Annotated in this window: 60 protein-coding genes and 2 pseudogenes (1 of these 62 only partly in view); 30 read left to right on the top strand and 32 right to left on the bottom strand. The window is 54.2% G+C overall.

Annotated features, from left to right (window positions below; translation table 11 throughout):
- Positions 1-416: 416 nt before the first annotated feature.
- The 6 genes from MUY35_RS04790 to MUY35_RS04815 all read right to left on the bottom strand — a co-directional run bounded on the left by MUY35_RS04790 (position 417) and on the right by MUY35_RS04815 (position 5458).
- Complete coding sequence (locus tag MUY35_RS04790) at positions 417-1145, bottom strand: amino acid ABC transporter ATP-binding protein (RefSeq protein ID WP_248364321.1); 729 nt, start codon at positions 1143-1145, stop codon at positions 417-419.
- Positions 1142-1837, bottom strand: a complete 696-nt coding sequence (locus tag MUY35_RS04795; protein ID WP_248364322.1) for an amino acid ABC transporter permease — start codon at positions 1835-1837, stop codon at positions 1142-1144. Before MUY35_RS04795 ends, MUY35_RS04790 begins: the two co-directional genes overlap by 4 nt.
- A complete protein-coding gene (locus MUY35_RS04800; RefSeq protein ID WP_248364324.1) occupies positions 1830-2534 on the bottom strand; it encodes an amino acid ABC transporter permease in 705 nt (234 codons plus the stop codon). The genes MUY35_RS04795 and MUY35_RS04800 overlap by 8 nt, the downstream gene beginning before the upstream one ends.
- 27 nt (positions 2535-2561) lie before the next feature.
- Positions 2562-3374 (bottom strand): ABC transporter substrate-binding protein, encoded by an 813-nt coding sequence (locus tag MUY35_RS04805; RefSeq protein WP_248364326.1) that lies wholly within the window; start codon positions 3372-3374, stop codon positions 2562-2564.
- Positions 3371-4621, bottom strand: coding sequence for an aminotransferase class I/II-fold pyridoxal phosphate-dependent enzyme (locus MUY35_RS04810; protein WP_248364328.1), 1251 nt, complete (start codon positions 4619-4621; stop codon positions 3371-3373). Before MUY35_RS04810 ends, MUY35_RS04805 begins: the two co-directional genes overlap by 4 nt.
- A gap of 210 nt (positions 4622-4831) precedes the next feature.
- Positions 4832-5458, bottom strand: a complete 627-nt coding sequence (locus MUY35_RS04815) for an RraA family protein (protein WP_248364330.1) — start codon at positions 5456-5458, stop codon at positions 4832-4834.
- Positions 5459-5649: 191 nt separating this feature from the next.
- Here MUY35_RS04815 and MUY35_RS04820 point away from each other — a divergent pair, with 191 nt between their 5' ends.
- Entirely contained in the window at positions 5650-6579 is a 930-nt protein-coding gene (locus MUY35_RS04820) for a LysR family transcriptional regulator (protein WP_248364331.1), read from the top strand.
- Between the two features lie 233 nt (positions 6580-6812).
- On the opposite strand, the gene MUY35_RS04825 is transcribed toward MUY35_RS04820, so the two are convergent.
- The 4 genes from MUY35_RS04825 to MUY35_RS04840 form a co-directional block, all read right to left on the bottom strand.
- The gene (locus tag MUY35_RS04825) at positions 6813-6974 is read right to left on the bottom strand and encodes a hypothetical protein (RefSeq protein ID WP_248364922.1); all 162 of its coding nucleotides are present in this window, start codon (positions 6972-6974) and stop codon (positions 6813-6815) included.
- A gap of 228 nt (positions 6975-7202) precedes the next feature.
- Entirely contained in the window at positions 7203-8174 is a 972-nt protein-coding gene (locus MUY35_RS04830) for a TAXI family TRAP transporter solute-binding subunit (protein ID WP_248364908.1), read from the bottom strand.
- A 405-nt stretch (positions 8175-8579) separates the two neighbouring features.
- The gene (locus tag MUY35_RS04835; protein WP_248364332.1) at positions 8580-9833 is read right to left on the bottom strand and encodes an aminotransferase class V-fold PLP-dependent enzyme; all 1254 of its coding nucleotides are present in this window, start codon (positions 9831-9833) and stop codon (positions 8580-8582) included.
- A gap of 216 nt (positions 9834-10049) precedes the next feature.
- Positions 10050-10958 (bottom strand): LysR family transcriptional regulator, encoded by a 909-nt coding sequence (locus MUY35_RS04840; protein ID WP_248364333.1) that lies wholly within the window; start codon positions 10956-10958, stop codon positions 10050-10052.
- A 515-nt stretch (positions 10959-11473) separates the two neighbouring features.
- Here MUY35_RS04840 and MUY35_RS04845 point away from each other — a divergent pair.
- A complete protein-coding gene (locus tag MUY35_RS04845; RefSeq protein ID WP_248364335.1) occupies positions 11474-12283 on the top strand; it encodes an SOS response-associated peptidase family protein in 810 nt (269 codons plus the stop codon).
- 2367 nt (positions 12284-14650) lie between these two features.
- Here the strand turns inward: MUY35_RS04845 and MUY35_RS04850 are convergent.
- The gene (locus tag MUY35_RS04850) at positions 14651-16177 is read right to left on the bottom strand and encodes a phospholipase D-like domain-containing protein (RefSeq protein WP_248364337.1); all 1527 of its coding nucleotides are present in this window, start codon (positions 16175-16177) and stop codon (positions 14651-14653) included.
- A gap of 467 nt (positions 16178-16644) precedes the next feature.
- On the opposite strand from MUY35_RS04850, the gene MUY35_RS04855 reads away from it, so the two are divergent.
- From MUY35_RS04855 to MUY35_RS04895, 9 genes are all read left to right on the top strand, one after another.
- Positions 16645-17115 (top strand): hemerythrin domain-containing protein, encoded by a 471-nt coding sequence (locus MUY35_RS04855; protein ID WP_248364340.1) that lies wholly within the window; start codon positions 16645-16647, stop codon positions 17113-17115.
- 167 nt (positions 17116-17282) lie between these two features.
- The gene (locus MUY35_RS04860; protein WP_248364342.1) at positions 17283-17675 is read left to right on the top strand and encodes a host attachment family protein; all 393 of its coding nucleotides are present in this window, start codon (positions 17283-17285) and stop codon (positions 17673-17675) included.
- A 103-nt stretch (positions 17676-17778) separates the two neighbouring features.
- On the top strand, positions 17779-17958 hold the full coding sequence (locus MUY35_RS04865; protein WP_248364346.1) for a PLDc N-terminal domain-containing protein: 180 nt from the start codon (positions 17779-17781) through the stop codon (positions 17956-17958).
- Positions 17959-18171: 213 nt separating this feature from the next.
- A complete protein-coding gene (locus tag MUY35_RS04870) occupies positions 18172-18585 on the top strand; it encodes a PRC-barrel domain-containing protein (RefSeq protein ID WP_248364348.1) in 414 nt (137 codons plus the stop codon).
- A 117-nt stretch (positions 18586-18702) separates the two neighbouring features.
- Entirely contained in the window at positions 18703-19149 is a 447-nt protein-coding gene (locus MUY35_RS04875) for a hypothetical protein (RefSeq protein ID WP_248364349.1), read from the top strand.
- Positions 19146-19538, top strand: a complete 393-nt coding sequence (locus tag MUY35_RS04880) for a phage holin family protein (RefSeq protein WP_248364350.1) — start codon at positions 19146-19148, stop codon at positions 19536-19538. The genes MUY35_RS04875 and MUY35_RS04880 overlap by 4 nt, the downstream gene beginning before the upstream one ends.
- Positions 19528-20358: a hypothetical protein gene (locus tag MUY35_RS04885; protein ID WP_248364351.1), complete on the top strand. Its 831-nt coding sequence runs from the start codon at positions 19528-19530 to the stop codon at positions 20356-20358. The genes MUY35_RS04880 and MUY35_RS04885 overlap by 11 nt, the downstream gene beginning before the upstream one ends.
- Positions 20359-20376: 18 nt before the next feature.
- Entirely contained in the window at positions 20377-21330 is a 954-nt protein-coding gene (locus MUY35_RS04890; RefSeq protein WP_248364352.1) for a YihY/virulence factor BrkB family protein, read from the top strand.
- Entirely contained in the window at positions 21320-22390 is a 1071-nt protein-coding gene (locus MUY35_RS04895; RefSeq protein WP_248364354.1) for an AI-2E family transporter, read from the top strand. Before MUY35_RS04890 ends, MUY35_RS04895 begins: the two co-directional genes overlap by 11 nt.
- Positions 22391-22796: 406 nt before the next feature.
- Here MUY35_RS04895 and MUY35_RS04900 read toward each other — a convergent pair whose 3' ends face one another.
- From MUY35_RS04900 to MUY35_RS04920, 5 genes are all read right to left on the bottom strand, one after another.
- Positions 22797-23252 (bottom strand): MgtC/SapB family protein, encoded by a 456-nt coding sequence (locus tag MUY35_RS04900; RefSeq protein WP_248364356.1) that lies wholly within the window; start codon positions 23250-23252, stop codon positions 22797-22799.
- A gap of 103 nt (positions 23253-23355) precedes the next feature.
- On the bottom strand, positions 23356-23550 hold the full coding sequence (locus MUY35_RS04905) for a CsbD family protein (RefSeq protein ID WP_248364358.1): 195 nt from the start codon (positions 23548-23550) through the stop codon (positions 23356-23358).
- A 108-nt stretch (positions 23551-23658) separates the two neighbouring features.
- Positions 23659-25230 carry a histidine kinase dimerization/phosphoacceptor domain -containing protein gene (locus MUY35_RS17160; protein WP_248364360.1) on the bottom strand — a complete coding sequence of 524 codons (1572 nt, stop codon included), beginning with the start codon at positions 25228-25230 and terminating at the stop codon, positions 23659-23661.
- Entirely contained in the window at positions 25227-25778 is a 552-nt protein-coding gene (locus MUY35_RS04915) for an RNA polymerase sigma factor (RefSeq protein WP_248364362.1), read from the bottom strand. The genes MUY35_RS17160 and MUY35_RS04915 overlap by 4 nt, the downstream gene beginning before the upstream one ends.
- On the bottom strand, positions 25775-25945 hold the full coding sequence (locus tag MUY35_RS04920; protein WP_248364364.1) for a NepR family anti-sigma factor: 171 nt from the start codon (positions 25943-25945) through the stop codon (positions 25775-25777). Before MUY35_RS04920 ends, MUY35_RS04915 begins: the two co-directional genes overlap by 4 nt.
- A gap of 118 nt (positions 25946-26063) precedes the next feature.
- On the opposite strand from MUY35_RS04920, the gene MUY35_RS04925 reads away from it, so the two are divergent.
- Positions 26064-26843, top strand: coding sequence for a response regulator (locus MUY35_RS04925; RefSeq protein ID WP_248364366.1), 780 nt, complete (start codon positions 26064-26066; stop codon positions 26841-26843).
- Between the two features lie 76 nt (positions 26844-26919).
- Here the strand turns inward: MUY35_RS04925 and MUY35_RS04930 are convergent, their stop codons facing one another.
- From MUY35_RS04930 to MUY35_RS04940, 3 genes are all read right to left on the bottom strand, one after another.
- Positions 26920-27099: a PLD nuclease N-terminal domain-containing protein gene (locus MUY35_RS04930; protein ID WP_248364909.1), complete on the bottom strand. Its 180-nt coding sequence runs from the start codon at positions 27097-27099 to the stop codon at positions 26920-26922.
- A 99-nt stretch (positions 27100-27198) separates the two neighbouring features.
- On the bottom strand, positions 27199-28005 hold the full coding sequence (locus MUY35_RS04935; RefSeq protein WP_248364368.1) for a formate/nitrite transporter family protein: 807 nt from the start codon (positions 28003-28005) through the stop codon (positions 27199-27201).
- Positions 28006-28008: 3 nt separating this feature from the next.
- Positions 28009-29397, bottom strand: coding sequence for a mechanosensitive ion channel family protein (locus tag MUY35_RS04940; protein WP_248364371.1), 1389 nt, complete (start codon positions 29395-29397; stop codon positions 28009-28011).
- A 223-nt stretch (positions 29398-29620) separates the two neighbouring features.
- On the opposite strand from MUY35_RS04940, the gene MUY35_RS04945 reads away from it, so the two are divergent.
- From MUY35_RS04945 to MUY35_RS17095, 8 genes are all read left to right on the top strand, one after another.
- Entirely contained in the window at positions 29621-30022 is a 402-nt protein-coding gene (locus MUY35_RS04945; protein ID WP_248364910.1) for a CreA family protein, read from the top strand.
- Positions 30023-30024: 2 nt separating this feature from the next.
- Positions 30025-30891 carry a mechanosensitive ion channel family protein gene (locus MUY35_RS04950; protein ID WP_248364373.1) on the top strand — a complete coding sequence of 289 codons (867 nt, stop codon included), beginning with the start codon at positions 30025-30027 and terminating at the stop codon, positions 30889-30891.
- Complete coding sequence (locus MUY35_RS04955) at positions 30888-32003, top strand: hypothetical protein (protein WP_248364375.1); 1116 nt, start codon at positions 30888-30890, stop codon at positions 32001-32003. Before MUY35_RS04950 ends, MUY35_RS04955 begins: the two co-directional genes overlap by 4 nt.
- Positions 32004-32012: 9 nt before the next feature.
- Positions 32013-32840: a mechanosensitive ion channel domain-containing protein gene (locus tag MUY35_RS04960; RefSeq protein WP_248364377.1), complete on the top strand. Its 828-nt coding sequence runs from the start codon at positions 32013-32015 to the stop codon at positions 32838-32840.
- 83 nt (positions 32841-32923) lie between these two features.
- A complete protein-coding gene (locus MUY35_RS04965) occupies positions 32924-33079 on the top strand; it encodes a DUF1328 domain-containing protein (RefSeq protein ID WP_242113485.1) in 156 nt (51 codons plus the stop codon).
- Positions 33080-33201: 122 nt separating this feature from the next.
- Positions 33202-33441: a hypothetical protein gene (locus MUY35_RS04970; RefSeq protein ID WP_248364379.1), complete on the top strand. Its 240-nt coding sequence runs from the start codon at positions 33202-33204 to the stop codon at positions 33439-33441.
- A 16-nt stretch (positions 33442-33457) separates the two neighbouring features.
- A complete protein-coding gene (locus tag MUY35_RS17090; RefSeq protein ID WP_282569187.1) occupies positions 33458-33769 on the top strand; it encodes an exopolysaccharide biosynthesis protein in 312 nt (103 codons plus the stop codon).
- Complete coding sequence (locus tag MUY35_RS17095; protein ID WP_348984497.1) at positions 33684-34067, top strand: exopolysaccharide biosynthesis protein; 384 nt, start codon at positions 33684-33686, stop codon at positions 34065-34067. Before MUY35_RS17090 ends, MUY35_RS17095 begins: the two co-directional genes overlap by 86 nt.
- Positions 34068-34172: 105 nt before the next feature.
- Here MUY35_RS17095 and MUY35_RS04980 read toward each other — a convergent pair whose 3' ends face one another.
- The 5 genes and pseudogenes from MUY35_RS04980 to MUY35_RS05000 form a co-directional block, all read right to left on the bottom strand.
- Positions 34173-34640 carry a pyridoxamine 5'-phosphate oxidase family protein gene (locus MUY35_RS04980; RefSeq protein ID WP_248364380.1) on the bottom strand — a complete coding sequence of 156 codons (468 nt, stop codon included), beginning with the start codon at positions 34638-34640 and terminating at the stop codon, positions 34173-34175.
- A gap of 158 nt (positions 34641-34798) precedes the next feature.
- On the bottom strand, positions 34799-35557 hold the full coding sequence (locus tag MUY35_RS04985) for a Crp/Fnr family transcriptional regulator (protein WP_248364382.1): 759 nt from the start codon (positions 35555-35557) through the stop codon (positions 34799-34801).
- 49 nt (positions 35558-35606) lie between these two features.
- Positions 35607-36653, bottom strand: a complete 1047-nt coding sequence (locus MUY35_RS04990) for a PAS domain-containing protein (protein ID WP_348984498.1) — start codon at positions 36651-36653, stop codon at positions 35607-35609.
- A 472-nt stretch (positions 36654-37125) separates the two neighbouring features.
- Positions 37126-37644 carry a hypothetical protein gene (locus MUY35_RS04995; protein ID WP_248364387.1) on the bottom strand — a complete coding sequence of 173 codons (519 nt, stop codon included), beginning with the start codon at positions 37642-37644 and terminating at the stop codon, positions 37126-37128.
- Between the two features lie 426 nt (positions 37645-38070).
- Positions 38071-38265: pseudogene (locus MUY35_RS05000) on the bottom strand (IS110 family transposase); the annotation flags it as partial.
- Between MUY35_RS05000 and MUY35_RS05005 the strand changes: the two are divergent.
- A pseudogene (locus tag MUY35_RS05005) lies at positions 38264-38701 on the top strand (integrase core domain-containing protein); the annotation flags it as partial. The pseudogenes MUY35_RS05000 and MUY35_RS05005 overlap by 2 nt on opposite strands.
- A gap of 30 nt (positions 38702-38731) precedes the next feature.
- Here MUY35_RS05005 and MUY35_RS05010 read toward each other — a convergent pair.
- Positions 38732-38965, bottom strand: a complete 234-nt coding sequence (locus MUY35_RS05010; protein ID WP_248364389.1) for a hypothetical protein — start codon at positions 38963-38965, stop codon at positions 38732-38734.
- Between the two features lie 1157 nt (positions 38966-40122).
- Between MUY35_RS05010 and MUY35_RS05015 the strand changes: the two genes are divergently transcribed.
- Genes MUY35_RS05015 through MUY35_RS05025 form a run of 3 tightly spaced genes read left to right on the top strand, consistent with a single transcriptional unit; the run spans position 40123 to position 44038 of the window.
- On the top strand, positions 40123-40854 hold the full coding sequence (locus MUY35_RS05015) for a hypothetical protein (protein WP_248364391.1): 732 nt from the start codon (positions 40123-40125) through the stop codon (positions 40852-40854).
- Positions 40854-43076 carry a transposase family protein gene (locus tag MUY35_RS05020; RefSeq protein WP_248364393.1) on the top strand — a complete coding sequence of 741 codons (2223 nt, stop codon included), beginning with the start codon at positions 40854-40856 and terminating at the stop codon, positions 43074-43076. The genes MUY35_RS05015 and MUY35_RS05020 overlap by 1 nt, the downstream gene beginning before the upstream one ends.
- Positions 43073-44038 (top strand): ATP-binding protein, encoded by a 966-nt coding sequence (locus MUY35_RS05025; protein ID WP_248364395.1) that lies wholly within the window; start codon positions 43073-43075, stop codon positions 44036-44038. The genes MUY35_RS05020 and MUY35_RS05025 overlap by 4 nt, the downstream gene beginning before the upstream one ends.
- Before the next feature lie 248 nt (positions 44039-44286).
- On the opposite strand, the gene MUY35_RS05030 is transcribed toward MUY35_RS05025, so the two are convergent.
- Positions 44287-44991, bottom strand: coding sequence for a hypothetical protein (locus tag MUY35_RS05030; protein ID WP_248364397.1), 705 nt, complete (start codon positions 44989-44991; stop codon positions 44287-44289).
- Positions 44963-45361, bottom strand: a complete 399-nt coding sequence (locus MUY35_RS05035) for a hypothetical protein (RefSeq protein WP_348984499.1) — start codon at positions 45359-45361, stop codon at positions 44963-44965. The genes MUY35_RS05030 and MUY35_RS05035 overlap by 29 nt, the downstream gene beginning before the upstream one ends.
- A 42-nt stretch (positions 45362-45403) precedes the next feature.
- Between MUY35_RS05035 and MUY35_RS05040 the strand changes: the two genes are divergently transcribed.
- From MUY35_RS05040 to MUY35_RS05055, 4 genes are all read left to right on the top strand, one after another.
- The gene (locus MUY35_RS05040) at positions 45404-45907 is read left to right on the top strand and encodes a hypothetical protein (RefSeq protein ID WP_248364399.1); all 504 of its coding nucleotides are present in this window, start codon (positions 45404-45406) and stop codon (positions 45905-45907) included.
- Positions 45908-46023: 116 nt separating this feature from the next.
- Entirely contained in the window at positions 46024-46644 is a 621-nt protein-coding gene (locus tag MUY35_RS05045) for a ribonuclease HII (protein WP_248364400.1), read from the top strand.
- A 130-nt stretch (positions 46645-46774) separates the two neighbouring features.
- Complete coding sequence (locus MUY35_RS05050) at positions 46775-47875, top strand: site-specific DNA-methyltransferase (protein WP_248364402.1); 1101 nt, start codon at positions 46775-46777, stop codon at positions 47873-47875.
- A 177-nt stretch (positions 47876-48052) separates the two neighbouring features.
- The gene (locus MUY35_RS05055) at positions 48053-48676 is read left to right on the top strand and encodes a glutathione S-transferase (RefSeq protein ID WP_248364405.1); all 624 of its coding nucleotides are present in this window, start codon (positions 48053-48055) and stop codon (positions 48674-48676) included.
- Here the strand turns inward: MUY35_RS05055 and MUY35_RS05060 are convergent.
- Both MUY35_RS05060 and MUY35_RS05065 read right to left on the bottom strand, forming a co-directional pair.
- The gene (locus MUY35_RS05060; RefSeq protein ID WP_248364407.1) at positions 48663-49811 is read right to left on the bottom strand and encodes an alkane 1-monooxygenase; all 1149 of its coding nucleotides are present in this window, start codon (positions 49809-49811) and stop codon (positions 48663-48665) included. The genes MUY35_RS05055 and MUY35_RS05060 overlap by 14 nt on opposite strands.
- 54 nt (positions 49812-49865) lie before the next feature.
- Positions 49866-50906, bottom strand: a complete 1041-nt coding sequence (locus MUY35_RS05065; protein WP_248364409.1) for an A/G-specific adenine glycosylase — start codon at positions 50904-50906, stop codon at positions 49866-49868.
- Positions 50907-51050: 144 nt separating this feature from the next.
- Between MUY35_RS05065 and MUY35_RS05070 the strand changes: the two genes are divergently transcribed.
- On the top strand, positions 51051-51503 hold the full coding sequence (locus tag MUY35_RS05070; RefSeq protein WP_248364412.1) for a DciA family protein: 453 nt from the start codon (positions 51051-51053) through the stop codon (positions 51501-51503).
- Between the two features lie 15 nt (positions 51504-51518).
- Positions 51519-52178, top strand: a complete 660-nt coding sequence (locus MUY35_RS05075) for a DsbA family protein (protein WP_248364415.1) — start codon at positions 51519-51521, stop codon at positions 52176-52178.
- A gap of 29 nt (positions 52179-52207) precedes the next feature.
- Here MUY35_RS05075 and lpxK read toward each other — a convergent pair whose 3' ends face one another.
- The 3 genes from lpxK to MUY35_RS05090 form a co-directional block, all read right to left on the bottom strand.
- Positions 52208-53203, bottom strand: coding sequence for a tetraacyldisaccharide 4'-kinase (gene lpxK, locus MUY35_RS05080; protein WP_248364417.1), 996 nt, complete (start codon positions 53201-53203; stop codon positions 52208-52210).
- 9 nt (positions 53204-53212) lie between these two features.
- Positions 53213-54487: a glycosyltransferase N-terminal domain-containing protein gene (locus MUY35_RS05085; RefSeq protein ID WP_248364419.1), complete on the bottom strand. Its 1275-nt coding sequence runs from the start codon at positions 54485-54487 to the stop codon at positions 53213-53215.
- 88 nt (positions 54488-54575) lie between these two features.
- Positions 54576-55191, bottom strand: the 3' portion of a protein-coding gene (locus MUY35_RS05090) for an alpha/beta hydrolase (RefSeq protein WP_248364421.1). Its footprint extends 302 nt past the window's final position; the window shows 616 of its 918 coding nt (coding positions 303-918); the start codon falls outside the window, past its right edge — the gene reads right to left on this strand; the stop codon is at positions 54576-54578.

A 55191-nucleotide genomic window follows, 5' to 3' on the forward strand; every position in this document is an offset into this window, starting at 1 on the left:
AACGGCCCATTGCAGCCATTGACCTGACCAATCTTTGCAGCGGCGCGCTTCCCCAGTGCGGACGTTGGTCGATAGCGCAGCATTTTGGCCAACTAGATGGCCGCAACGCGGGACAAAGTGTACTTTCGCCGCACGCGCCCCAAGGTCAGCTTCTAGAAATGCGAGGTTGGAATCAGCAAAGGGTTTTGGTCAATGACGGTCCTTTCCGGAGGTGACGGAAAGGTAGGTTTTTTACGAACTTTATGATCTAGACGGGCGCCATTCACTTTTTCGAACTGGAGTCGTAGCGCTATCGCCAGACCGACAATTCCGACGCCAACTCAATCTGGTTTCTGAAAGGTGCATTTGCGTGGCATCTTCAGGATTAGCAAATAACCGATTTCCACACGGGAGCGGGCCGCTTTACTTGGGAAGCTTTAGTCACGGTTGAGATGACTTAAGAAGAGAGAGATTCGAGCGTCACTTGTTCCTTGAAAGAAGTCATCAACAGGAAACTCACCGTGCTTCTGGCCGTCTTCAAGAAACCAGATTGAGTTGGCGACACTTCGGGCGAAGCCCATCTCATGTGTCACGCAAACCATTGTCATGCCTTCGGATGCTAGGTCTCCCATTACGTCGAGAACCTCTGAAATCATTTCAGGATCCAAAGCGCTGGTAGGTTCATCGAAAAGCATGATTTTGGGTTGCATGGCCAAGCATCGGACAATCGCCACTCGCTGTGCTTGACCACCTGACAGGCTCTCTGGGTAGTCATGTTCTTTGCCCGACAATTTAACACGCCGAAGAAGATCGGATGCCATCTGTTCTGCTTCACCCCTGGCGATCCCCTTAAGTTTGCGCGGTGCCAGAGTGATATTATCTAAAACGCTCAGATGCGGGAACAGGTTGAATTGCTGGAATACGAACCCCAAGCTCATGCGGAATTGGTCAAGGTTTATGTTTGGTTCGTAAACGTCACGCCCGTCGATGGTAATTCGGCCGGAATCGATCTCTTCAAGCCGGTTAAGGGTCCGGATAAGGGTACTTTTTCCGGACCCCGACGGGCCGCAGACAACTGTGACCGTGCCCTTTGGGAAATTGCCCGAGACGTCCTTCAATGCGCGAAGCTGCCCGAAAGATTTATTCACGTTTTCTACAGTAATCATGCTGGTAGAACTCCCTGTGACTTGCCTATTTTTCGCTCAAGCCATCTCGCAGCGGATGTGAAGGTGAAGCATACGATGAAAAATGTCAGACCAAGAATGGCATAAATTTCCACCGGCTTCACAAGAAGTATGGAATTCACTTGTGATGCGGCATATGTGAATTCGTGAACACCGATGACAAAGCCAAGAGAGGTCTCTTTTATGATGGAGACAAACTGGCTTAACAACGCAGGGAATGAGTTATACATCACCTGAGGAAGTACGATCAATGTCATGGTCTTAGTTCGCGGAAAACCCATAGCCTTGGCCGCTTCCGTCTGTCCGTAAGGCAAAGACTGAATGCCTGCCCGAATAACTTCGCCGAGGTAGGCGCTTTCATAAAGGACCAGGGCAATGACCATGACCCAAAATGCGCCAATTGACGTGCCAAAGACGAGCGGGCCAAGGAAGTGTGCCCAGAAGATGATCATCAGGAATGGCGTGCCGCGCATCACATAGACAATCACAAACGTAACACCGCGCCAAAAACGGTTCTTGCCAGTCCTGCCAATGGCAATCAGAATTGAGCACGGCAGCGCAAGTATCAGGCAGATCGTTGCAAGCAAGAGTGTTCCCGCAAGCCCACCAATAGGGCCATTCGGGTACTGCCCAATGAGGAAAAACAACCAGTAGTCATTGATGATCTCAAGCATCGCTGATCCTCCTGCTCTTTTTCGCCCACCGTTCTGCAAATTCCCCCGCGATCATAATGAGGACCGAAAAGAACAGAAAAACGAGTGTTGCGACAAAGAAGATCTCGAACGTTCTGAACGTGTCATTGTTGATGGACAGGACCTGATACATGAGCTCATGAACGCCAATTGCCATTGCAATCGAAGTGTTCTTAAAGAGCAGCAGTGTATTGTTCATGATCAGCGGAATGGTCGCCCGCAAAGCCTGCGGAAATACTATGTATTGCATCGTTCTGAGGAAGCTGAACCCGAGCGCGCGACTTGCTTCCAGCTGCGTATTGTTAATCGATCGCACGCCGCTTCGAAACGACTCCGAGAAATAGGCCGCCATGCAGAACCCCAAAGCGAGCCCCGCAAGAACAAAACCACTATCCCCACGATTGAGCGCTTGTTGTAAAAAGTCGGGAAGCAACATGGGAACCGCAAAATACCAGAACATGATCTGAACAAGCAGCGGTATGTTTCGTGCAAGTTCGATATATGTTGCAGGAATCCACGCAATCACTTTGATCGGTGACATCCGCAAAAGCAGAAGCAAAAAGCCCAAAACGAATGCAGTCGTCCAAGAAAAAATAAAGAGCGCAAAGGTCAGTGACAAGCCTTGCAAGAGCCAAGATAAGTAGGGCTCCTGAAGAACCGCCATTGATTCAAAACTCATCTCTAACCTCCGCGCTTTGGTATTTGCTTACTTCAGATAGTCGGTAATCGGCACGATCTTGAAGTTACGCTGTTTGTCTTCGCCGAACCACGTATGGTAGATGGCTTCCGCTTCGCCGTCAGCTTCCATAGCTGCAAGTGCCGCGTCGACTTTTGCCACAAGACGTGTTTCGCCCTCAGCGACGCCAATACCCCAAGGCTCGAACTTCAGTGGCTCAGATACAAACTCCATTGGCTTGGGCGACTTTGCCTTCAATTCAGCAGCGATCACATCTGTCATTGCCACTGCATCAATCTTACCCTGCACAAGCGCTAGAAAAGCGGCAGGAATATCCTGGTAGCTTGCCACCTCGGCTGTTGGGATGATGTCGCGCACATATTGTTCGGTGCTTGAACCCTTTGCTGTGCCGATTGATTTACCAGCTAAGCTCGCCAAATCTGTAAAGCCAGCGCCTTCATGGCTCATGACCATCTGAACACCAACATAGTAGGAAAGGGTATAATCGACCTGCTCGTCGCGCGCCGCTGTGTATCCAAGCGCTGCTGCGAGAACATCGATACTACCCTGCTGCAGTTCTGGAATGCGCCCTTCAACAGAGATCGGAACTATCTCGATTTCGACATCCATTCTGACAGCAATTGCTTTGCAAAAATCAATGTCATAGCCGACGACTTCGCGGGTTTCCGCATCCAGAAAACCAAACGGTTTTGCGGCCGAAATCACACCACAGCGCAGTTTTCCGGCGTTCATAACGTCGTCCAACTTATCCGCTTGTGCGGGGCTGACCGCAATAAACGCACCAGCGGCAAGCGCTGCAATTTTCAATCCTAGATTTCTCATTTGTCTGTTCTCCCTTGGTTGCTTGGTAGTTTTAAGCGCGACACTGCTTTTGCAATCTGCTCGCAGGCTTCATCGATAACTATTTCGGATGTTGCAAAAGACATGCGCAGATATGGCGACATTCCATACGCGGCCCCCGCAATTGTCGCGACATGCGCTGCGCGAACGAAATACCTCGCCACATCGCTATCATCACTCAGCGTTTCACCGTCTTCGGTTGTCGCACCTAAAAGGCCGGCCACGCCAACAAACGCATAAAAAGCCCCCTCTGGTTCACGACAAACCATCCCAGGAATGTTGTTTAGACGTTGCAACAACCGATCACGCCGGAGTTGGTATGCGGCTCTGTTGAGCGGAATATCGGATTGATCGCCCGACAACGCGGCGAGTGCTGCGGCTTGACTGATTGACGACGTACAGCTTGTGTCCTGCGAAATGATGGTTTTGATTTGCGCAATCAGGTCCTTTGAACCACCGGCAAACCCGATCCTCAACCCAGTCAAGGCATATGCCTTTGATATCCCGTTCGCCGTCAGTATACGTTCACGCAGATTTTGGTTTGCGCCCAGGAACGTGCTGAAATTCGCGCCGTCATAGACAAAATGTTCGTAGATCTCGTCTGATAGGACGAGGCACGAAGGGTGCTGCGAAATCACGGCTCCTAACGCTGCCATTTCGTCATGGGAATAGACGGCCCCTGTCGGATTATTTGGACTGTTCAGAACGACCCACTTGGTTTTGGGTGTCAGCGCAGACTTGAGCTGTTCGGGCGTTAATTTGAACCCAGCATCCGCCGCGCATTGGACCTCGACAATCTTTGCACCGAAAAGCTGCGCGATATCGGGGTATGACACCCAATAAGGCGCCGGAACAACAACCTCGTCACCTTCGTCAATAGTGGCACAAAATGCAGCGAAAATAATCTGCTTCAAACCTGCCCCAAGGGCAATTTCATTTTCAGCGAACTTCAAGCCGTTGTTCTTCTCGAAGCGCTCGGCGATCGCCAACATGAGCCGTCGGTTTTCGATAAGATACCCTGTGTCATTCCGTTTCACGGCATCTAGCATTGCACTGACCGCTGCGTCAGGAGGGGCGAAATCAGGCTCTCCAATTGCCAGTGAGTGGATCGAGACACCTTCCCGCCGTAGCTTTGAGACCTCGCCGGCCGCAGCCATGCTGGCTGATGGCTTGATATTCGCCATCCGTCTCGCAAAGAGCTTGGCATGCAATGGGTCTTGGCTGGTCATATGCGTTTTTCTCGCTTTGCTTTGACAGCGCGTCTCGACCACAGGCGCATGTACCGTTTATGGCTTAGAGTGCTCATAGAAGTGCCGACGGAACCCTGCACGACTGATCTCAGGTCCGCCTGTGTTCAAAAAGCTATGGAAGCAGTTACATCAAGACAAGCGATATTTTCTGATACTTAAACATCAATAAAAGTAATGCTATTCGCGCTTCTAGGTGTGTTTGCCCGAGACGCCCAACAACTGTGACGTGGTGCTTCCTGCACGGATTGCACGACGCATTTCCTCTTCTTGCTGCATCCGGGCTTCGCTTGCTGCAATGGCTGAGGCTACGGTATCTTTTGGGATGGAAACGAGACCATCGCGATCCCCGACAATTATATCTCCGGGACAGACACTCACACCACCAACCACTATCGGAATGTCAATTTTACCTAGTGCTTTCTTTTCAGTGCCCTTGATGGAAAGACCACGACAAAAGACAGGAAAGCCGCTTTCGATCACGTCATTACCGTCTCGGACACACCCATCAATCACAAGGCCACCCAAGCCCATTTCCATCGCTTGAAGCGTAAGTATGTCCCCCCATGGGCCTGCTTCCATAAAGCCCTTGGCGTCGATAATCAGAATATCTCCGGGCTTTGCAGTCTCAAGGGCGATGTGGATCGTCAGGTTATCCGCAGGACGCATGTCCACTGTCAAAGCAGGTCCAGCGATGCGCGATTTAGGATCTAACGGTTTGATCCCGTTGTCAAAAGCGCCAAAAGCGCCTTGCGCTTCATACACCGTCGCAGCGCCGAGTGCCTTTAGTCTAGTGAGCTGTTCCACCATCGCGGACATTGCCGATACCTCGTTCGTTGAATTTACGGGTCGTCGTTTGCCTGATCAGCACAGATCAAAATGCCTTTAAGCGTTGCGATGCGCCCCGACGTCAAAGCACCCATAACCACGCCCATATCAAAAATTAGGGCTATCAATATATCAAAACAAGCGATATTTTCTTATACATTCGCATCACTAAAGGTAATTGAATGATCACTATTCGACAGGTAGAGGCACTGGTTTGGAGTGTTCGGCTCGGGACGCTTTCGCGTGCTGCACAACGCTTGAACGCAGCGCAACCAACAATCTCAAAGCGCCTGCAGGAGCTTGAAACAGGGTGCGGTTTTGAGATTTTCGAGAAGCGTGGTCGCAAACTATTTTTGACTGAAAAAGGAAAAACTCTGAACGTTTTGGCTGAAAAGATCTTTGCGTTGACCTCGCAAGTAGAAGATCTAAAGAACGATGAAACCCCGGTTGAGCGGAGCATTTCAATCGGTGTTACCGAGTTCGCTGCGCATACTTGGGTCGTTGACTTGGTAGAACAGATAAGATCAGAATTGCCGCATATCGTCCCGCAGATCTCAATCGAACACTGTGGTATTCTTCGTGATAAGCTCGTTCGCGGTGATTTGGACTTGGTGGTTTGTCCCAGCTACACCCACGATGCGAATATCTCTTCCCAACTGGCCCAAGAGATAAAATTCGTGATGGTCGGCAGCCCCCGCTATTTTTCATCAGACCAAAAGTACCTGGGACATGATTTGGCCAAACACAGCTTTCTGACGCATGGTCCTATTGGCGCGATCGGTGCCGTTGATACTTGGATAGCTGATATTGGTTGGAGGCCCAACGAAGTGGTGCAAGTCGACAGCCTGGTCGCCCAAATCGAGATGGCGAGGGCGGGTATGGGTCTCGCTATTTTGCCGGAGCCAAGCGTATCGACGCTCATTAAGTCCGGTCAACTGACTGAGATTGATATTGAGAGAAATATCTGCAGTGTTCTTTACCGAATTTACGGCCGCAAAAATGAACTATCGTCGTCTCTAGAAGACATCGTCGATATCATAAGAGATATCTGCAATTTTGACAATCGCGGTCAATATATAGCTGAACGTCATGCCTCCAATCGAGATCAATAATTTACGTGTAGTCCGTTTGGTCTGCTAGACGGTTTTCCGCCAACGACATTGCGTAATCCCGTCGTCAGTCGCCGGTCTGGTATTTCTATGGGCGGGACAGTGAATAAGATGCCATCCGGTGTTTCCGATTTGACCCTATGCAAACGCGTCGCTAGAAGACGCGTCCTTACTGAGCGGCCATACAGCCTCTTCGAAAGCGCAATCATGAGCAATGGCGGCGCTACGACTTAGGGTTAACGATCCCGCCATATCCAGCACAGCCGACATTCACCGCGCAGACCAGCCAAGACAATGCGGATCTTCTCTTCCGCCGAATAGGTCTGCCGCGTCTTGCGACGGATATTTTTGACCACTTTGTCGGCGGCGTCTTTCGATGTGGTAGGCTTCTTCGTCATCTCGATCATCCTAATCGATAAGATGAACCAGAAATCCTTCCCTATTCAAATCCTCAAATCTGTCCAGCGGGTGCTGTCGTCAGACAGTAGCTCCTCTTCGCTCAATGCGCGGTTTTGTGATTGATTGTCGGACATGAATCCCCCGGTCAGAATGACTGAAATTTATCAGCACTTTTGTATAATGAGGTGGCGTGGGAGGGGCGTTACCGCCCGCTCTCGAAAGTTGGCTTACTCAATCAGGCCAGCTTCTTTGTAGTACTTTAAAGCACCTGGGTGCAGTGGAGCGGACAGGCCAGCAGTTGCCATTGCTTTTGGATCAAGGTTCGCAAATGCAGGGTGTAGCTTTCTGAACGCTTCAATGTCGCCGAAGACTGCGGAAACAACGGCGTAAACCGCTTCATCAGATACATCTGTGGATGTGACGAATGTCGCGCCTACACCGAATGTAGAGACATCTTCGTCCGACCCACGGTACATGCCGCCCGGAATTGTTGCCGTGCGGTAGTAGCTATTATCATTGATCAAGCTATCAACTTCAGGCCCCGTTACGCTTACCATAACCGAGTCGCACGCTGTGGTCGCTTCTTGGATCGTACCGGAAGGGTGGCCCACAGTCACAACCATTGCGTCGATTTGGTTGTCGCAAAGCGCTGCTGATTGCTCGGCAACTTTCATCTCAGTGGCCAAGGCGAAATCATCTTTAGACCAACCTTTAGCTTCCATCAAAGCTTCCATTGTGCCGCGTTGACCAGAGCCAGGGTTGCCGATGTTCACGCGTTTGCCTTTGAGGTCGTCAAATGTTGTAATTCCTGCATCTGCTCGGGCCACAACTGTGAACGGTTCTGGGTGCACGGAAAATACCGCGCGAAGGCCCTCAAATGCTCCAGCCTCCTCGAACTTCGAAGTGCCGTTAAAGGCGTGGTACTGCCAGTCAGATTGAGCAACGCCGAATTGGAGCTCACCTTCGCGGATTGTGTTGATGTTGTAGACAGAACCGCCTGTGGATTCGACTGAGCACCGAACGCCGTGCTCTTTGCGGCCTTTGTTTACCAAGCGGCAGATCGCGCCGCCAGTTGGGTAATAAACACCCGTGACACCGCCGGTGCCGATTGTGATAAACTCTTCGGCAAACGCAGCCGGTGCTAACATTGCCGCTAGACCCGCCGCAGCAAGCGAATATTTAAGTTTAGAATACATCATTGAACTCCCAGTTTTGATGTGGCGTTGGCAATCTTCTTTGATCCATATGCCTCGGCCAATTTCATTTCGCCAGATTATTGCTTTATGCACGGGCGCTAACCCTAGTATTTAAACGCATCATTGCTCATCTTCTTAGCGAGTTTTTGGACTTTCAATTCATTCCGTTTCCGACTGCACATGAACGGCAATTCATTCTTTGCGGAATATAGACGCCGTCAAACTATTGCTTGCGTTACCGAATGGCGCGTCACCTAATCGGCTTTGCGCGTCTGCAAAGCTCAGGCAATCGGCATCTGGGTGGCATATCATAAGCTTACGTTGACCGCAGATAGCAGAGAGCCGAAGGATACGATCCATTTTATGGATGCAGTGCGCTGATCAACGTCGAAACGAGGATAATCCCGTCTAACTGTCAATCTCGTTCATGACGGCCAAAACTTGAGAAACCTCTTGTGTCGTATTGTAATGGCACATCGAAATTCGAATGCAATCCGGCAAATCTAAAGGCTTAAGAATGTTGCCGCTGTAGTGATCTGCTTTGCGGACGTGGGTGCGAATTCCCCCTTTGTTCAACATGCTCACAACGTCGGTAGATGCTACGCCCTCGACCACGAACGATACTGTGCCTTCTCGCTTTAAATTGTCAGCACCGGCCAATATGGTGACCTCATCCATCTCCCGAAGTCCGGGAAGGTTGCCAGTGCCGTTTATCAGTGTATCGGTCAAAACCGTTTCATAGTTGTTGATCGCTTTGCCCGCAGCTTCGATCCGCTGTCGTGGGTTTATCTCTTCCGAGACCTCCCCACCCAGCCAATCAAAGTAGGCGACAACATCCGAAATCGCGGCAAAGGCACCTGTGTCACGTGTGCCCAATTCCCAATTATTGGTGGGCCCGCCGATCAGGGCTTCGTGCGGCAATGCAGTTAGCCGGTCTGAAATCCATGCAATCCCATATCCATGACGTGAAAAGACTTTGTAGGGTGAAATTGCATATCCGTCGGCGTCGTAGGCGGCCAAGTTTATCTGACCATGCGCGGCATGCTGGATACCGTCGACAATGATCATGCAATCGGGTGCAACTGCGCGGATCACTTTGGAAATCGCGGCCACATCGATGCCTATTCCAGTCACAGGCGACGCGTGCAAGATTGTCGCCACCGCCACATCAGGCGTCATTTGTGCGGCGTAATCCTGTGCGGTGACAATGCCATTGGCATCGCTATGCGCCACGTTCACATAGTCCATCCCGCCGATCCCTGCCCAATGGCGCGCGGCACTTCTGCTGGACGGATGTTCAATTGAACTGCCGATGACTTTTGACCCCTTCGGCGCATTAAGGCAGGCCGTGCGGATCATACGAAACAAAAGCTCAGTTCCGGTTTCCCCAACAATGAACTGCCCCGAGGTGGGATTCATCAACACGGCCAAATCAGCTTTTGCCTTTTCAATTGTTTTGACCAACGCTTTTGCAGCGGGGTTGTCGCGCCCTTGATTGTCTGGAAATGCCGCATATTTCGCCGATGTCTCGACCACTGACTTCAATGTGAGCGCACCACCCCCATTCTCAAAATAGACGCGCGGGCCTTGGAAAGGACAGCTGTCGATATGGGCAAACCGGTTGCGGATGGCTGTGATAAGGGTCGGGTTATCTTGGATCATTGGGCTATTCCGTTTAGTTAAAATGCCGCTGAGGAATGGGTAATCGCAGTCGGCGCGATGCACTGGCCAAGCCTTGAGTGATGGTCATATCTGCTGTTGTTGAGGGGGAGTTTGTTCGATCTAGACAGGTATTTAAAACGATTAATTATCATCCGGACGTATCGAAAAAAAGAATGAATGGGCGCGAAAGAGGGATATTAGCCCGCCGTACTCATGCTAGTTGTGATAGCTGCTTCCAAAATCACAATGCGACTTTGCCAGCTCTGCAATTTCTTGAATAAACGCATTGGGCCTGTCGCCTCGGTACATTGCCACATACGGAATGGGCGGCAATGGCACCTTTGTCTCGATGATCTCAAGCTTACCGGATTCTTCAAACCGCTGACAGAACTGGTAAGGTAAATACGCAACCCCAAGCCCAGCAACCGTCAAGCCAAGCAACGCCGTCATGGAATCGCAAACCAAGGTTTCTTGGAACACAACACCACGATCCTTAAGCCATTTATTAAGATACAGCCCTGATCCAGACGCGTGACCTTGGACTAAGACGGGAAACTCTGCCAAATCCCTATGCCTGATTGGCTTTGCGAGGTTTACCAGCCCCTTTTTGGCCATCCAACAATTTTGCACCGTTGCGATAGGTACGGAAGAAAATTCAGGCAATGTGAACGCTTCTGGGATGATAATCAGATCAAGCTGACTCTGCTCTAGATCACTTAAGAGCGCTCTCGACATATCTACCTTTGGGGATATTTGCACATTACTAAACTGGTCTTTTACTGCCGAAATCAACTGTGGTAACCAAGTGATCGTCGTTAATTCGGTCACACCTATTCGAAGCGATCTTGGTCGGTTCGCCACACCTTGCTGGATTTCCGTGATCTGATCATGCAAATGAAGAATTTGCTTGGCCACTTCGAAAAGTTCTTCGCCACGTGCCGTCAACTTGGCTCCACGCATACTACGATCGAATACCTCAATTCTTGACCCACGCTCAAGTTCGTGAACGCGTTTCGAGATCGCCGACTGGGTTGTGTAAAGCCGCGCAGCCGCCCGCTCAAAGGTGCCTAGTTGAGCGATCCAGTACAGAGCCTCAAGTTGCTTCAGAGTAATGTTTGCGTTCATTTTGCCTTCCAATTCTGAAATTCTATTCATTCCATTATGTCACCCTTATCCGCCAAGTATCATCCCTTAACAGAATGACAACACCGTTAAGTCCCGTGCAGGGTTTAACTTCCAAATTCGACGTTCGGAACAATGAGGGTTTGCTATTTCAAAAAACAGCACGGCTTTCCAGTTTGGCCCCCTCATCCTTCCTACTACAGATTGAGAGATCAATGTTCTCACGCCCAAGAACGTTCACCGGCGTGTCGTTACCAAGTACTCAAGCCACAGATAAGCCCCCGTTAACCGCTTTACCCATGGCAAAAAGCAAGGAAGGTCATCTGGCGTAGAATCGATTTCTGGGCAACAATCTCAAGCAACAAAGCGGTCATTGGCGCATTGTGCAGCATCAAACACAATGGGCTCTTTTGAGCCATTCGCCGCACGATGATCCAATGTCTGCATTGAATTTCAAGAACTGATCAGTGGTGGCGAGGTGCAAACCCCGCCGCTCCTTTTGTTTTGACTCAAGGGATTTGGACAAGACAAACGCCCTGGTTCGTCAGGGTGAAACCGAAGCCGCCTTCGGTCAGGCTCACCAACCGCACGCGATCTTTCGAAAAGCTCTCCTATTGTTGTCTGTGGCCGATATAGTCACAAGAAGCAAAAGGAAGGGACGGCTCTCGGCCATGTGCAATCTCTATTCATCTAAGATGCCACCAGAGGCGATGCGTCAGCTTTTTGACGTCCCATCTGCTCGCGACCTTCTGGGCAATGCCGAACCTCTGCCAGCAATCTACCCGAAATACTTGGCACCTATCGTCACCACCGATCAGGGCGGCCTTGCTCTGGTCAAAGCATCGTGGGGTTTTCTCACTCCGAACAAGAGTAAGAAAACCGGAAAATGGCTGAAGCCTTCGGCATGGAACAATACGCGAGACGATAAAATCCGAACTGCTTCACTCTGGCGCGATAGTTTTGAGAACCGCCGCTGCTTGATCCCCGGCACCGCCTACGCCGAAGCCACAGGACGCAATCCAGCGACATTTCACTGGTTCGATGTCAAAGGCACTGAAGGGTTCGCATTCGCTGGCATATGGAAGCAACAGACAGCAACTGTGGGGGACACCGACGTGGACGGCAAATTCTACAGCATGGTCACGACCGCCCCAAACGAACTTGCGGCGAAGTACCACAATCGAATGCCGGTTATTATTTCACCCAGCGATTACGAAGAGTATCTAACCGGCGACCCCGGCATGGCTTTCAACCTCCTGCGTCCCTTTCCCGCTGATCAGATGCAGGTCATCGGCAGCGGCGAAGGTCTCCGCTCAGAACCTGGATAACGCCTGTTCCAGTTTCAGAATGTTCCCTCTATGTTCACTCCATGCCACTGCGACCACTCACACTGGGATTTCGGTTTAGTGTTAGAGTCACCACTCTGACCGCATGTGATGTTGTGGAGTTTGTGTGTCCTAGCTGCGGAAAAAAATACTTGGTTGCACCATACCAGCTTCACCTGCGGTTTCTTCCGCACACACACTTGGACCAAGTCGGAGAGAAGTTCCATTGCCGTGTCTGCGGGTGCCGTGGAAATGCCCGCTGGTCGGTGTACAGAGCCGAGTTGCACATACGCGACGTAAAAGGTAACTCCGATTAGGTCATCAAGGGTTTTTTAGCGCACCCAGCAGTATCCGCGTTTGGATTAGTCCGCTTCCCCTTCGCTAGAATGGCGCGGCGAACTATGAGCTCGTGCGTATGGCTTGGGGTTGCCTTGGGTTGCACACTCGATAGTCTTCTTGATGTCATCTAATACTTTTGAAGGTCTTTTCGCCAATGCCATTTTCGCCCGAACGAACAGACCTAATCAAGGCGCGTATTGTTGAACGGTTAGCGTCTGGGCACTCGAATGAGTGGGAGGAGTCTTTTCTTAACAATATGGCTGTGCGGTTCAATCGGTATGGAACCAAGACGCGCTTGAGCGATGCTCAGTTCAAAACGCTGCACAGGGTGTTGAAGCTGAATCGTGAAGGGCAAGTTAAGTCACTCAATCCCCAGACTGATCACAGTGGTCGGGCCACAGCACCTCGCGCCCCAAGACCCTACCGACCAAAGGCACGCCCAATGTCAATTGCCCGCGCTGTCACGGCCCCTAAGAGGGCAGTCCGGCGGGCGGAGCGGCAAGTTATGTTGCCAATCGTGTTGGTTTTAGGGTTCTTCGCGCTGGTCGGTTCGTTGTTTGATTCTGCGTCGTCAGGGTCCTCGACGTATCGTCCGCAGGAAAAACCGACACCTCAGGCGAGCAGTGCCGAAATTGTTTACGTCACTGGATCGCGGGTCAATCAACGAGTGGGGCCGTCGACATCTACCGACGTGATGGGCGTCCTAACCAAAGGTACACAGGTGCAGGCAGTCGGCCAGCAAAGGAACTGGACAAAAATTGTATCGACACTTGGTACAGGCTGGATATCATCTAATCTCCTTTCCTCAAGAAGCGCAGTCGTAGCCGTATCCCCGTCGCTAGGGCGGGCACTTAGGGCCAGTGATGTGCGTGTCATAGACGGTGATACGGTCGATATACGAGGGCAAGACGCTAACGTCCGGCTTGTCGGTTTCAATGCACCTGAGACTTGGAGACCATCGTGCAATGCAGAACTTGAGGTGGGGCAGCGTGCAACCGCGCGGTTGGGTCAACTTGTGCGGTCTGCTGGGACTATCGAGTTTAGACGGGTCGCTTGTTCGTGCAGGGCGGGTACCGAAGGCACTGATCAGTGCAATTTCGGCCGGCGATGCGGGTCGTTGTTTGTGGACGGCGTAGATGTCGGCGAAATCTTGATGGGTGAAGGTTTGGCAGTGGCTTATCGGTGCGGGAGGACTAGCTGCCCACCGCGCCCGCAAGCTTGGTGTCGGTAACGGCCCTTATCGGACTTTCAGCTTGTCCCAGAACTGGCTGGCTCGCTTCCCTAAACCGGACGTTCATGCGTAATGCAGCATTTCGGGCCAACAGAGGTTTGGATCGCGGACAAAGCGAAATTTCTATTGACAAACTCGACATAGAATTAAGTCGAAAGTACCACGTTTCGCCAGTCCGGCTCTCGGTATGGTGAATTGTCTGAGATCAACGCCCCGGCACCACGCCTGCGATATGAGTCACGGAAGTGCGCAGACAGGAGCTATCCACACACGACATGCGACAGCATACCTTAAAGTTAGCGACGCTCTGGGCGATAGGAGCAACCTGATGCCAAATCTAATCAAATGTTCCTCCGTCTATCCAACGCTTGCCGTTTCCAGCGTAGCAGAGGCCTGTGCATGTTATGTGGAAAGGCTTGGTTTTGGTATCAATATTTTTGGGGCCAACCACCGTCACACGCCGCCGTTCTGATGGAAGGCGCTTGCGTGCATTTTTGGAATGGCAAGCTGCAGCTCGGTGAGTATTGGTTCTATTTCGACATCACTAATTTTAGTGCGATGCAAGAGCGTGCTTGAGTCAACGGGGGAGAGATCACTCGAGCTCTTGAAGATTACCCCCGGGGTATGCGCGGGTTCAACGTACTTGGTCTCAACGGTTGCAGCTGCCGATTTGACCAACACCTTCGATGACAATGCTAATGCCGCGCGCGGCCAATTGCTGATCGTTGCGGTCCGGGCTGGAAGGAAACGAATTGACTGCCCGCGTCTGAGGTCCTCCTGCGCCTGGCTATGAACCCGGATCACTTCAACAGATAGCGATAGGCCGTGCCAGCAATCACAAACGCCGCCGCGCCAAATGCGATGTGGCGCGAGGTCAGCACACGTCGCTTTGATGTGCCCCGTTCGAAGCGCGGATCAAGCATGCGGGTGTCAGCCATTAGGGCCCCGGCACCTGTGTCCTCTTTCAAATCTGGCGACCGTAATCCGCGGCCATCTGGCGCGTTAAGCGCCTCGACTGCTGGAAGCACGCGGCCGGATTCGGCGAGTTTTTCAGCCAGCGTACCAGGTGTGCAGCCCAGATGTTCTGCCAACAAGCGATTGCGCAGATCGGCGATGATCTGGCGGGTGGCATCGTCCTGCGCCTCGATGGTCAGGTCGCATTCGGTATCGAAACCCAGCGAGCGGCGGTCGACATTGCTTGAGCCAACCCGCAAAATTCGATCGTCGATTACACAGACTTTAGCGTGCACATAAATCGGTTCCTCTGCCGCATTGACCGGCGACCAAATCCGAAAACGGTTTTCGTGATCTACTGAACGCAATTCTTCAACCATGCGGGTGCGGGTGACGTGCATGGCATTGTCTTCGACAGCATTCGTCGCCGCGACGGGATTGATTACGATGACGTCCGGGCCGTCCTTTTCGCTCAGCCGCTGTGACAACGCGTGGTTGACTGCGTCTGAGGCGAAATATTGGCTTTCCACATAAATCAAAGACTGGGCCGAGGCGATTTCATCCATCACCATTTCTTCAATTTCGTTTATCAGGGGTCGGTCTTCTTCCGGCGGATTGGTGCGCGAGATGGCCACCGGTATGTCGCGACAGCTGACATCAAGTGATGCTGGCCAGATGTCGCCTGAGGGCAGATCCGGCGGTGTCAATTCTTCGTCGGTCGCGCGAAGCCACCGGGCGCGGGCCAGATCGCCAAGATCGCGCGCCGCAGGGCCGGTTACGGCGTTGGTGACATCATGCCATGGGGCAGCGGGTGATCCGTCCTTCAACACGCGTCGCGGGTCGTCAGGCGCGTGATCAGGGGTGTCCCAGCGTGCATCGGTCACGTCGATCCCGCCGCAGAACGCCAATCGATCATCCACAACAACGATTTTCTGGTGGTGGCAGGCCCCCACCGGGTGTCGCCCGTCCAGCGCGAGCCTGATCCGATCTGGCCCGACCAGTTTCAGACGTAACGCTGGCACCATCCGCCCAGGGGCAATCAGGGCAGAACCGGACCAGCGCAGAAGATAGATCATCAGGTTAGGGTTGCGGTCGACCACGGCTTCGATGAAGTCGATGACCTTGTTGGGATAGCCATCAGGCGCATTGCCATCTTTATCGCTTTCGCCTGGCAGCATCTCGATTTCTAAATCGAAATCCCAGCCGACCAAAAGGACCTGCTTTTCTGCCGCAACCAAGGCCTCGCGCAGCGCCGTGAAATATGCTGCGCCGTCTACCACCAGCTCGAACTTGTCGGCGGTGCTTACCCTCCAGCAGTTGCGGCTGGGGTCAAACAGGCTGGTCTGTTTTGGTGGTGCAGAGGGCTGTGGCATGGTGATATCTGTTCCTTTGCCTCGAGGCATCCGTCCGGGGGACGCCCCGAAGAGCTTGATCCATCATAGCTTACAACGTGGGGCAGGGTGGATGGTTCCGTTTTTCTCGCTCGACTAAGCGTCTGCCCGCTTTTTCACGCAGATATGGCTGCGATGTGGTGCGCACTTAAAAAATGTCGGAACCAAACCGGGCGCCGCCCCGTTCCTTATGCAAGCGCAACCGGCGCTGCGGCTCAAAGACAGTACAGGGAAGGCAGCTATGAAAACAGATGATTCCACTATGAATGCACGGTCTGCAGCGCAGACGCGGGCACTGGGACCGGAGTCTGTGCGTAATCTGACCAAGGCGTTAGAGATTTATCGCCAGCTGCTGTCGCATATCGACCAACGTCCCCCAAGCCAGCGCGCGTCCACCATCAGCGCGATAAGTGACGGTTTGCACCGTCTGCAAGATAAAGGAGCCGCAAATGACCAACATTTATGACGCAATCAAAGAAGACCACGACATGCACCGTGAACTTCTGAACGAGATCAAGGAAAGCGCTGCGAAGGACAGAGGGAAGCTTTGGAAGACGTTTTACGAAGACGTGAAAAGTCACGCCGCCGCAGAAGAAGAAACCTTTTATTCGAAGCTGATTTCGAAAACCTGGGGGCAGGACGCCGCGCGACACTCGGTCCATGAACACCAGCAGCTTGATGACTTGATGGAAGAATTGAACGTCATGGAACAGTCCGCAGATTTGTGGATGAAAAAGTTCGAAAAACTGGCGCACGATTGTGAACATCACATGGATGAAGAAGAGAATGACGTGTTCAAGCGGGCCAAAGAAGCCATCGACGAAGATGAGATCGAAGGCTTCGGCAAAAAGTTCGAAGAGCGAAAGAAGAAGGAACGTAAGCTGATCGACGACAAACGCGAAGATAGTTTGGAAGATTAGGCCTTAAACGTCGCGTGACATGAAAAGACCCGGCGCGATCTCCGGTTCTTAGTATTGGAACCTTGACCCGCCAGCCGCGTTGTCTTGTTAGCAAAACGGAGGCCACCATGACGAAATTGCGAAACGGAACCTGGGTTCTGATTGCTGACGGCGAGTAGGCTCTTTTCTTGGTTAACGAAGGCGATGTTCAGCACCCGAACTTGCAGGTGATCCGCAAGGAAGAGCAAAACAACCCGCCAGACCGCGAGCAAGCAGCAAACCGGAGCGGTCGGGTGCACCAAAGTGCGACCCATGGCAAATCGGCCTATGAAGACACCGATTGGCACCAGCTGGGCAAAGAACGTTTTGCACAAAGCCTGGCCAAGCTGCTGTACCAACGCGCGCATGAAAACGCTTTTTCTCAACTTGTGATATGCGCTGGGCCGGAAGTCCTGTCCACGTTGCGCGACGAGTTGCATATGGAAGTTAGTGACCGGGTGATTGCTGAGATTCCCAAGACACTGACAAATCACCCGACCGAAGAAGCCGAGCAGATCATCTGTTCCGAGCTTGGTAAGTGATCGCACACCAGGCGCAGTTTTTTGGGAACCAAACCTCTGGCCCGGCGTTAACTAGATAAGACACTGGCCGCACATGGTCGACATTTTATGAAAGGAACGCAGCATGGATTTTCTGTCTGGCATTGGGGGCTTAATCGTCCTGATCCTTGATATCTGGGCGATTGTTTCAGTTTTGAAATCAGGAGCGCCTTCGCTGAACAAAGTGCTGTGGATTCTGTTGATTTTGGTCCTGCCGCTTGTTGGCTTTGTTATTTGGTTCATCGCAGGCCCCAAAGGCGCTTGATGGTTTTGTTCACTGTTCACCACTGACCTGCACTGACTCATTCTCGCAGGTACCCATCAGGTCGTCCTGAAGGCGCGCAGGATTCGTCTTGCGCGCCTTAATTATTTGATAAAAAACAAAAAAAGTAAAAAAATTTTGATCTATTATGGAACCAATATGCAGCGGCGGAGTTGATTAGACATGAAACGCAACAACGCGAATAAGGAGATGACTATGAGAAATATTCTGATGACCGCCGCAATTGCCCTGACTGCGGGTACCGCCGTTTATGCAGATAACCACGCGATGGATCGTGGTGACATGATACGCACACGTGACATCACCGGTGGCAACGTTTACGCGGTCGACGCCGACAACTGGGGCATGGATGTCACTTATGACGGCGTGGACGAAAACTGGGACGTCGTCGGTGAAATCGAAGACATCGTTCTGGACCGCAACGGTCAGATGACCGGGATCATCGCTGAAGTTGGCGGCTTTCTCGACATCGGTGACAAGCACGTGTTCATCAAGATCGATAACACTCGCCTGATCCCGGTTGATGACAAAACCTATGCCTTCGTCAGCCCGTTGACCAAAAATCAGCTGATGGAGAAGGAAAACCTGGACGAAGGTTTCTGGGACTAAAATCCGCTGTGTTTCTCGGCCAGCGCGCCGGGGAATGTTCACTGCCACCGCCACGGCGTTTTCGCGCCGTGGCGGACCAAATGGTTTCCATTCACACTGACAAAGACGGAGGACATGATGGCTAAGACCACCACACCCGCCAATTCTACCTCGAAAAAAGAACAGACCGCCGACAAGATTGATGAAGCCGTGGACAAAACAAGCTCGGCGCTGAAGTCTTCGGTCGATAGTTTGAAGTCGGGTGCACAAGAAATCGCAAGCTCGGCCCGCGATACGGCTGAAGCTACCGCTGATACGATCGCCGACAGCGCATCGCGCGCGTCAGATACATTACGGGGGGCGGCAGCTTCACTGCGCGACGGCTCGTTTCAGGAACGCAGCTTCGGTCAGTTGGCGGCAAGTCTGGCGGATGCTTCTGACGCAATCCGCGACAAGGATCTGGGTCAGTTGTCGCGCGACGTGTCGGACCTTGCACGTCGTAACCCCGTGCTGTTTGCCGGAGGCGCTGCCTTGGTCGGCTTCGCAATTGCGCGCATGATGACCAAGTCGGGGGATAAGTCATGAGAACCGAACGTTCGACCCTGTCCCTGATCACCGACATTCTTCGACATAGCTCGGGTCTGATACAGAAGGAAATCCGACTGGCCAAAGCCGAGATGGGTGAAAACATCAGCCGTGCGGGCGCCGCAATCGGCCTGCTGGTCGGTGCTGCCATCTTGGCGATGATCGCGCTGAACCTTATCGCCGGGACGCTCGTTGCCGCTCTGACCGCAGCAGGTGTTTCGGTCGTGTGGGCCACCCTGATCGTAGCCAGTTTCTTTGCCGTCATCGCGCTGATCATGGTGCTGAAAGCGCAAAGCGACTTGAAGATGGCCAGTCGTGCGCCTTCGCGCACAGCCGCACGCATTCGGCGTGACGCCAATACCTTGAAGGAGGCTGCTTATGAAAAGTGAACTTGAGCAAATCCAAGACGAAATTGAAGCCGAACGCGCCTTGCTGGAACAAGAACTGGCGGCGCTGAACGACCATGTTTCGGTCGAATCCCTGACAGCAGAAGCCGGTCAATACATTCGCGACGCGAGTGGCGATGTCGCGAACAAGCTAATGGCGCGTTTCGGCCAAAATGCACAGGCCCATCCACTCGCCGTTGCGGCTGTCGGTGCCGGGCTAAGCTGGCTGATGTCAGGGCCTACGCCATCGGCCAACCCCGAACCGGTCATGCGCCGATCAATGGGGGCTTACAACGGCCCGAAACCTGCCGCAGGTGACCCGGATCTGGATACCCCTGTCACTGTGGCCGCCCATTTGACCCTGCGCGAACCTGACCTGACCGAGAAGGTGCAGGCCCGTGCCAAGGGGGCGATCGAAACGGCTCAGGATCATTTGTCTGATCTGCGAAAGCAGGCCGCTGATATGCGCAGCCGCATTGCAGAGGGCACCGAAGATCTGTCAGCCGAGGCGCGCGCCCGTGTTGTTGCGGCCCGCGAAAAAGCGCTGGAGGCCGCGCAGAAAACTGGTCGCAAAGTGCGCGATGCAGGACAGGTCAGCACCGACTTCGCCAAGGAAAACCCGATGGTTGTGGGCGGCATTGCCCTTGCTTTGGGTGCGGCGGTCGCAGGTGCGCTTTACATGCGCAAGTCCGCCAAGACCGACGACGAAGACGAGTTCGAACGTCTGGATGCTTTCGCGCAAGCCGATCGCACCTTTGAGGACGAGGTCGCCCTTGCCCGTACAGAGCGAAACACAGCTGTCCAAGGTAAAAAAGACAGCTGAGCAAAAGGAGAGACCCGAATGGCCAGAGGTCGCGACGCCAGTATTCCAACTAACATCCCCCGTGAAGGGTGGATGGACATTGCGGCGCGCGTCGCGCGGTGGTTTGGGCAGGATCGGATCAGTTTGGTCGCTGCCGGGGTCGCCTTCTTTGGCATCCTTGCGCTGTTTCCAGCGATAACAGCATTACTGGCCGTTGGCGGTCTTGTTTTGGATCCCAGCCTGATCGTCTCGCAGATGGACAGGTTTCAGGGCGTGATCCCGGCGGACGCTTTGTCGATCATTCGCGATCAGGCGACGTCCGTCGCGCAGGCCGATGGGCTTGAGCTGGCCCTGATCTTGAGTATCGGACTTGCCCTCTGGTCCAGTTCGCGCGGGGTGGCGACATTGTGTGATGGGTTGAACATCGTCTATGAAGAGGATGAAAAGAGAGGCTTTTTTAAGAAGAACGCTACCTTTTTGGTTCTGACCGCGTTGATGATGCTGGGCATCCTTGTGGCAATCATTGTGATCGTTGCGCTACCCGTGGCGTTGCAATTCCTGTCACTTGATCCCATCGCAGATCTGGCAACCCGCATTGGAACTTGGGCACTTTTGATTGCGATGACCATCGGCGGAATCTCGATCCTGTATCGCTTTGGGCCAAGCCGAAGCAACGCCCGATGGGGCTGGATCTCGCCCGGTGCTATTCTGGCTTGCGTTTGCTGGATGGCGGCTTCGTTTGCGTTTACAATCTATGTTTCAAATTTTGCCAGCTACAATGAAAGCTTCGGGGCAATCGCCGGGGTGATCATTCTTCTGATGTGGCTGTGGATTTCGGCTATGGTCATTCTGGTGGGCGGCAAGGTGAATGCCGAGATGGAACACCAGACCCGTAAAGACACCACGACTGGACCGGAAAAACCCATGGGAGCGCGCGGTGCCGCCATGGCTGACACGCTTGGCCAGGCGCGAGGAGAACAAGGTGAAACCTAAAGCAAGCTGGGCGCAGATCGGCGTTTTCGTTTTCCTTGGACTTTTTTTTCTGGATTGGGCAAGCGACTTCCTTATCCCACTTGTCGCGGCCATTCTTGGCTTTCTGATCATGCGCCCGGTAGAACGCAGGATGTCCAAATGGGGCGTTCCCAGCGTGATCACCGCATTTCTAATCTGTACAGTGGCTGGTGCCGGTTTGACTTTTGCGGCTTGGAACTTCAGCCATCCGATTTCCCAATTGGCCGAAGACCTTCCTGACATGATCAATGATCTGCGCCGTATGCCAAACGCGGCGGCGGAAACCTTGGACAAGCTGGGGGAGGCCGCCAAAGCAGCAGAAGAGGCCGTCGATAGCGTGAATGACGAAGCAGCGATGGAGGTAAAGGTGGTCAAAGGCACCAACTTTATCAGCTCGCTGGTGACATCCGCCCCGTTGGTGCTTGGACAAATCGCGCTGACCATCGTTCTGATGTTTTTCCTGATCTCGTCAGGTTCATCTTTCGTGCGCAAGTTGGTGGAAAGCCTGCCCCGGTTTTCCGACAAGCGCGCCGCCGTGGGCATGGTTCAGCAAGTCGAACAGAAGCTCGGACTTTATCTTGGGGGAATCACACTGATCAACCTGTGTCTGGGCATCGCCATTGGCATCGCAATGGCGCTGTGGGGTTTGCCGAATCCGGTGATGTTCGCCGTGATCGCCTTTTCGCTGAATTTTATCCCCTATGTCGGCGCTATTTTCGGCGCACTTCTGGCGTCGGTTGTCGGCTTCAGCGTCTATAACGACGCGTGGACGGCGATCTTAATATTCTCGACATATATGATGCTGACGTCGATCGAAGGGCAATTTATCACGCCCTATGTGATCTCGAACCGATTGAAGCTTAATCCGACTGTCGTCTTCGTCGCCGTTGCCTTCTTTGCTTGGATTTGGTCCGTCGTCGGGATGGTCATCGCCGTGCCAGTGCTAATCACCATCAAGGTGATATTGGATCAAAACCCCGCGACGCGTAAAATCGGCGTATTTCTTGGGGGTGAGGAAGACGGCAGGGACGTAGAGATCTGAAGTCCCAAAACTATAATCGATTTCCACATGATAAAGGCCCGCATCCCATGCGGGCCTTAGCATTCTAGATCGATATATCTAACCGGCCGATTAGACCTCGTCCTCCTCGACCGCGTCGCGCGGGGCGTCTGCGACTTCGGTGTCGGCCTTAACGTTCGACACAGCCTCTGTCAGCTCGTCCGGTGCCGTTTCAGGTGTGTCTTTATGAGTTTCATCGCCTTTTTCACCGGGTTGGTTTTTCAGGTCATGATGCTGCGACGCACCCTTCAGATCCAGCGGTTTGTAGGACGGTTGGGAATTTGCAATCCGTCCTTCCTTTCAGTTGTTCCTCTCCGCGACGATCAAGACGAGCATCGCTTGTGTGTCTATTAACCCAACGTGGAAAGGCAACATATTGTTCCGAAATTTACGTGTCTTTCTGTTCCTGAAGGTCAAAGCGCGTGCGCAGCCAGCCAACCACGGTCAGGATTAGGAATGACATAAGGGTGATCGTTGCGGCCTCGACCACCAAACCGAAACCGACAGCGATGCCGATGACGCCAACCACCCAGATCAAAGAGCCGCTGCCCACGCCGCGCAGTTTGCCATGGTCTTGATTGGACATGATCGCGCCGGCGCCAAGAAAACCGATACCGCCAACAATACCGCCGACCACGCGCGACAGATCAAAGGCAAAGCCGTTGGTTTCGGCGTCTGCGGCGATATTCAGTGATATCATGCAAAGGGCTGCCGCCCCAAGGCTGACAAGCATATAGGCTCGCATTCCGAGTGGTTTGTGTTTGAATTCGCGGTCAAGGCCGACAACCAGCCCAAGGCCTAATGCGACCAGACTGCGGAAAATGAAAGTTTCAGTATCGACCATCGCTAAAATCCTAATGAGAAGTGTTTAACAGGTCAAAGGGCGCGGGTAGGACCGCGCCCTTTGTTGTGTTCTTCTATCAGCGGCAATGCCAAATCAGAAAGAATTAGTTCGCCAGCCATTTGTTGATTTCTTCGCGGGCCTCTTCTTTCGACTTGCCATATTTTTCTTGCAGCTTGCCTTCAAGCTGCTCACGGTTACCGTCGATCTGGTCGATTTCGTCGTCGGTCAACTCGCCCCACTGTTCTTTCAGTTGGCCTTTGACCTGTTTCCATTTGCCTTGGATTTCGTCCCAATTCATGAGCTATCTCCTTGCGTGTTGTTGCGTCTGATAGGTCAACGAAGATCAGGCGAATTGGTTCCGCGTTTCGGATCAGATTGGTCAAAATATGGTAAACAATTCTGCGGTTTATTTTACCTTACGCGGCATGAAGGCGTCGAATTGGACCGAGTCATCCTGTTTTTGCCAATGTGAGGTAGCCCGAAGCTCATGTTGGTAAACTTGGCGTAGCTGGGCACTGACCGGATCGACGGAGGCAAGTTGCGTTGCATCGCCTTTGATCTTCAAATGCGCCTGGTCACCATCCTTCAGGATGTCGATCTTTAGATGCATAGCACCTGATCGGGACAAACGATCCAGCTTCTCGGCAATAAGGTAACAAAGGGCATAGACCCGGTTAATACGCAACTGTACCGGTTCAAAATTTTCCACGATTTCGATGTTATCACCGATCATGCCTTCGTGGCGTAATCCTTGGATCAGTTTGCCGACCGCCGACCCGACGGGCAACAACGGCCCGTCAGCCGATTGGTGCATCGCTTTATGGACCAGATTGATAAGACGGACGCGAACCACTAACCGAGCCAATAGCTGTTTTTCGTCGGGCGAATGGGCCTCGCGGGCGTAAAGTCTTAGGATCGATTGAATGATCTGAAGATTATTGCCAACGCGGTGGAAAATCTCGCGTTGCAAGATGTTTGCGTTGTGAAGGCTGTTCTGGGCCACGGCTTCTTCGTGCAGCAATTGATCTGCAAGCGTGGAAAATTCGGCCCGCATCGCGACAGTTTCATCGGATGCCCACTGGCCATGGCCGCTGTGGGGCAGGTCGCGGTCCTGACGGAACGCGCGCATGTCACGCGTTAGCCGTGTGATATCGCCCAGTGCCATCTTGCGAATTAAAAGATCCGCCAGCAACAGACTGACCGCCAATAATAGGACGGGGATCATGCTGGCATTGACCATCGTCAACCACAGCGGCGGTGCGGCGACGCCCGGCCTGAGGGTCGCGAAAAAGCGTATTTCGAAGGCGGAGGCGGGCAGCACTGCGACGTCATCTCCGGACGCATCCTGCAAAATTTCGCGCGCTTTAGGTTCGGGGATATTGCGCAGATTTTGATAGACGGATCGGCTCGACCCTTCGGTGCGATCGACGCCCTTTACGATAAATGCATAGTCAGTTGCGATATAGGGCAGATCAATTTTTTCAAGCTCGGCCTCGATCGCCACCAGTCGGCCTTCGACCGCCTTTGTGACGAGCAGATCGCTATCAGACAAGGTAACGACTGCTACGTCGCCGGGCTGCGTTGACGTCGAGACTGCCACCATACCCGAACGCAAAATTCCCTTCGTACACACAGGTAGCCCATCAGGCGCATAGATCCCCGCAGCAACCACGGGAAATTGCGCATCGACAACCGCGCCAATCAGCATTTCGCACTCTTGTTTTTCGGACAGGCCGCGACTGGTCAGCTCGCTCAATACCTCAAGTAGCAGGTTGGTTTGCACAAGGGTCGATGTGACCTCGGCTGATGCGTTTTCAAGCGCGTCCAGTGCAGCGATCTCGCGCGCCTGATAGCGATCCGAAAGAATGTTGAACTGGTAGAAGCTTGCCAAAATGAGGATGGGGGCCATGACGATCATGTAAACCGCGATAAAGCGGCTTTGCAAAGAGCTAAGGAATATCGTGTTTTTACGGGTCACATGTGTCCTGATTGATTAACGATTGAGAGGGTCTGGCTATCCGTCAGCTCGGTGGGTTTGTCATCGTCCAGCTGCATCAGTTGAGCCAGCTCCTTTCGGGCTCGGTTGGTGCGCGACTTCATTGTGCCAATGGCGACTTCGCACGCTTCGGCGGCTTCTTCATAAGACAAGCCCAACGCGCCAATCAGGGTCAATGCCTCGCGGTGTTCGGCTTTCAACTTTTGAAAGGCAATGTTGAATTCTGACATTTGAAGACGGCCGTCATGATCAGGCTTGACGGCAAGGGCACCAACGATTTCGCCTTCGGGATCTTCGGATTCACGGACGGCCTTGCGGCGTTCGGAATAGAAAGCGTTACGCAAGATAGTGAACAACCAAGCGCGCAGGTTCGTACCTTCGCGAAATTTCTCGAAATTGCCGATGGCTTTAACCATACACTCCTGCACTAAGTCATCGGCGCGCACGGCATCTTTTGTCAAACTACGAGCGAAAGCACGCAAGGCTGGAATATGCTCCAGCACGGCATCGCGTGGGTCAGCGGCAGTCATTTTTCGGGCTCCTCAGATGGCTTTTGGGGGGCCGCTTGCTTTAGCTGCGCCAGCAAATCCTTGAACCGATCCGGCACGCCCTCATCCAGCGTTTCACTAAACGCTTTCTTTAGGTTCTCGTCGATCAAGTCGTCTGATCGCTTTTCGACTGGTTCGTCTGCAGGCATTGTTTTCACTCTGTTATCTCGGTTTTAACCGGCTTAACATAGTCACAACGGTCAAGGTAAGATTTGGTTCCCAACTTGATTGCAAAAAGAAAAAAATACACCAACAGAGGATTGTGAAATGGACCACATTGCGACCCATATCCCCTATCTGCGCCGTTATGCGAGGGCGCTGACCGGCAGCCAGTCCACTGGTGATGCTTATGCCACCGCAGTGCTTGAGGCTATGATTGCAAGCCCTGACACCATTCCCGAACAAAGTGTCGCGCGTGTCGCGCTTTATCGGATGTTCCACACGATCTGGCACAGCTCGGGCGCACCAGTGTCTGAGGCGGAGCGGGGGGCGGCTGCGAAGGCCCAAACGCATCTGGCTCAGCTTACCGCGAATTCCCGCGAGGCCGTGTTGCTGAACGCGCTAGAAGAATTCGGCGTGGCGGATGTGGCCAAGATCATCGGCGTCGATACAGAAGAAGCGCAAGAGCTGATCCGCATTGGTCAAAGCGAATTGGCCGAGGCTGTGCGTGGTGCTGTGTTGATCATCGAAGATGAACCGATCATCGCGATGGATATTGAAGGGATCGTGACCGACGCAGGTCACCGTGTCTTTGGCGTGGCGCAAACCCATGCCGAGGCAGTTGAAATCGGCACCGATGGACGCCCGGACCTGATCCTGGCCGACATTCATTTGGCCGATGACAGCTCGGGTATTGATGCGGTGAATGACTTGCTTGTAGCACATGGCGATCTGCCAGTTATCTTCATCACAGCCTTCCCCGAGCGGCTGCTGACCGGCGAACGGCCCGAACCGGCTTTCTTGATCACCAAACCGTTCCGCCCTGAACAGGTCTTGTCAGCCATTTCACAGGCGATGTTCTTTTCATCGACCGAAACGCTGAAATAAGAAATGCGCCCAGCCCGTATTGGGTCAGGGTGCAGATTTACTATGTCCGATGCAGATTGCGCAGATGGCGCCACGTTTAGGCGCGTTGATCGGCGCTGCGTGGCCCGAACAACAACCAGACAATAAATCCAAGGATCGGCAGCAGCAGGACAAACACCGTCCACAGCACTTTCACAAGCGCGGATGATCGCGAGGTCATGATGTTGTATATCGCATATATATCAAGGGCTAAGACGATTGCCCCGCCGAAGCTCATGGTCATGCTATCCATAAAATATCCTTCCGCCTATTTTGACCAGAACGTCCAGCCCGAAAAAAGGTTCCCGGGGTTTCGAAATAACCATGCGCTGCGACCTCAGTCGATATCGCGACGCACTTGGCCCCAGGCGAGCATCGCAAAGATCGCCGTGCCTCCAACCACATTGCCGGCAAGAACGGGAAGGAAGAAGCCAAACAGCGCTTGCCCGAGTGCAAGCTCGCCGGTGACCATTAGAAAAGCCATCTCCACAGACCCTGCAACGATATGGGTGAAGTCCCCCGCCGCGATCAGCCAAGTGAACATGACGATGATTGAAACAGAGGATGCACCAGCTTCCGGCAACATCCACACGATCGCTGCGACAAGGATGCCCGCTGGGATCGCGCGCGCGAAGCTTTCTGCCGCCGGCATACCTGTTGCATGGCGCGACAGTTCTTCGATCGCGGGCAGAATATCAGCGCTTATCGCACCGCTATGGGCATAGAAGGTTGCGATCGCGAACGCGCCAATCACGTTTGCCAGCAGAACAATTGACCACAGAATGATGATCCGGTTGAACACGCTCCATGATGGCGCGTGTAGATAGGGCAGAACGGTCGTGATCGTATTTTCGGTGAACAATTGCATCCGCCCAATGATCACCATGACAAAACCCAGAGAATACCCTAAGTTTTCAATTAGATAACTGTAGTTCGCATCGGGCAGATAGCTGCGCAAGACGGCTTCTCCCAAGACGGAAAAGCTGATCACGATGCCTGCGGACACGCCCGACCAGAACAACGATCCATTGCTGCGTTCCAGTTCCTCATCACCACTGCGGCGGATCACCTCATAGACCGTCTTCGCGGTTAGCTTGCTGGCGTCTTCGATGGCCTGCTCTTCGACCTTTTCTTCTTCTGTCATGTGTCAGCTGTCCAGTAAGTTGCTATCTTTGTCGCCTTCGACTTGTGTCTTCATCTGTTGTTCAAGGCCTTCGACCTCGTTTGACAGATCATCGTCAACCGCCGAGTTTTGGGGTTCGCGAGCGATGTCAGGATCACCGGCGGGGGCAGGGGTGCTGGTGCCCTTTGCTGGTGGCGGGGTCAACGGTATCCCGTCAGGGAAAATGATCTCTCGTGCTTCGTCCGGCATACTAATACCCGCTTCGGTGAGCGATTTCTTCACCCGGCGGATCAGGGCCGATTTAAGTTTGAGGGACGAAACTGCCGCGCCGTTAAACCAATAGTAGATCTTAATATTCACGGTCGACGCGCCAAGCGTATCCGCCAGCACCATCGGTTCGGGGTCCGAGGAAATGGCATCGTGTTCGGCCAGTTCCCGCAAAATAATCTGCTGCACATCGCTGATGGAGGCATCATAGCCAATGCCCACATCGAATGATCCGCGACGGCTTGGGCTGGCCGAGAAATTCTCGATCGTCGCTTTAAAAACGGCGGCGTTGGGGATCTGAATGTGGTTGCCTTCGGGCGAAACAAGTACGGTGCTACGTGTGTTCATGCTGTGGACCACGCCTTGGTGCCCCGCTAGATCTACGAAATCCCCACGTCGAAAGGGTTGGCGCAGGCTCAGCAGAAGGCTGGCCAGAAAGTTTTCGGCAATGTCGCGAAATGCAAAACCTATGACGATCCCGATAACCCCGGCACCACCCAGAACAGAAATGGCAAGCTGGGTCAGCCCGGCGATCTGCAACACAATGTAAAGCCCGATCAGAAATACCGGCAAGGCAATGAACCGAGCCGTAATATCGCGCAAGAAGGGCGAGCCCAGCCTGTCTTTCAGCACCCACCGGGCCAGTCGCGCAACACCTGTGGACAGAAAGTATGCCAACGGCAAAATAAGAAACGCCAGTAGGATCAACGGCGCGGCGGCGACAGTCTTGTCCCACAAGGTGCGCAGTTCCGAAAGCGCAGGGTCAATAGAGAAGTCAGCATCTTGCGCGACAACCAACCGGTTCACCACCGCAACGACGCCGTCGGTCTTGGCGGCCAGATCGCGGGCCCAGTCCTGCCGTTTTGACGATGCCGCTGTGCCGTCAAGAAACACGATCCCGTCCTGCACAGCCACCTGAACGTCCTCGTACCAGCCCGTTGCCTCAAGGATGCCAGTGATGCGGGCGGCGATCTGGTCATCGCGCACGCTTTCTGTGACGGAAATGGTCTGATCGGTGTCGACCACCTCGGTGTCGATCCCTTCGGTGATCCCCTCGTTGCTGGTCTGCGCTAGCACTGGTGCTGCGGGCAAAGATGTGGCCAACACGATGACCAGCGCCAAAAGCCGCATAATAATTTTCCCCATGGTCCGTCCCGTTCCTTCGCTACCAAACGCAAGATGAACCGAATGGTTCCAAAGGGCGACTGCTTTTTTGCCGTAGGATGTTTAGGTTGGGAACCAAATGGGGTCAGCGGCGTTGAAAGCCTATAATTGACGGATAGTAAAATGAGGCAGTGATACAATGAAATTAAATAGACGTGGGCTGACCAGCCTTGCCTTTCTTTTTTCGGCAACTGCGGGTTCGGCAATGGCGGAGCAAGTGGGTAACGTGGATGTGGACTGGTTGGGCAACGACATCATTATCGAAGCCATACAAGACCCGGACGTTGGAGGCGTGACCTGCCACGTCTCGTATTTTGAACGCGGTTTGATTGATCGGCTGTCCAACGGCAATTGGTTTGAAGACCCTTCCAACAGCGCAATCTCGTGCCGCCAAACTGGCCCGATCAATATCGGCGATATCGATCGTAGTGACGAAGGCGAGGATGTGTTCAGTCAGCGCACGTCGATCATTCTGAAAAGCCTGCGTGTGAAACGCATTTTTGACGAGGCCAATCAGGTTTTGATCTACATCGCCCACGCCCGCGAGTTGGAAAGCGGGTCAGCGAAAATGTCGATCTCGACCGTGCCGCTATATGGGCAGAAATGATTATGGAAGAAGCTATTGCCTATCTGAACACCCAATGGTCCGCTGTCGTGAAGGGCGTGTCCGATATCCTGCCCGAGCTGGTTGCCGCGCTGGCTGTCATCGCCCTGACTTGGGGTCTGTCGCGCTTTGCAAAAATGATCATCGCCCGGTTGGGCGGGCGTATGCACCTGCGCAGTAACCTGATCGAGGTTTTGTCGATGCTTGCTTCGGTCGGTTTATGGCTGATCGGCACGCTGATCGCAGTGACGCTTGTGTTTCCTTCGATTACCCCGGCCAAGGCACTGACAACGCTGGGTTTGGGCTCGGTCGCTATCGGCTTTGCCTTTAAAGACACGTTCGAGAATTTTCTGGCAGGCATCCTGATCTTGCTACGCGAACCGTTCGCGTTGGGGGATTTTGTAGAATGCGAAGATATTGAAGGGCAGGTCGAAAAGATCACCATCCGCGATACCCACATTCGCCAGACTGATGGACAGCTGGTCGTGGTGCCCAATCACATGCTGTTTCAAAACCCCGTGACAGTGCGCACCAGCCGCGACCTGCGCCGGATTACAGTGATCTGCGGCGTCGCATATGGCGAGGATATCGACATCGCGCGTGACGTCATTTCGAAAGCCGTGCGAAATGTCGACACGGTGCGCGATGATGTCAAAGACGTGCAAATCTTCGCCACGAATTTCGGCGCGTCCTCCGTCGATTTCGAAGTGACGTGGTGGACCGGTTCAAAGCCGATTGATGTGCGCCAGAGCCGCGATCAGGTGATTGCCGCCGTGAAGCGGGCACTGGATGACAAAGGCATTGAAATTCCCTTCCCATATCGCACACTGACAGTGAACGAACCCATTCCCGTCACACAGGTATCTGAATGACATCATCTGCCTTTCCCAGCGACCTTGCACATGTCGGCGGCTATGACTGGCCGCGTGCGCCGACGACAAGTTCGCTGAAGGCCGGTTATCGGCGGATCTGGGAAAAGCTGCGGGTTTTGGATGATCAGAAGGCCGATTTAATGCCCGATGATCTGGAACGCTTGTCGGGATCGCTGATACCGGATGACTTGTGGACCGCGTTGCGCGAATTTCAATTCAAGCGTCTGGATGAGGTATATCTGGACTGGGCCCGTCATACGGACGGTCCGTATACAGTCTGTGCTTTTGTCACCATGCCCAGCGTACCGCAGGGTATTCTGGTCGATTGGGCCAAAGATCGCGGCTTGGATCTGGTGGACGGGGCTGCGGTTCCAGCAGGGCAGGGTGCGTTGATCGTGCCAGACTTGTCCGCATTGGTCCGGCGCAACATGGAAGGCCGGGCAGCAATGCGCGCTTATCTGGCCGAATTAGACGGCGCATCGCGCAACGTCCTGCTTGGCGTGTCCAGCTGGACCTGGACCTATCTTGCCCAAACATCCGCGATCGAGGCGGTGGTCTCGGACGCGCGCAGCTTCGCGCCGTTCAATGACAAGGCACTGGCCGAGCTAATCGGCACCCATATGTCGCATGATGCCTTCAAGTCTGCTGAAACGGGCAAAGACATTTTGTCCAAAGACGACGATGGCGCCTTGAAAGACAGCTATCTGAAAACGCTTGCGGCACGGGCCTTTGGTTGCCCTTGGGCGGCGCTCAGGTTGTTCGACGCGGCGGTCAATCGTCAACCCGACCAGAAAGACAAGGGTGAGAACGCGGAAGGCAAAAAGCTCGATGAACAAGCCACGTGGTTGCAAGATCGGGCGGTGCCCCAACTTCCGAACCACATCAGGCGCCCCAGTCACTTTTTGCTGCACGCCCTTCTGATCCATGGACCGATGGCCGCGAAAGACGTGGGCGCGGTGCTGCCGATGACCTTGCCGGTCGGCTTGCCGTCGGCGCTGGGCCGGGCCGGGTTGGTAGATGAGGACGCAGGAATGATTGCCATCCGGGAAAAATCCTATCCGCATGTGCGGCGCATTTTGTCCGAAGCGGGCTTTCCACTGGATCTGATCTAGGGTGTGAATATGGACACCGAAAACTATGATCTGACGAAGCTGTTCAACGACCTGACCGGTTGGTCCGTGTTGCAGATTGGTCTGGTCATCGCGATTTGCTTTATCGCCTATCAGATTGTGCGCTTTATCGTCCCGCGCGTGGCTGAACATTTGCCAGCGCGTTTTCGTTTGCTGGTCCTGAACTTGATCCCGCTGACACGGTTGACGCTATTTGCGGTCGCAGTGTTCTTGATCATTCCAATGGTGTTCAACGTCACGCTTAAGAATTTCGTTCTGGTTCTGGGCGGGCTGGGCGTTGCGGTGGGATTTGCGGTTAAGGATTGGGCTACCAGTGCGGTTGCGGGGATCGTTGCGGTCTTCGAACGCCCCTATCGCTCGGGCGACTGGATCCGCATTGGCGATGATTATGGCGAGGTTATTGATATCCACACCCGATCCGTCAAGTTGCGCAAAGCGGATGACGATGTTGTCACCATCCCCCATTCGCGCATTTGGTCCGAGAATATCGTCAACGCTAATGATGGCGAGAAAACCCTGATGTGCGTGGCTGAATTTATGGTTGCCCCCGACAAACCCACCACCGGGATCGGGGATATCCTGACCGACGTGGCGCGCACCAGCCCCTATCTTGACTGGGCGCGGCCCGTAAAGGTGATCATGCGCAACGAGGTCTATGCAACACGCGTGCAATTGAAAGCCTATCCATTTGAGTTAAGGGATCAGTTCATTTTCATCACCGATTTGACTGATCGCGGACGTGATGCGTTGATCGGTGCCGGTATCTCGATCGTTTCAACACCAGAGTTTGGATCATACAAACAAAGGTCTCGCGACTGATTTCACAAAAAATTCAGTATTTTCGGGAACCAATCAAGCCCCGGTACGTTCTTCTTTCAAGTGGAAACAAAAGGAGACACCCCATGCTTGGTTGGTCCATTACATTTCTTGTCGTCGCCCTTATCGCAGCGTTTCTTGGTTTTGGCGGCGTCGCCGGTACGGCCGCTGGGATTGCAAAAATCCTGTTCTTTGTGTTCTTGATCCTGTTTGTGATCACGCTGTTCCGCCGGGCGGTATAGCCGTGTCGTGTAATTAAGCCGTGTGTAATTAAGCACAATCCTGCCTCCCCCGCATTGGCCTGACGACAACGTCAGGATGATGCGGGGGTTCCTATTCCAGACTTAGATGCAAGCCGCTCGTCATGCCTGCCAAAGCCTATCAAAAACTCAACGACGGATCGGTTGACCTGACCGGATCAGCTGACGCGAAAGGTCGCGCCAAGGCAAAGTACGGCCTGATCCACATCCATTCTTTAAGCGCGACAAAGACTGCAGACGCCCTGATCGACCTCAAGTGCGCATTGAGCTGGGTGATGAGTCCTATCGGCGCATCTGAGTTCCTGATTGGCGCGTTGCTCGCCATGCGTTTGGCGAAGACCTGAGGCTGGCAGGAGGCACATGATGCGCACGGATCACGAAGCGCCGCCAGAAAACCAAATCGCCGATATCGTCGATACTATCAACGATATCCGGGATGAGGATGAGACCTCGGTCGGCAGCATTATCGAGCATCTCGGGGTCGCTTCCTTCACGCCGGCGCTTTTGTTCGTCAGCATAGTGATCGTTACGCCGCTAAGTGGTGTGCCGGGGCTGTCGTCGATCTGCGGGGTTGTTGATTGCCTTGGTGTCCGCACCGCTTCTGTTGGGTCGCAACAAACTTTGGTTGCCCGGTTTCATCACGCGCCGCGCCATACCTGGTCGCAAACTTGACAAAGCCCTGTGCCAGATTGAGGGGCCATTGGGCTGGGTGCAGGATGTGACCACCCGCCGGCTGGCATTTCTGACCACACCGCCGGTGTCCTATCTGCTTTATACGATTTGTTTGTTTTGCGGCGCTGCGATGCCGTTTTTGGAATTGGTTCCGTTGACGTCATCGATGCTGGCCTCGGTCGTGGCTCTGCTGTCCATCGCATTGATCAGCAAGGATGGTGTGTTCACCTTGATCGGGCTAACCGGCTTGGCATCTACTGCTGCGCTGCCGGCAACCATCGGGCAGCTTATGACTTAAGGTCGGAACGCCTGCGATCCGCAATTCAGCGTACCAAAAAGCCCATCTGGGGACAATTCAGATGGGCACTTGGGGCAGGTTTACGTGTGTGCTGCAGCAGGCGGGTCAGAAGCTTAACATTTGGTGCAAACCAACGTCTGGTTTCGTGCCTGTCAGACCGGCTCTGGCCATCTCGATCAGAAAACCGACACTGCTGTCGGTAGCCAGCCAAACCTCGGCGCTGTGCGGCTTAAGTTTCAAGAGACGAAGCGAGGCATCAGCCTTGCCGTCTTCAAACCAGACCGCTGCCATGGCGTTCCAGATACCGTCGATTTTGTCTTGATCCGCTTCGATGCTGAGTGTGCCTTTCACGTCGGCATACAAGCCTTCTTTGTCCGAGCTGATAAGGTAGTGAATATCTTCTTTCTTTATTGCGCTGTTATGCGCGTCGGTGCCCTGCGATGTCAGAAAATACACTGCATCGTCGTCTTTGGCGGGATAATGGGTCATCGGAAGATGGCGACCGCTGATGCCCATCAGACCCGTGCGCACCTTTTCCAAACGGTTCCAGAATTCTTGGTGTTGTTTTCTCATCGTGGTCTCCTTCTCTGCGGATGGTCCGCGTGGTTGGGTTTCGTCGCGACAAGGTAGGGTTGCCCGCGCGCCCTCAGTCAGAAAACGCGCGAACTCTGAATACGTTCCTAGATCTATCAGGCTTTTTACTTGACCGGGGCAGGGCTGTTGCCTGACCCCTAGTTTTTATCGCTGCCATGCAGGTCTTCGCGCGGGCCGGGAAACCAACTGACATCCATTTGGGCATGACGATCCTGAAAATCGCACATTTCGGCCATGACATCGGGGGCCAAGATGGTGATCTCGCCTTCCTTGCGCGACACCAACCCCTGTTGTTCCAGCGCAACAAGGCTTTTGCTGACATAGACATTGGTCAATCCGATGGTGTCACCGATTTCGGTCTGGTTCAGTGGCAGGCGAAAGCTGGTTTTTTCTGGGTTGGTAATGCGCTGGCGTGCGTCCAGTTCCAGCAGGAAGTAGGCCAGCTTTTCACGGGCGCTCATCCGACCGATTGCCTTCAGAAGGTCGGTCAGCAGGACTTGATCGCGGACAGCCAAAGTGAACAGCAAAGCGGCGACACGCGGGGCGTCGGTGAACACGCGGTCCAGATACTGTTTAGGAAAGGGGCACAGAACACCGTCATTTGCTGCGACCAGTGTGTCGCATGCCTTGTTATAGGCGATGTCGGCAAAGCCGACGACGTCGCCCGGATGGCAGATCGATACAATCTGTCGACGACCGTCTGGTAAAAGGACGAACGAATAGAACCAGCCGCTTTTAACCACGAAAAGTTCATCGGCACTGGTTCCAATATCGCGCACAACGGCGTTGGCGCTGTAGGATTCTTCGTTTTCTTCCAGCCGCGCAAGGATATCCCAAGTGTCGTCATCAATCTCAACATAGTGTGACAGCTTGCGGTAAAGGCAACTTTCGATCATGGCACCGTCCTTTGTTCACTGACGATAACAGACACTCCCGCCGCCACGTTCAGTCTTTGTCCTGGCTTTCGTTGGGCATCGTCAACGTAACCGACCTGCCTGCTGCTGTCTGATTTCCGGACAGGGTCGCGGACAGGGTTTTCGAAATCTGATGCAGGATCTTACCGCCCAACCCCGAGCCCAGCGGATCCGGCTGTGCGGTGGACTTGCCGTGACCATTGTCAGAGATCGTGATATGAATTTGATTGAAATCCGCATGTCCACTCAAGTTAACTTCGCCGCCGGTCTGCCCAAAGGCATGTTGCATGGCGTTGGTGACCAGTTCGGCAACCATCATGCCCAACTGTGTTGCGGTGTCGACGTTCACTTCAACCGGATCAGTTGGAACATCGCTGACAAAACTGACCGTATCATCCAGATCTGTGACGGCTTCGCCGATGGATGTCAGATGTGCAAATAGGTCCACCGCAGCCAGTTCGCTAGGTGCTTCGATCCCTTGCTGCATCCCGGCATATAACGTTTGAAGGGACTGAATCCGATTCAGCACCGCTAACAACCCCTCGTTTTCGCCACTTTCACGCATTTGAAGGCGCACGGATGAATGGATCAAAGACAGGTGGTTCTTTAGCCGGTGGTGCAGCTCGGACAGGGCAGCGTCGGATTGGCGCTGATTTTCAAGAAGCGTTTCATAGGGGTTATCCTTGATACGCATCTGAACGGCCGTGAACCGCTGTAGTACGCCGTCATCGTCGCGTATTGGTTTGATTGAAAGCCGGTTCCAGAAAGTGCTGCCATCGGCGCGGCGATTTAAAAGATCTGATGCAATCTGATCGCCGTTGTCGATGGCTTCGCGCACACGCGCAATTTCGTTTGTGTCGGTCGCAACATCCTGAAGCAGACGACAGTTCTTGCCGATCAGTTCGTTAGCTTTATAGCCTGTCAGATCGCAAAACAGATCATTCACAAAGACCAAAGGGTTATCAGGCAGATTTGGGTCAGTCATACATGCTGCAAAAGGCAGGTCCGACAGATTTTTACGCAACCAGGTATCGTCATAAGATTGGGTCATTTCGCGGCCAGTTCCGGTTTTAAACATCCAACCTAGTCCAACGACAGACGGAGAGCATTAAAATAGATTAAGGTTTGCCGTCAACCGCACTGAGCAACCTCACTATTGTAGTCTATTTTGAACCTTAGTGCATGATTTTCGCTTGGTCCATTGGGGCGATGGCTTCCTGGGCGGGCAGGCGAAAGCCCACAACACAATGGGGTCGATTAGTGTTGTTATGGTTCCTCTTGCTTTTGATAATGGTTTTGGCCGTACGCAGTGGGCACGAGGTCTTGCTGTTGAGCAATTCGTTCCTCATTCGGCCCTCTGAAGCTCTCGAAACAGGCGTTACTCCCTAGGCGACCGTGGCTTGATGTATGCCATTAACGCTCCAACAGCTTTGATTCAGTATCTATCGACGTAGGCGATCAACTCTGTCCGGATTGCGGACATCGACAGTATAGGCAAGCAGGGGTGATTTGCTTGGGGATAGAAATTCTCAGTCGTTGCCAGCACGGCCCTAGCTGGACCCGCTAGTTTCCTGAACCTCCTCATTCTTATCACTAACAAGCATCGGCAACCACATCTGAGGTGGAACAGGTATTCGATTTGCTCTGCTTGACATTAGCAGAATTGGCCAAAGACCTGTCTTAATGCAGCTGAGATCATCGAAGACATTTGCAGAGGCGGCGGCTGTTTGAAGTTCTTGCAATAGTGAATACTGATCGATCTTTTCGAGATCCGGCACTTTCAAGCCGCTGATAACAGAGCCGGTATCCGTTTCCCCAACGTAAATTGCGTCTTCGCTGCTTTCTTCCGGAATCCAGAGCTGCAAAGTACAGTGAGGCAACTCATCCCTGTGGAGTTGGTGCAGCACGGACAATGTTTCAGGAAGCCCTAGGCCTTCCAGCCAACTTGCGATCAGCGGCATGAGAACACTAACTGCAGTAGCTTCTTTCAAGTACTCTTCCGATTGTTCAGCCGGATGTTCAAGAGGTACTGAGTACTCGCCAAAAACGGACAGGTAGGATGTGTTCATGAGTACAGATGCATGCCAGCGCTGTGACAACTGAGTTAGCCAACCACAAATTTCAGGGAAGCGTTCTTACACCCTTGCGGCGACTCTATCCAAACTCGGCCATCACAGATGTCCGCTTTGTTGATAAAACAGAAAACGTTTCGCAAACTCAGCGAAGGTCCGGATTCCGCCCATTCTGTTCTCTAATCCGTCAATACGGGTTTCCAAATATCGTATTGTGATGTCAGAGGTTGCCTTTGTTCTCTTCGAACTCTTGGGTTCATAATGGGGTTGGCTGGTTGTGGGTCGGCAAGGTGGAAACCGCAATCATACCGTTGGTCTTGGTTGTGGCTACAGAATCGACGCCGTGTCTCACGCCCTCCCTCGGGCATCGTCCCAGATGGGAATTTTGATTTGGAATCCTCGTGATTGTCGCTCTGGTGATCCTTATGCGAACTGGAATTCGGTTTGGTCGCGCATTATCGCGTGCAGGATGATAGCGCGGCGTCTGGCGAGGGCCACACGTGCCTTCCTCATTGTTGAGCGCGCACCAATCGCAAGCGCCCATTCCTTCTATTTGAGCGGGCCAGCATACCTCGTCAGCATGACATTGGCCGCCTCGTACAGGACCGTTCGGACCCTGACCGACACGCTCGACTTGGCGCTTGAGGCGTCAGGATGTGATCAGGTCCACGTCGTTCATAAACCACGGCTGCTAAGCGACAACGGATCTAGCTACGTCTCGGGCGATCTGGCTGAATGGTTGCAGAACAAGGGTATGAAGCATTCCCGTGGTGCGCCGTATCATCCCCAGACACAGGGCAAAACTGAGCGATGGCATCAAACATTGAAGAACCGCATTCTGCTGGAAAGCTACTTCCTGCCCGGTGACCTCGAAGCCCAAATCGAAGCCTTCGTCGACCACTATAACCACCAGCGCTACCACGAGAGCCTGAACAACGTCACACCCGCCGATGTCTACTTTGGGCGCGATAAAACTATTCTAAAGCAACGAGAAAGGATCAAACGAAAGACACTCGAACAGCGGCGCTTGCATCACCGCCAGCACGCTGCATAGTCAAACCAACCAGATGAGCCGAACTCTCTCTTAGATTACGCCGCCTTTGGTGCCAAAAACCCTCACGACGGACAGGTCTGCGGCGGGTTTGCGGTTGGCAGCAGTTTCTCGAGCGATGGTCTCGGCCAGTCGAAGATCCAAGATCTTCCTCAACTTAGCCTTGTCTGCCGGTGGTGTGAATTTCGGCACATGGTACGGCTCTGGTGGCCCAATGAACTGGTCCCGCTCGGCTCTGATATCATCAAATGTCGAACGTTTCGTCATGTGGCATTCCAGATGGGTGTGCTTCGCTTAATCAGCGCATGCTACACGAAATTAGCAAGTTCTTCCATGAATGTTCCAGTATCATTGATGAATCACAGCATGGTATCTACCTAAAGTAATACGCTTCAGATATCAGCAGCGCATGACACGACATTTCTCTAGCAAGACAGACGAACGGATCCACTGGCTTACTCTGTTTTTGAAGCTGCCTGCCGAAGGAATCGCAACCCATTTCCCGACGGAAGCCGCCTGTGGGGCCCGAATTGAGCGGATACGGTGGCCGGATGGGCCAAGCTGTCCCTCGTGCTCGGGAAAAAATATTGCTCTTCCCACGACGCGAAAACCCTTCCGTTGTAGGAATTGCAACAAGCAGTTTACCGTCACATCTGGAACGTTTCTTCACGGCCGGCGGCTTAGCTTACAGAAGTATTTCCAGCTGGCAGCCGAGATCATTGAGCGCGAGATAAAGGGCTCCAGTCTAACCGGACATGGGATCAAGGACACCTATGGTATCGCGTATGCTACAGCGGTCAGGGTGAAGCAGACCATCACCGATGAATTGTCATCCGAGGACGGTGGTCTCATGGGCCGCTCTATATGCGTAGGTGAATTGGCCAGACCGCAAGATATTGGGCTTAATTCGGAAGATCATCTAATATCGTTGCTAGGCGAGCTGCAACGTCGGCGCTGGCAATCACTCGGATTTGAGTAAAGTAGACAGTGTATCCACACTCTAGATTTCGAATTCGCTCCAAAGCCCTTTCGGAACTAAAATCTTCCTCCTAATTCATCAACAACCGACGACGCCGAGCTCGATTGCTGGCGGGAAAAACGTCGGTTCGCGATCAGAGTTGGTGCCTGTTTGGCATGCGAATTTAGGAAGGAGCATGAAAGCTAACACGCTGAAATAAAATAATATTTGACTCAGCTCACAACGCGATAAAAGTTGTTGGTCGAGTTCGTCTTTTCGGTAACCTGGTTGGTTCCGAGGACGAAAGAAAAACGGCGCGCCCGAAAGCGCGCCATCAAGGTGGGGCAGATCGCCCTCTATCTCTTGCCAACCTAGAGGCCGCGAACGGCCCAGGCAAGCGCGATCTCCGTCTCACGAAAAAGAAACAAAGACCTCGATTGCACCCGCTTTCGAGCAAGGAGAAGTTATGCCTTATCAGCAGGATTGGGACACATCGCTTGGCGAACAGGAAAAACAGCCGGCACTAGAGGTAGGTCCTGTGCATGGTGTGCTGCCCTTCGATGGGTATCGCAACCCGCTGACGCGCAGTTCTACCGCACACCGTATTTCGATGGCCATTGCCACCCCGGCGACCAAGGGTCAGCGGAAGATCTATCATTTCGATGGCGAGCGCGAGATGGCCGTCGGTTTGGAGGCACTATTGTCACCTGAGCTGTATGCCTTGGAGGTCCAGCTGCCCCCGGTGAGGTATTCTGGATCGAATGGCAAAGCGCACTTCCATAGCTTCGACCTTCGGATCACATTTCGGGATGGGTATCGCCGTGCGGTTTTCGTGAGAAACGGAACGAGCCTGAAAAAGCAGAAAACCCAAGACGAAATCAAGGCGATCTTTGCAGCAACACCAAAGTCTTTCGCGGATGATAAGGTCGTCGTAAATGGCGACGGCTACACACAGGCCTTCCGGGACAACCTTCTTCGGATTTGGTATGCAACAGAAGCTAAGGACGCAGCCGTCGATGCCTACGTTTTGGACCGAGCGAGAAGAACCCCATTCTGGCTCATGCAGGATCTCATTGCTCAGTGTGACATCCATCCTGGTAAGGCTTTTGATGCGATCCTCAGACTGATTGGTCAGCGTCTGCTCGCGGCCAATCATCACCTAGCGATCTGCCATAACTCCCGGATTTGGATCGCCTGATGGCATCCAAGCCGATCTATAAGGTCCCCCAGGGCTCCGAACTGATCCTCGATCAGCGTCGTTGGCGCGTGGTGGGCAAGGATCGGGACGGCTATGCCGTGGAATGCAATGAAGACGGCGAATGCCTGACGCTTTCCTTTGAGCGCGTCGACAATGCGATTGCCGCGAAAGACGCTCAACTCATCACGCCCAAAATGGCGGAGAGCAGGAAGAAGCTGCTTGAATTCACGGGCGGCATTGAGCGAGTCGAACAGCTGCCACAGGCAGAGCGTCATGATGTCCGAGCGCGCCTCGGGATTATGGTGGCAATGGATAAACTCGAAGAAGAAGGTGTCAAACTCACTCAGCGCTACCTCAGCCGACGTGACGTCCGTCAACGTCTTCGCCATCTCGCAATTGAGCTGTCCGGTGAGAAAAATCTCTTCCGTGATGCCCATATCGGAAGTGCATCACTTCCACATGTACTGCCCAAGGGGCGGAAGCTTCAGGAAATGCGCCGGACGTTTCAAACGTTTGATCGCAATCCCGTGGTGCTGATGCGGCGTCATCACAAGAAGGGTTGGCAGAAGGGTCGTAGTCGTCTCTGTCTGCTTGGCGAACAGTTCATAGACTACGTGCTGAACTGCTTTTGCGATCCTCGACAGGTCAAACTTGGTAAGTTGTATAAAGGTGCCAAATCAAAATTCAATGTACCGGAGGATGCCGTTTTATCTGGCTTCGAATTCCCGTCTATCGTGACGGTAAGGAAACGGGCTGCTGCCCTGGACAAGCTTATTAAAGAGATCGGTCAGAACGGGCATCGATATGCTAGGAACAAATATGGCGCGGGCTCCACAAACATTCGTGCCCTGAAGTATGGAGAATATTGCGCGACTGACCAGATGTATCTGTCGATCTTTACGAACTCCAAAGGAGAAGAAGAGTTCAAAAAGATCGAAGCGGATAAAGAGGGCACACCTCTTAAGGCTGGGGAAATCCGCAGGCTCTGGTTGTTTTACATGATCGATGTCGCGACACGTATGCCGCTTGCTTGGCTGCTGGCAGACACGGCGGACGCCGATCACCAGAATAAACTTCTTCGAATGGCTATGCGTGTCAAAACGCGGGAAAAGGTTCGTTACGAATGCGAACATGACCCCGCGCCACCTGTGAAACCGAAAATGGTCAGATCAGACAATGGCACTGCTGCCCGCAATGCAGACATGTACGCCAGCCAGCTGGGAATGGGCATCAACATCATGACCGGGCGAGCCTATAACTCGGTCGACAACTCTTATGCCGAGCGAGCCCTTGCTCCTGTGCAATGGAAATTGCTGAATTTTCTCCCTGGTTACACGGGGAGCCGTCCAGGCGAGCTTAATGGCTATGACGGGCAAAAGAACGCAGAGATTACGCCCGACGATCTGATGGGCAGGATCACACGCTTTTTTGTCGATGAAGTTCCTCACAGTGAGCATAAAGGTACCGGCATGAATCGAGCAACTCCTAAGCAAAAGCTTGATGAGACGATTGAAATGTATGGCGGTATCGATGCTCCCGATCCAGAAATGATCCGCCTTCATTTCGGTGAAAAAGCGACGGCAACCACCACGTCGGAAGGCGTCAGAATTTTCAATATTCCGTATAACTCTACGGCATTGCAGAAGTTTGCGGCAGGCGATGCGAAGAAGGTCACTGTGTGTCTGGACCCAGACGACCTTCGGCACGTGACTATTCTTAACGAAGAAAACACAGATGTTATCACCGCGGACCTTAGGATGACGGTCTTCGCCGACCTTACCTTGGAGGAGGCGATTACCGACATGCGCTCCGCCGTCGAGGCGAACCCTGAGAAGCGCGCGCTTCACAATGAGCATTTGAAAGCCGCGCGCGCGCGCCGGGTGAAAGAGTCCGGGTTCTTCCCAGACTCCAATCTGCCCTCGTCATACACGAGGATCGAAGAGCTTCGCAGGCAGGCTGATCAGATGGCTCATGTCGAGTGCATCTCAATGGTCCGCACCGGGCCGACAATCGCCCCGGGCAGCATCATGGACAGATCTTCTACAACTTCGCCCATGATCTCGGATGCCCCTCAGCAGGGAGAAAATATGAGCTCTGGAAATGCCGAACCTCACTCTACTTCTTCGCAAACCCCTTCCCGCACCCAAGAAGCAGCTACGGATACCACACTAGAAACCCAAGCGGTCCGCACCTTTAAACCTATCACGGAGAGTAAACTATGAACGAATTCGTCATCCCTGGAATCCGCAACACGGCGGCCGATACCGTCGATCAAGTTTTCCCACTCGAACGGGCGGTACGCCTCAGAGACGAGTTCGCCCGGGTGTTCAGCCAGCACCTCGGCTCACTTGAAAGCGGGTCGCGGTTTGAAACGGAGAGCATTCTCGTCACCGGTCAGTCCGGAAGTGGCAAAACCAAGGAGATCGCAGAACTCCTGAAGCGGTTCAACAGCAGCGAAATCCCGTTGCCGTCTGGGCGTCCGGCCCGGTTTGCCGAATGCATCCTGACGGGAACCCAAGGCTGGAAGGATCTGGGCCGCAACACCATCCGGGCCATCGGCTATCCTCTCGACGACAGATCGCGCCTGACCCAAGCAGAGATCTGGGACCGCGTCGTCACCGAGGCGAAGTTAGATGGCGTTGTCGGCATCCACTATGACGAAGCACAGCATATCTTTCGCAAGAAGAGCGAGACGGATCAGCTTGCGTTTCTCGACTCCTTCAAGACCCTCATGAAGTCGCACGATTGGCCGCTGATCTTGATCTTTTCTGGGGTTCCAGAACTTGAGGGATACCTCCGTCAGGAACCCCAACTCTATCGTCTGGTCAACCGTATCCAGTTCGACGATGTCTCCCTGCCAGATGACTATGAAACGGTCCATGAGATCGTGGGAAGCTATGCCATCAAGTCAGGGATCGAGGTGGACGGGAGCATTCCCACTGAAGACTTCTATCATCGCCTCATCGCCGCCGGTGCTTTTCGCTGGGGACTCATAATCAAGCTGACAATCGGTGCGATCAGCGCGGCACGGGTCGCAGGTGCAAGAACCCTTATGATCGACCACTTCATCGATGCATGGGTCGCGAAGACTCAGGCAAACCGCGCCGCAACTCCGTTCACGCATAGTGGGTTCGAGACCATGTACCGGAAGGATCATCCGTTCGTCGAAGCCCTGACTGGCTAGGCTCTCCCCAACCACTACACATGCCATGCAGGCCCGCGTCTCTGACGCGGGCTTTTTCGTGTTTCCGGTCTCGTCCGCCCGGGCCGAAGAAAGTTCGAAAAAAGTTTGCGCAGACTATTCATTTCCTGCGCAGGCTATTGGTTTCGTGCTAAATCCCGAATCGGATAAGGCATTGAAAACAGAACGGAAATCACGCCCCTATGTTCGCGCTACGTTCTTTTTGCGCGCACTATTGGTTGTTCTGGCATTTAAATCATGCGAATGACGTCTTTGTCGATCGAAAGCATATAGCCGCGCCGCGCGATGGTTTTGACCAACAGCTCGCTCATCAGCTGGTTGCCCAGCGCGTCGCGCAGTCGTTTGATGCGGGTGGCGCCGGCGGCTTCATCGCAGTCCGACGGGTCGCGCCCGGAAATCAGCCCCTCAAGCTCGGACCCTGACAGGACCTCTTCATCCATCCGCGCTTCGGCAAGGGCAGACAGGGTTTCGATGGCGGCTTCGGTCAGCGAGAATTCCATGTTGTTCAGATAAACTGTGCGCTCTTCCCGGCTGATCAGAAGCGAGTTGACCTGAATGCCCGCGCGCTCGATCTCTCCCATCCGGCGGTTCAGGCCAATGATGGTGATCAGAAATACCAAGGCGGCGATCAGAAGCGCGGTGGCGAAAATCAGCAGCACGAAGATAACCATGCGATAGCTGGTCAGCGTATCGCCAAATGCCGTTCCGGACTGCGCCAAAATCTCAAGCAACTTGATTTCAGCCCCCGAATTCAGGCCGTCATTTTCAACGAATATCTGCTCTACCCGCGCGTTGAATGCATTTGCATCGGGCAAAGTCATGAACAACAAGATGGCGGCGATCAGTAAGATCCCGATGATCGTTGCGATACCTGCAGCAACCACGCGGTTCGACACGCGCCGCGCGTCAGAAGCGAAGGAAGTATTCTCCGGCACTCTCTTTCCTTTCGGTAAGACCTGTCTCGTCGAAAATGGACTGAATCTTCAAAAGGAGCCAGCCCTGGTTTTCCAGACGTTGCTGCACCTGCCGGGCGGCCACCTGTCGATTGCTGCAGGCGGCGTCAGGCAACTCTATCACGCCATAATGCAGCTTAAGCGGGTTGTCCCGTTTGGCTTTATAATCAGCATAGCAACCCGCCTGAGACGGCAAGGCATATGCGGTGAATGCGAGGGCTAGGAGAATGTGTTTCATCATGTGCAAACCATGCGGGCCACACACGGGATATTCAATATCAAAGCCGTTGATATGTGATAACAGCCGAGCGTTATTGCCTGTCTTTTGCGAGTCAACCGAAGCTTGGTGCATCTTCCACGCGTCCTTCGGGATGCATTGCCGAAAGGACACCAGATGAAACGCCGCCAAATAACCTCGCCTCTGAAATTCGCGCTTAGCGCAACGCTTGCGCTGGCCTTATCGGTCGCGCCTGTTTCTGCGGGCAGCAACAACTCCAACTCCGACAATCAGGACATCACAACAGTGATTGGTATATTGCTTGGTTTGGCCGCCGTCGGTGCAATTTTGTCCAACAACAATGATCGCGACGAAAAAGTGGTGCATCCGCATCCCCGTCGTCCAAAGCGCCCCGACCGGCGCGGCCCCAAAGTTCGCCGTGTGCCTGATCATCTGCAACTGCCTGCACATTGCCTGCGCAACTATCGGACACAGCAAGGCAAGCAGAGGTTTTTTGCGCCCCGTTGCTTGAAGCGCAATTTCTCGTATGCGTCTGACCTTCCGCGCGCTTGCAAAGACAGGATCGTGGTGCGCGACAAGAACGGCACCTACGTCACTCGAAAAGTGTATCGCAGCGGATGCCTGAACAATCGCGGTTATCGCACCAAAACGATCTATTAACCCAACATCGAGCAGCGGTGTGGCGTCCCTTAACCCCTCACACCGTGAAACTTGCGGGAGCTTCGGCTCCCGCCTTTTTTACTTGCGGGCGCCGGCACAATGGGCGACGCAAAGGGATGATCAAACCCATTCCTGATTACAGCTTTGAGATCGCCGCGCATCATCGCGGCTTTCTGCGCGTCGCTGGTGTGGACGAGGTAGGGCGCGGGCCGCTCGCGGGGCCAGTGACGGCGGCGGCGGTCGTTTTGAACGCGGATAAGATTCCAGACGGGCTGAACGATTCTAAAGCTTTGAGTACCAAGAAACGAGAAGCCCTGCATGATATCATTCTGGCTTGCGCTGATGTGTCGATTGCCCACGCTACGGTGGACGAAATCGACAAGCTGAACATCCTGCGCGCCAGCCATCTGGCGATGGAGCGTGCGGTTGCGGGGTTGGCCACGCCACCCGACCACCTGTTGATCGACGGAAACATGACGCCACGCGGTCTGACCATTTCGTCCGAGACGATTGTCAAAGGCGATGCGAGATCTGTGTCGATTTCTGCCGCCTCTATCGTCGCTAAAATCACCCGCGACCGGATCATGGTGGATTTGGCGCAACAGTTTCCCGGCTATGGCTGGGAGACGAACGCAGGTTACCCATCAAAAAGCCACAGGTTGGCGCTTCAAAATCTTGGTGTCACCCCACACCATAGACGTTCGTTCAAGCCGGTGCACAACATCTTGTATCAATAAAAAAGTGTAAGTCGCTGATTCAAAAAAGAATTTGACGGCGAATCGCCTTTGACTCATGCTGACCTCATCAAAACGAGCGCAACAATGCGCCACCGAAGAGCGTAAAATGCGCCGGGTACATGAGGCAGAAATGACAACGAAAACCACAACAAAAGCGGCTGTAGACTTGCCGCTAAACCAGATTCTTGACGGGGACTGCATCGATGTGATGAACAGTCTGCCGGAAAACTCGGTCGATCTGATTTTCGCCGATCCGCCCTATAACCTGCAGCTAAAGGGCGATTTGCACCGCCCCGACAATTCCAAGGTCGACGCGGTTGACGATCATTGGGACCAGTTCGACAGCTTCAAAGCCTATGACCAGTTCACCAGCGCATGGCTAAAGGCCGCCCGCCGTATCCTGAAGCCTGACGGCGCGATCTGGGTCATTGGCTCATATCACAACGTATTCCGCATGGGCACCGAGCTTCAGAACCAAGGCTATTGGATTTTGAACGACGTCGTGTGGCGCAAATCGAACCCGATGCCCAATTTCCGTGGCAAGCGCTTTACCAATGCGCATGAAACGATGATCTGGGCCTCGAAATCTGAGGGCGCAAAATACACGTTCAACTATGAAGCCCTGAAGGCGTTGAACGAAGGCATTCAAATGCGGTCGGACTGGGTTTTGCCCATCTGCACGGGCCACGAACGTCTGAAAGACGAAAACGGCGACAAGGCGCACCCGACACAAAAACCGGAAAGCCTGCTGCACCGCATATTGGTCGGCTCGACAAACCCCGGCGACGTGATCCTTGATCCGTTTTTCGGCACCGGCACGACGGGTGCTGTCGCCAAGATGCTGGGTCGCGACTTCATCGGGATCGAGCGGGAAGAAGCCTATCGCAAGGTCGCGGAGAAACGCATCTCGAAGGTGCGTAAGTTCGACAAAGAAGCTTTGATCACCACCCCCTCCAAACGTGCCGAGCCGCGCGTTCCCTTCGGCCAATTGGTCGAACGCGGCATGTTGCGTCCCGGCGAAGTTCTGACCAGCCCGCGCGGCCAAACCGCCAAGGTGCGTGCTGATGGCACGCTGATTTCGGGCGAAGCGCGGGGGTCGATTCACCAGGTTGGCGCCGCGTTGGAAAGCGCGCCCAGCTGCAATGGTTGGACCTATTGGTACTTCAAGCAGGACGGCAAGAAAGTTCCGATTGATCTGCTGCGCCAGCAAATTCGCGCGGAAATGAATTAACCCAAGACATTCTGCGGGGCGCAGACACATGCGCCCGCAACACGGTGTACCGCCGGTGCCTGTGGTCTGTTCCATGGCACTTTAACTGACCCCGCCCTGCAAAGGGTGGGGTTTTTTTTGATCTGCGTATGGGATCATCACTTGCGAAATCAAGGCCGGATCGTGCAGGAATAGACTATGCTTTCGATCCTCTATTCCTTCCGGCGTTGCCCTTATGCCATCCGCGCGCGCCTTGCTATTGCCAGCAGTGGCGTATCTGTCGAGCTGCGCGAGATTTTGTTGCGCGACAAGCCGCAGGCGTTTCTGGATGCCTCGCCTTCGGCCACGGCTCCCTGTCTTGTGACAGCGGGCGGCGTTCTGGGCGAAAGCTTCGACATCATGCGCTGGGCCTTGGCGCAGAATGACCCGGAGGGCTTGTGCGACATGCCCGACGCGGGGCTCGCCTTGGTCGAGACGTTCGACGGCCCGTTCAAAGACGCGCTGGATTTGACGAAATACGCCGTGCGCCACCCCGACAGCAACCCTGACACCACGCGCGCTGATGCGATGGGCATCCTAGTCGGGCTGGAAAGGCAACTGAGCGGCGGTTGGCTGTTCGGCGAACGCCCAACGCTGGCCGATCTGGCAATCCTGCCCTTCGTGCGTCAGTTCGCGATGATCGACAAGGCGCGGTTTGATAACGAAGCAAGCTCGCACGTGTCCGCATGGTTAGAGACGTTTTTGGCCAGCAACCGGCTGGCAAGCATCATGCAGAAACACGCGCCGTGGCAGGAAGGCGACGCACCCGTTACCTTCCCCTAGCGCCGCCCGGCGGTGGGAGGGTACCGGCCTTGTACGCGGTCCAATCCGTGATTTCAGGATAATGCAGCTTGCGCCACGCACGCACACGCGGGTTCATCATCCGCCGCCAAATAGGTGGGACCAGCGCGGCCATCGTCATCACCGAATAGCCATATGGCAGTTGCGGCGCCTCGTGGTCAGGATAGGTTTGCAACAAGGGAAACCGTCGCGCCGGTTTATAGTGGTGATCTGAATGGCGTTGCAGGTTGATCAACAACCAGTTTGTGGCTTTATGGTCCGCATTCCAGCTGTGATGCGGCATCACATGTTCGTATTTCCCTTCGCCAAGGTGTTTGCGCGTCAGGCCGTAATGTTCGACGTAGTTTGTCAGCTCCAACTGCCAGATCGCAACGAATGCCTGATACAAAAACAGCGCCAGCCCAAGCCAGCCGCCAATCAACACCGCAAGGATAACCGCCAGAAGCTGCAGCGCGCCATATCGCCAGAACGGGTTTGCTCCATCCAAAGCAGCCAGACCACGCCGCGCCAACATCGCTTTTTCGGCACGCCAAGCGGAGGTTGGTGTTTCACGCAGAACGCGCAGGAAATAGTGGTGAAACCCTTCGTTATACTTGGCTGTGACCGCATCGCGGGTGGTGCCGACATAGGGGTGGTGGACCAAAAGATGCTCGGTTCGGAAATGGCTATACAGAACCGTGGCCAGCAACAGATCGCCCAACCATCGTTCGAGCCGGCTGGATTGGTGCATCAGCTCGTGCGCATACACAATCCCGATCGTGCCCGACAGGATACCGACCCCAAAGAACACCAAAAACTTTTCAACCAGCAACAGGTGATTCGCGCCGACCACATACCAGATCATCCCATAGATCATCACGAATTGAATTGGGAACCAGATCAGGGTGATCAGCCGATACCAGAACAGATCCTGTTCCGGCGTCTCCGGGTCCGCGTTTTCAGTGTAGCGCCCCATGGCCGCATCAAGCATCGTATAAAGCCACCAGGTTCCCATAGGCGGCAACAACACATACCAACCGCCCTTCGCGGCAGCGATGCAGACCAATATGGGCAGCAGGATCGACACGCCGAAGGGTGCTGCGTTTCTGAACCGGGCAACCGTAGATGCTGGAACCATGGTAACGTCCTTTTCTGCCCCCGTTCAGAGGTATAGCCGTGGTGGCTGGGCGGCTCAATCCGGCAACGCACCTCTCGCCACGTCAAAGGCTTTGCGCATGACCGTCGGCAGGTCCGAGGGGCGGATTTTCTGAAAAACGCCGGTGTGTGGAATTGCATCGGTGGGCACTGACGCAACCCGCACGGACAGCTTCAGGTGAAAATGTGTGAAGGTGTGGCGCACCTCAACCCCCGGATCGCGCCAGTCTGCCGTGACGGGCGGCGCATCTGTCGCGACGTCACCCCATCCAGCGCCCGGCCAGCCCAGCATACCGCCAAGCAGGCCAGAATCGGGCCGCCGTTCGGCCAACCACATCCCATCTTCGCGGCGCGCAAGATAGGCGATGCCATAGCGGGTCGGTTTGGGGGTCTTGGGTTTGCGCGCAGGCAGCGTCGCTTGAATGCCAGAAGTTCGCGCCAAACAGTCCCTATTCCATGGGCAAATACCGCAAGCGGGGCTCTTTGGCGTGCAGATTGTTGCTCCCAAATCCATCACTGCCTGTGCGTAATCACCGGGTCGCGTATCTGGCGTTAGCGTGGCCGCGACGCGCTTCAATTCGGGCTTGGCATCCGGCAGCGGTGTTTCGATTTGAAACACCCGCGCCATCACGCGTTCGACATTTCCGTCGACCACTGTTTCCGGCAAGTCATAGGCAATCGCGGCAATTGCGGCCGACGTGTAGGGGCCGATGCCCGGAAGGTCTTCCAACTCCGCGCGGGTCTTGGGAAAGCCGTCCAACTCGGTGACCGCCCGTGCACATTTCAGCAAATTACGCGCCCGCGCATAATACCCCAGCCCAGCCCATTCGCCCATGACACGGTCATCATCTGCGGCTGCCAGCGCGTCGACGGTGGGCCAAAGACCCATAAATCTGGTGAAATAGTCCCTAACGGCAGCAACGGTTGTTTGTTGCAGCATGATCTCGGACAACCACACGGCGTAAGGATCAGGCACCACACCAACAGCGCGGTCCGCCGGGCTGACGCGCCACGGAAGGTCGCGGGCATGCCGGTCGTACCATGCCAACAGATCGGCGGGTTTTGGCGCGTCACACAAGTGTTATCTCCTATCGCAGCTTTGCACTGGCATAGCATCCTCAACCGCATAGAATAGGGGCAAAACCGGGATGTGCCAGACGTGAGTCAGCCTGCAAAAAAATTCCAGCGCCGCAAGAAGGGCTTTGAAAGGACATCAAGCCTTTTGACGACGCGCATCCGCAAGACGGGCGAGGCGCGCGGCTTTGCCGTGACCCGCGTGCTGACCCATTGGGCCGAGATTGTGGGCGACGCCACCGCCGCCATCGCCAAGCCGGTTGAAATATCTTACGGCCGCGGCGGAATGGGGGCGACCTTGACCGTGCTGACCACCGGCGCACAGGCGCCAATGCTTGATATGCAGAAGGATCAGTTGCGCGAAAAGGTCAACGCCGTCTATGGATATAACGCAATTGCACGCGTAAGGATCACCCAAACCGCCCCGACTGGCTTTGCTGAAGGTCAGGCACAATTCACCCCGGCACCGAAACGCAGACCCGTTGCCGACGAAACAACCTGCGCCCGCGCCGCCGAAGTCACAGCAAACGTGACCGACGCAGGTCTGCGCGACGCGCTAGAGAAACTGGCACAGAACGTGCTGATGAAACAAAAACGATAGAGGCTGAGACATATCATGACCCGTATCCTTCCCATCCTGCTTGCTGCTGTGCTTTTGATCGGCGGCGGGGCTTATTACATGAGCCAGAACAACGGTACCGTTCCCGGCATTTCGGTCGCGGAAGCACAAGACGCCGGCACCGATGTTGAGCTTGCGCCCGACATGGTCATGGGCGACGAAAACGCGCCTTTGACGATCATTGAATATGCCTCGTTCACCTGCCCGCACTGTGCGAACTTCCACAGCACGGTCTTTAAAGACCTGAAAAAGAACTACGTCGACACAGGCAAGGTTAAGTACATCCATCGTGAGGTTTACTTTGATCGCTTCGGCCTGTGGGCTGGCATGATCGCCCGTTGTGGCGGTGATGAGCGTTATTTCGGTCTGACGGGCATGATCTATGACGGTCAGAAAGAGTGGATTGGCGACGGCGACCCTTCGACGATTCTGGACAACCTGCGCAAGATCGGCCGCACCGCTGGCATGACGGATGGCCAGATGGACACCTGCTTGCAGGACGAGGGGAAAGCCCAAAGCATGGTCGCCGCTTATCAACAAAACGCCACGGCGGACGAGATCAACGCCACCCCGTCTTTCGTGATTGATGGCGAGACTTATTCGAACATGTCCTATGACGATTTCGCCAAGCTGATCGACGAAAAGCTGGGCAGCTAGAGTGTTGGGTTAGAGCTTAATATCAGGCTCTAACCCAGCCCAATACGCGCCAATTCAGCATCCATAAGTGACCAGTCCCGCAGCTCCAGCCGCACTGGAACGGTCAAGACCTGTCGCTTGAATGCGTCAGGCAGGCGCACGGCGTCTTTCTCGGTGGTGACAAGCTGCGCGCCCAGCGCGTTCGCTTCGATCTGCAACCGTTTCATCAGCGCGTCAGTCAGCGGTTGATGGTCAGCCAAAGCCTCGGCGCGCAAAAGATTCACGCCCAAGCTTTTCACGGTCGCAAAGAATTTTTCAGGCAGGCCAATCCCCGCAAACGCCAGAACGTTCATGCCCTGCCAGTCCATCCCGGTTTGAAGCGGCTCTAGCCGTCCGGTTATGTGCGGACACGGAATCGCCCCCGTCCAGTCCTGCGCAAACCGCGCCTGCGCTGCATCGGGGCCGATGGACAGCAGCAAATCAGCCCGACGCAGGCCAGAAGAGACTGGTTCGCGCAGCGGTCCAGCCGGAATGCATCGCGCATTGCCGAACCCTTTGACCGCATCGACCACAACAATCGACAAGGTTTTGTGCACGGCGGGGTTTTGAAAGCCATCGTCCATTATGATTACATCTGCGCCGGCGGCCTCGGCGGCTTTCACGCCTTCGGCCCGGTCGCGTGCGATCCATACATAGGTGAATGCGGCCATCAACAAGGGTTCGTCGCCGACTTCGCCCGCTTTGTGCGTCCGCTCATCGACCATCAAAGGGCCGTCCAACGTCCCTTTGTGGCCGCGCGATACGATATGCACATCATACCCGCGGGCAAGCAGGTGTTGGGCCAGCGCGATTGTAGTCGGGGTCTTGCCAGTGCCGCCCGCGTTGATGTTGCCAACACAGATCACCGGCACTTGGGCACGATACCCATCAGTCTTGGCCACGCGCCGTCTGGTGCCAGCCCCATAAAACCACCCCAAGGGCGCTAAAAGGCGGGCGCGCCAATTGGGACGCTCGGGTGGCGTGTACCAAAACCGGGGTGTTCTCATTCCACCACCTTAAGGTTGGTCACTCGACAGTGCATCGGATAATTTCTCGCGCAGCAGGTCACTGACCTCGGCCCCGCTGGTGGAAACATCCCAGGCAGCCATTGCCATATTGGCAGCCTCTTCTGGCGACAACAAGCGCTCGACCGCCTTTGTCAGGCTTTGTTCATCTGTGATTTTGCTGGCCGCGCCCGAGCTTTCAAGCCGTCGATAGGATTCGTGAAACCCGTTCACCTTTGGGCCGAACAGCACGACTGATCCAAGCGCCGCTGGTTCAAACGGGTTCAATTCTGTCCCGACCCCCAAGCTTCCGCCCGCATAGGTGATTGGGGCCAGATGCATCCACAAACCTGATTCGCCTTCTTGATCGGCGATGAAGACCTGAACATCGGCAGTCGGGTCTTCATCGCGTGACCGGCAGGCGACAGCCCAACCTTCCGCCTCTAGCTCGACTGCCAGTTCGGGGCCGCGATCGACCTCGCGCGGCTCGATGATCAGCAATAGCCGATGCGACTTGCGCACCAATTGCTTGTGACAGGCCAAAAGCGTTTGCTCTTCGATCTCGCACACACCCGAGGCAAGCCATACCGGACGCGCGGCCAGCTTTGCGGCAATTGCGTCGCGTTCCGTCATGTTGCAGCTAGGCGGCATCACCTGAATTTGCAACGGACCAGAGGCCACGACCCGATTTGCAACCGCACCAAACTTGCGCAATTCACGCGCCGCGTCGTCACTTTCGGCAAGAATAGTATCGAATCCTTTTAGGATAGATTTGATCGAACCGGGCAACCAACGCCACTGGCTTTGTGCTTCTTTCGGGACATGTGCGTTGACCCAATGGGCGGGAATGTTGCGTTCAAACACAGCCGGAAGAAGGGTGACGTCCAGCTTGCCATCCATCCAAAGCAACACATCCGGGCGCCAATGGTCCAGAAATGCCGTGACCGGTGCCGGTGCGGAATAGGGCGCATATTGGTGGATGAAGTTCGGGCCTTGCGGTGGGGTTCCGTCAAAATGGGTGGTCGTAATCAGGATATTCAAATCCTCATGATCAGCCTGAAAATGCTGAACGAGCCCCAGGACTTTTTCTAATCCATCCAATCTTTGCAAATGTATCCAAGCCAGTTGTCCCGCAGGCCGTTTGGCCAGACCCCGGCCCAATCTCTCATTTCCGCGCGTGGGGTGTTCGGTGCCATCATCAACACCGCGTCGCAAACGACGTTCCAGCCCGGCGGTGCCCTGCATGTTTTGCAGGCCCCGGAACAGTGATATTCCGATAGGCGGCATTTTTACTGCACTTCCTCATTCCGCGATGCGTTGGCCGCTCGCATTATTATGCGGTCAGATTATGACAAGTTGTAGAGCGTGGAAAGGGTCAGTCGTGCCATTCGCCCGCAGCGAGCATCTTTGTTGCGGCCACGATACGATCAAAGCTGGCACGCGCGCGTTGGACTTTATGGCGTGCGCGCAAGTATCCATGCACCAATCCAGCCTCGTTGACCCAGACCGCCTTGCCGCCTGCCGCGTGTATGGCGTCGCGATAATCGCGCCCATCATCCGCCAGCGGATCGCATTCGGCGGTGATGATCACGGTCGACGGCAGGTTCGAGAAATCGCTGTCTGTCAGTGGTGCGGCGGTCGGGTCGTTTTCGGGAGCTGAACCGTCAAAACGTATCTGCTCATACGCCTTCAGATCATCCAAAGTCAGCATCGGCGCGTGTGCATGATCACGATATGATCCGCGCGTCATGTCGCCGCCAAGCCCCGGATAAATCAGCAATAGGCCCGCGAAACTCATGGCCCCTCGGCTGGCATGCGCAACCGCAGCGGCAAGGTTTCCACCCGCGCTGTCACCCGCCAGAATATGCGTTCCGGGCCACGTTAGAGCCACATATTGCGCGGCACCCAACGCATCATCAAACGCCGCCGGGTGCGTGCTCTCTGGGCTTAGGCGATAGTCGACACTGACCACCCTGACAACGGATCGGGCG

It is taken from the genome of Aliiroseovarius sp. S1339 (genome assembly GCF_023195695.1).
Classification (GTDB): Bacteria; Pseudomonadota; Alphaproteobacteria; order Rhodobacterales; family Rhodobacteraceae; genus Aliiroseovarius.

Excerpts from the sequence above, each read along its gene's own strand:
- MUY35_RS04790 (WP_248364321.1), bottom strand. The coding sequence starts at position 1,145 with ATGATTACTGTAGAAAACGTGAATAAATCTTTCGGGCAGCTTCGCGCA.
- MUY35_RS04795 (WP_248364322.1), bottom strand. The coding sequence starts at position 1,837 with ATGCTTGAGATCATCAATGACTACTGGTTGTTTTTCCTCATTGGGCAG.
- MUY35_RS04800 (WP_248364324.1), bottom strand. The coding sequence starts at position 2,534 with ATGAGTTTTGAATCAATGGCGGTTCTTCAGGAGCCCTACTTATCTTGG.
- MUY35_RS04805 (WP_248364326.1), bottom strand. The coding sequence starts at position 3,374 with ATGAGAAATCTAGGATTGAAAATTGCAGCGCTTGCCGCTGGTGCGTTT.
- MUY35_RS04810 (WP_248364328.1), bottom strand. The coding sequence starts at position 4,621 with ATGACCAGCCAAGACCCATTGCATGCCAAGCTCTTTGCGAGACGGATG.
- MUY35_RS04815 (WP_248364330.1), bottom strand. The coding sequence starts at position 5,458 with ATGTCCGCGATGGTGGAACAGCTCACTAGACTAAAGGCACTCGGCGCT.
- MUY35_RS04820 (WP_248364331.1), top strand. The coding sequence starts at position 5,650 with ATGATCACTATTCGACAGGTAGAGGCACTGGTTTGGAGTGTTCGGCTC.
- MUY35_RS04825 (WP_248364922.1), bottom strand. The coding sequence starts at position 6,974 with ATGACGAAGAAGCCTACCACATCGAAAGACGCCGCCGACAAAGTGGTC.
- MUY35_RS04830 (WP_248364908.1), bottom strand. The coding sequence starts at position 8,174 with ATGATGTATTCTAAACTTAAATATTCGCTTGCTGCGGCGGGTCTAGCG.
- MUY35_RS04835 (WP_248364332.1), bottom strand. The coding sequence starts at position 9,833 with ATGATCCAAGATAACCCGACCCTTATCACAGCCATCCGCAACCGGTTT.
- MUY35_RS04840 (WP_248364333.1), bottom strand. The coding sequence starts at position 10,958 with ATGAACGCAAACATTACTCTGAAGCAACTTGAGGCTCTGTACTGGATC.
- MUY35_RS04850 (WP_248364337.1), bottom strand. The coding sequence starts at position 16,177 with ATGCCACAGCCCTCTGCACCACCAAAACAGACCAGCCTGTTTGACCCC.
- MUY35_RS04855 (WP_248364340.1), top strand. The coding sequence starts at position 16,645 with ATGACCAACATTTATGACGCAATCAAAGAAGACCACGACATGCACCGT.
- MUY35_RS04865 (WP_248364346.1), top strand. The coding sequence starts at position 17,779 with ATGGATTTTCTGTCTGGCATTGGGGGCTTAATCGTCCTGATCCTTGAT.
- MUY35_RS04870 (WP_248364348.1), top strand. The coding sequence starts at position 18,172 with ATGAGAAATATTCTGATGACCGCCGCAATTGCCCTGACTGCGGGTACC.
- MUY35_RS04875 (WP_248364349.1), top strand. The coding sequence starts at position 18,703 with ATGGCTAAGACCACCACACCCGCCAATTCTACCTCGAAAAAAGAACAG.
- MUY35_RS04880 (WP_248364350.1), top strand. The coding sequence starts at position 19,146 with ATGAGAACCGAACGTTCGACCCTGTCCCTGATCACCGACATTCTTCGA.
- MUY35_RS04885 (WP_248364351.1), top strand. The coding sequence starts at position 19,528 with ATGAAAAGTGAACTTGAGCAAATCCAAGACGAAATTGAAGCCGAACGC.
- MUY35_RS04890 (WP_248364352.1), top strand. The coding sequence starts at position 20,377 with ATGGCCAGAGGTCGCGACGCCAGTATTCCAACTAACATCCCCCGTGAA.
- MUY35_RS04900 (WP_248364356.1), bottom strand. The coding sequence starts at position 23,252 with ATGGTCGATACTGAAACTTTCATTTTCCGCAGTCTGGTCGCATTAGGC.
- MUY35_RS04905 (WP_248364358.1), bottom strand. The coding sequence starts at position 23,550 with ATGAATTGGGACGAAATCCAAGGCAAATGGAAACAGGTCAAAGGCCAA.
- MUY35_RS04915 (WP_248364362.1), bottom strand. The coding sequence starts at position 25,778 with ATGACTGCCGCTGACCCACGCGATGCCGTGCTGGAGCATATTCCAGCC.
- MUY35_RS04920 (WP_248364364.1), bottom strand. The coding sequence starts at position 25,945 with ATGCCTGCAGACGAACCAGTCGAAAAGCGATCAGACGACTTGATCGAC.
- MUY35_RS04925 (WP_248364366.1), top strand. The coding sequence starts at position 26,064 with ATGGACCACATTGCGACCCATATCCCCTATCTGCGCCGTTATGCGAGG.
- MUY35_RS04930 (WP_248364909.1), bottom strand. The coding sequence starts at position 27,099 with ATGAGCTTCGGCGGGGCAATCGTCTTAGCCCTTGATATATATGCGATA.
- MUY35_RS04935 (WP_248364368.1), bottom strand. The coding sequence starts at position 28,005 with ATGACAGAAGAAGAAAAGGTCGAAGAGCAGGCCATCGAAGACGCCAGC.
- MUY35_RS04940 (WP_248364371.1), bottom strand. The coding sequence starts at position 29,397 with ATGGGGAAAATTATTATGCGGCTTTTGGCGCTGGTCATCGTGTTGGCC.
- MUY35_RS04945 (WP_248364910.1), top strand. The coding sequence starts at position 29,621 with ATGGCGGAGCAAGTGGGTAACGTGGATGTGGACTGGTTGGGCAACGAC.
- MUY35_RS04950 (WP_248364373.1), top strand. The coding sequence starts at position 30,025 with ATGGAAGAAGCTATTGCCTATCTGAACACCCAATGGTCCGCTGTCGTG.
- MUY35_RS04955 (WP_248364375.1), top strand. The coding sequence starts at position 30,888 with ATGACATCATCTGCCTTTCCCAGCGACCTTGCACATGTCGGCGGCTAT.
- MUY35_RS04960 (WP_248364377.1), top strand. The coding sequence starts at position 32,013 with ATGGACACCGAAAACTATGATCTGACGAAGCTGTTCAACGACCTGACC.
- MUY35_RS04965 (WP_242113485.1), top strand. The coding sequence starts at position 32,924 with ATGCTTGGTTGGTCCATTACATTTCTTGTCGTCGCCCTTATCGCAGCG.
- MUY35_RS04970 (WP_248364379.1), top strand. The coding sequence starts at position 33,202 with ATGCCTGCCAAAGCCTATCAAAAACTCAACGACGGATCGGTTGACCTG.
- MUY35_RS17090 (WP_282569187.1), top strand. The coding sequence starts at position 33,458 with ATGATGCGCACGGATCACGAAGCGCCGCCAGAAAACCAAATCGCCGAT.
- MUY35_RS04980 (WP_248364380.1), bottom strand. The coding sequence starts at position 34,640 with ATGAGAAAACAACACCAAGAATTCTGGAACCGTTTGGAAAAGGTGCGC.
- MUY35_RS04985 (WP_248364382.1), bottom strand. The coding sequence starts at position 35,557 with ATGATCGAAAGTTGCCTTTACCGCAAGCTGTCACACTATGTTGAGATT.
- MUY35_RS04990 (WP_348984498.1), bottom strand. The coding sequence starts at position 36,653 with ATGTTTAAAACCGGAACTGGCCGCGAAATGACCCAATCTTATGACGAT.
- MUY35_RS04995 (WP_248364387.1), bottom strand. The coding sequence starts at position 37,644 with ATGAACACATCCTACCTGTCCGTTTTTGGCGAGTACTCAGTACCTCTT.
- MUY35_RS05010 (WP_248364389.1), bottom strand. The coding sequence starts at position 38,965 with ATGACGAAACGTTCGACATTTGATGATATCAGAGCCGAGCGGGACCAG.
- MUY35_RS05015 (WP_248364391.1), top strand. The coding sequence starts at position 40,123 with ATGCCTTATCAGCAGGATTGGGACACATCGCTTGGCGAACAGGAAAAA.
- MUY35_RS05020 (WP_248364393.1), top strand. The coding sequence starts at position 40,854 with ATGGCATCCAAGCCGATCTATAAGGTCCCCCAGGGCTCCGAACTGATC.
- MUY35_RS05025 (WP_248364395.1), top strand. The coding sequence starts at position 43,073 with ATGAACGAATTCGTCATCCCTGGAATCCGCAACACGGCGGCCGATACC.
- MUY35_RS05035 (WP_348984499.1), bottom strand. The coding sequence starts at position 45,361 with ATGCACCAAGCTTCGGTTGACTCGCAAAAGACAGGCAATAACGCTCGG.
- MUY35_RS05040 (WP_248364399.1), top strand. The coding sequence starts at position 45,404 with ATGAAACGCCGCCAAATAACCTCGCCTCTGAAATTCGCGCTTAGCGCA.
- MUY35_RS05045 (WP_248364400.1), top strand. The coding sequence starts at position 46,024 with ATGATCAAACCCATTCCTGATTACAGCTTTGAGATCGCCGCGCATCAT.
- MUY35_RS05050 (WP_248364402.1), top strand. The coding sequence starts at position 46,775 with ATGACAACGAAAACCACAACAAAAGCGGCTGTAGACTTGCCGCTAAAC.
- MUY35_RS05055 (WP_248364405.1), top strand. The coding sequence starts at position 48,053 with ATGCTTTCGATCCTCTATTCCTTCCGGCGTTGCCCTTATGCCATCCGC.
- MUY35_RS05060 (WP_248364407.1), bottom strand. The coding sequence starts at position 49,811 with ATGGTTCCAGCATCTACGGTTGCCCGGTTCAGAAACGCAGCACCCTTC.
- MUY35_RS05075 (WP_248364415.1), top strand. The coding sequence starts at position 51,519 with ATGACCCGTATCCTTCCCATCCTGCTTGCTGCTGTGCTTTTGATCGGC.
- lpxK (WP_248364417.1), bottom strand. The coding sequence starts at position 53,203 with ATGAGAACACCCCGGTTTTGGTACACGCCACCCGAGCGTCCCAATTGG.
- MUY35_RS05085 (WP_248364419.1), bottom strand. The coding sequence starts at position 54,487 with ATGCCGCCTATCGGAATATCACTGTTCCGGGGCCTGCAAAACATGCAG.